At 66.5% G+C, this 55,244-nt stretch carries 58 protein-coding genes and 1 tRNA gene (1 of these 59 running past the window's edge); 32 read left to right on the top strand and 27 right to left on the bottom strand.

Translation table 11 applies throughout. The features are described from left to right. Positions 1-112, bottom strand: partial view of an alpha,alpha-trehalose-phosphate synthase (UDP-forming) gene (locus LOC56_RS13870; protein WP_229952868.1) — the start only. It extends 1,370 nt beyond the left edge of the window; 112 of the gene's 1,482 nt are visible here — the first part of the coding sequence; it begins with the start codon at positions 110-112; the stop codon falls past the left edge of the window. A gap of 169 nt (positions 113-281) precedes the next feature. Between LOC56_RS13870 and LOC56_RS13865 the strand changes: the two genes are divergently transcribed. The 6 genes from LOC56_RS13865 (at position 282) to LOC56_RS13840 (ending at position 4,713) form a co-directional block, all read left to right on the top strand. Next, positions 282-1,151, top strand: a complete 870-nt coding sequence (locus LOC56_RS13865; RefSeq protein WP_229952867.1) for a DsbA family protein — start codon at positions 282-284, stop codon at positions 1,149-1,151. Positions 1,152-1,308: 157 nt separating this feature from the next. Further along, positions 1,309-1,385: transfer RNA gene (locus tag LOC56_RS13860), tRNA-Thr, on the top strand. A gap of 211 nt (positions 1,386-1,596) precedes the next feature. Beyond that, the gene (locus LOC56_RS13855; RefSeq protein WP_229952866.1) at positions 1,597-2,409 is read left to right on the top strand and encodes a hypothetical protein; all 813 of its coding nucleotides are present in this window, start codon (positions 1,597-1,599) and stop codon (positions 2,407-2,409) included. A 218-nt stretch (positions 2,410-2,627) separates the two neighbouring features. Further along, positions 2,628-2,867 carry a hypothetical protein gene (locus LOC56_RS13850; RefSeq protein ID WP_229952865.1) on the top strand — a complete coding sequence of 80 codons (240 nt, stop codon included), beginning with the start codon at positions 2,628-2,630 and terminating at the stop codon, positions 2,865-2,867. A 170-nt stretch (positions 2,868-3,037) separates the two neighbouring features. After that, complete coding sequence (locus tag LOC56_RS13845; RefSeq protein ID WP_229952864.1) at positions 3,038-3,862, top strand: histidine phosphatase family protein; 825 nt, start codon at positions 3,038-3,040, stop codon at positions 3,860-3,862. Between the two features lie 32 nt (positions 3,863-3,894). Next, positions 3,895-4,713 (top strand): DUF4259 domain-containing protein, encoded by an 819-nt coding sequence (locus LOC56_RS13840; RefSeq protein ID WP_229952863.1) that lies wholly within the window; start codon positions 3,895-3,897, stop codon positions 4,711-4,713. Between the two features lie 14 nt (positions 4,714-4,727). On the opposite strand, the gene LOC56_RS13835 is transcribed toward LOC56_RS13840, so the two are convergent. Next, entirely contained in the window at positions 4,728-5,351 is a 624-nt protein-coding gene (locus LOC56_RS13835) for a MerR family transcriptional regulator (protein ID WP_229952862.1), read from the bottom strand. Positions 5,352-5,427: 76 nt separating this feature from the next. On the opposite strand from LOC56_RS13835, the gene LOC56_RS13830 reads away from it, so the two are divergent. Then, a complete protein-coding gene (locus LOC56_RS13830; RefSeq protein ID WP_269437999.1) occupies positions 5,428-5,901 on the top strand; it encodes a DUF4188 domain-containing protein in 474 nt (157 codons plus the stop codon). Between the two features lie 64 nt (positions 5,902-5,965). On the opposite strand, the gene LOC56_RS13825 is transcribed toward LOC56_RS13830, so the two are convergent. The 9 genes from LOC56_RS13825 to LOC56_RS13785 form a co-directional block, all read right to left on the bottom strand. Beyond that, positions 5,966-7,441 (bottom strand): AAA family ATPase, encoded by a 1,476-nt coding sequence (locus tag LOC56_RS13825; RefSeq protein ID WP_229952860.1) that lies wholly within the window; start codon positions 7,439-7,441, stop codon positions 5,966-5,968. A gap of 77 nt (positions 7,442-7,518) precedes the next feature. Further along, positions 7,519-8,085 carry a hypothetical protein gene (locus LOC56_RS13820; RefSeq protein ID WP_229952859.1) on the bottom strand — a complete coding sequence of 189 codons (567 nt, stop codon included), beginning with the start codon at positions 8,083-8,085 and terminating at the stop codon, positions 7,519-7,521. Between the two features lie 157 nt (positions 8,086-8,242). Next, positions 8,243-9,157, bottom strand: a complete 915-nt coding sequence (locus LOC56_RS13815; RefSeq protein ID WP_229952858.1) for a ribokinase — start codon at positions 9,155-9,157, stop codon at positions 8,243-8,245. A 29-nt stretch (positions 9,158-9,186) separates the two neighbouring features. Beyond that, a complete protein-coding gene (gene uriT, locus LOC56_RS13810; RefSeq protein ID WP_331460952.1) occupies positions 9,187-10,620 on the bottom strand; it encodes a uridine transporter UriT in 1,434 nt (477 codons plus the stop codon). Next, on the bottom strand, positions 10,617-12,083 hold the full coding sequence (uriT, locus tag LOC56_RS13805; protein ID WP_331460951.1) for a uridine transporter UriT: 1,467 nt from the start codon (positions 12,081-12,083) through the stop codon (positions 10,617-10,619). Before uriT (LOC56_RS13805) ends, uriT (LOC56_RS13810) begins: the two co-directional genes overlap by 4 nt. Then, a complete protein-coding gene (gene uriH / locus LOC56_RS13800) occupies positions 12,080-13,027 on the bottom strand; it encodes a uridine-preferring nucleoside hydrolase UriH (protein WP_229952857.1) in 948 nt (315 codons plus the stop codon). The genes uriT (LOC56_RS13805) and uriH overlap by 4 nt, the downstream gene beginning before the upstream one ends. Before the next feature lie 437 nt (positions 13,028-13,464). Beyond that, positions 13,465-13,692 (bottom strand): hypothetical protein, encoded by a 228-nt coding sequence (locus tag LOC56_RS13795; RefSeq protein ID WP_229952856.1) that lies wholly within the window; start codon positions 13,690-13,692, stop codon positions 13,465-13,467. Between the two features lie 317 nt (positions 13,693-14,009). Continuing rightward, complete coding sequence (locus LOC56_RS13790; protein WP_229952855.1) at positions 14,010-14,939, bottom strand: NADP-dependent oxidoreductase; 930 nt, start codon at positions 14,937-14,939, stop codon at positions 14,010-14,012. A 12-nt stretch (positions 14,940-14,951) separates the two neighbouring features. Then, on the bottom strand, positions 14,952-16,127 hold the full coding sequence (locus tag LOC56_RS13785; RefSeq protein ID WP_229952854.1) for an SDR family oxidoreductase: 1,176 nt from the start codon (positions 16,125-16,127) through the stop codon (positions 14,952-14,954). Positions 16,128-16,264: 137 nt separating this feature from the next. Between LOC56_RS13785 and LOC56_RS13780 the strand changes: the two genes are divergently transcribed. The 5 genes from LOC56_RS13780 (at position 16,265) to LOC56_RS13760 (ending at position 20,936) form a co-directional block, all read left to right on the top strand. Beyond that, positions 16,265-17,347: a PLP-dependent cysteine synthase family protein gene (locus tag LOC56_RS13780; protein WP_229952853.1), complete on the top strand. Its 1,083-nt coding sequence runs from the start codon at positions 16,265-16,267 to the stop codon at positions 17,345-17,347. Between the two features lie 137 nt (positions 17,348-17,484). Next, positions 17,485-18,462 carry an ABC transporter substrate-binding protein gene (locus tag LOC56_RS13775; RefSeq protein ID WP_229952852.1) on the top strand — a complete coding sequence of 326 codons (978 nt, stop codon included), beginning with the start codon at positions 17,485-17,487 and terminating at the stop codon, positions 18,460-18,462. After that, positions 18,462-19,301: an ABC transporter permease gene (locus LOC56_RS13770; protein WP_229952851.1), complete on the top strand. Its 840-nt coding sequence runs from the start codon at positions 18,462-18,464 to the stop codon at positions 19,299-19,301. Before LOC56_RS13775 ends, LOC56_RS13770 begins: the two co-directional genes overlap by 1 nt. Continuing rightward, entirely contained in the window at positions 19,298-20,071 is a 774-nt protein-coding gene (locus LOC56_RS13765; protein WP_229952850.1) for an ABC transporter permease, read from the top strand. Before LOC56_RS13770 ends, LOC56_RS13765 begins: the two co-directional genes overlap by 4 nt. Further along, positions 20,061-20,936 carry an ABC transporter ATP-binding protein gene (locus LOC56_RS13760; protein WP_229952849.1) on the top strand — a complete coding sequence of 292 codons (876 nt, stop codon included), beginning with the start codon at positions 20,061-20,063 and terminating at the stop codon, positions 20,934-20,936. Before LOC56_RS13765 ends, LOC56_RS13760 begins: the two co-directional genes overlap by 11 nt. 65 nt (positions 20,937-21,001) lie before the next feature. Here LOC56_RS13760 and LOC56_RS13755 read toward each other — a convergent pair whose 3' ends face one another. Beyond that, a complete protein-coding gene (locus tag LOC56_RS13755) occupies positions 21,002-21,964 on the bottom strand; it encodes a catechol 2,3-dioxygenase (protein ID WP_229952848.1) in 963 nt (320 codons plus the stop codon). A gap of 124 nt (positions 21,965-22,088) precedes the next feature. Continuing rightward, positions 22,089-22,871, bottom strand: a complete 783-nt coding sequence (locus LOC56_RS13750; protein WP_229952847.1) for a DUF1932 domain-containing protein — start codon at positions 22,869-22,871, stop codon at positions 22,089-22,091. Between the two features lie 150 nt (positions 22,872-23,021). Here LOC56_RS13750 and LOC56_RS13745 point away from each other — a divergent pair, with 150 nt between their 5' ends. Continuing rightward, positions 23,022-23,687, top strand: a complete 666-nt coding sequence (locus LOC56_RS13745) for a GntR family transcriptional regulator (protein WP_229952846.1) — start codon at positions 23,022-23,024, stop codon at positions 23,685-23,687. Here LOC56_RS13745 and LOC56_RS13740 read toward each other — a convergent pair. Next, entirely contained in the window at positions 23,684-24,061 is a 378-nt protein-coding gene (locus LOC56_RS13740; protein ID WP_229952845.1) for an SdpI family protein, read from the bottom strand. The two genes, LOC56_RS13745 and LOC56_RS13740, sit on opposite strands and share 4 nt — an antisense overlap. Positions 24,062-24,292: 231 nt before the next feature. Here LOC56_RS13740 and LOC56_RS13735 point away from each other — a divergent pair, with 231 nt between their 5' ends. The 3 genes from LOC56_RS13735 to ligK are packed head-to-tail and all read left to right on the top strand — an operon-like array spanning position 24,293 to position 27,214. After that, on the top strand, positions 24,293-25,486 hold the full coding sequence (locus LOC56_RS13735) for a 4-oxalomesaconate tautomerase (protein WP_229952844.1): 1,194 nt from the start codon (positions 24,293-24,295) through the stop codon (positions 25,484-25,486). Beyond that, entirely contained in the window at positions 25,483-26,538 is a 1,056-nt protein-coding gene (locus LOC56_RS13730) for an amidohydrolase family protein (protein ID WP_229952843.1), read from the top strand. Before LOC56_RS13735 ends, LOC56_RS13730 begins: the two co-directional genes overlap by 4 nt. Further along, positions 26,531-27,214 carry a 4-carboxy-4-hydroxy-2-oxoadipate aldolase/oxaloacetate decarboxylase gene (gene ligK / locus LOC56_RS13725; RefSeq protein ID WP_227922880.1) on the top strand — a complete coding sequence of 228 codons (684 nt, stop codon included), beginning with the start codon at positions 26,531-26,533 and terminating at the stop codon, positions 27,212-27,214. The genes LOC56_RS13730 and ligK overlap by 8 nt, the downstream gene beginning before the upstream one ends. Before the next feature lie 75 nt (positions 27,215-27,289). On the opposite strand, the gene LOC56_RS13720 is transcribed toward ligK, so the two are convergent. Further along, on the bottom strand, positions 27,290-27,790 hold the full coding sequence (locus LOC56_RS13720) for a GNAT family N-acetyltransferase (RefSeq protein WP_229952842.1): 501 nt from the start codon (positions 27,788-27,790) through the stop codon (positions 27,290-27,292). A gap of 211 nt (positions 27,791-28,001) precedes the next feature. On the opposite strand from LOC56_RS13720, the gene LOC56_RS13715 reads away from it, so the two are divergent. The 3 genes from LOC56_RS13715 (at position 28,002) to LOC56_RS13705 (ending at position 29,597) form a co-directional block, all read left to right on the top strand. Further along, positions 28,002-28,547 carry a hypothetical protein gene (locus LOC56_RS13715; RefSeq protein WP_229952841.1) on the top strand — a complete coding sequence of 182 codons (546 nt, stop codon included), beginning with the start codon at positions 28,002-28,004 and terminating at the stop codon, positions 28,545-28,547. Continuing rightward, complete coding sequence (locus LOC56_RS13710) at positions 28,547-29,083, top strand: hypothetical protein (protein ID WP_229952840.1); 537 nt, start codon at positions 28,547-28,549, stop codon at positions 29,081-29,083. The genes LOC56_RS13715 and LOC56_RS13710 overlap by 1 nt, the downstream gene beginning before the upstream one ends. A 94-nt stretch (positions 29,084-29,177) precedes the next feature. After that, positions 29,178-29,597, top strand: coding sequence for a hypothetical protein (locus LOC56_RS13705; RefSeq protein WP_229952839.1), 420 nt, complete (start codon positions 29,178-29,180; stop codon positions 29,595-29,597). Positions 29,598-29,625: 28 nt separating this feature from the next. Here LOC56_RS13705 and LOC56_RS13700 read toward each other — a convergent pair whose 3' ends face one another. Next, the gene (locus LOC56_RS13700) at positions 29,626-30,108 is read right to left on the bottom strand and encodes a hypothetical protein (RefSeq protein WP_229952838.1); all 483 of its coding nucleotides are present in this window, start codon (positions 30,106-30,108) and stop codon (positions 29,626-29,628) included. A gap of 132 nt (positions 30,109-30,240) precedes the next feature. Here LOC56_RS13700 and LOC56_RS13695 point away from each other — a divergent pair, with 132 nt between their 5' ends. Genes LOC56_RS13695 through LOC56_RS13685 form a run of 3 tightly spaced genes read left to right on the top strand, consistent with a single transcriptional unit; the run spans position 30,241 to position 33,026 of the window. Then, on the top strand, positions 30,241-30,906 hold the full coding sequence (locus LOC56_RS13695) for a peptidyl-tRNA hydrolase (protein WP_229952837.1): 666 nt from the start codon (positions 30,241-30,243) through the stop codon (positions 30,904-30,906). Between the two features lie 42 nt (positions 30,907-30,948). Next, positions 30,949-32,208, top strand: coding sequence for an MFS transporter (locus tag LOC56_RS13690; RefSeq protein ID WP_229952836.1), 1,260 nt, complete (start codon positions 30,949-30,951; stop codon positions 32,206-32,208). Between the two features lie 50 nt (positions 32,209-32,258). Beyond that, on the top strand, positions 32,259-33,026 hold the full coding sequence (locus LOC56_RS13685; protein ID WP_229952835.1) for an SDR family NAD(P)-dependent oxidoreductase: 768 nt from the start codon (positions 32,259-32,261) through the stop codon (positions 33,024-33,026). 18 nt (positions 33,027-33,044) lie between these two features. Here the strand turns inward: LOC56_RS13685 and LOC56_RS13680 are convergent, their stop codons facing one another. Genes LOC56_RS13680 through LOC56_RS13670 form a run of 3 tightly spaced genes read right to left on the bottom strand, consistent with a single transcriptional unit; the run spans position 33,045 to position 36,422 of the window. Continuing rightward, a complete protein-coding gene (locus LOC56_RS13680; RefSeq protein ID WP_229952834.1) occupies positions 33,045-33,803 on the bottom strand; it encodes an SDR family NAD(P)-dependent oxidoreductase in 759 nt (252 codons plus the stop codon). A 22-nt stretch (positions 33,804-33,825) separates the two neighbouring features. Beyond that, positions 33,826-35,652, bottom strand: coding sequence for a Na+/H+ antiporter NhaA (gene nhaA / locus LOC56_RS13675; RefSeq protein WP_229952833.1), 1,827 nt, complete (start codon positions 35,650-35,652; stop codon positions 33,826-33,828). Positions 35,653-35,654: 2 nt separating this feature from the next. Next, on the bottom strand, positions 35,655-36,422 hold the full coding sequence (locus LOC56_RS13670; protein ID WP_229952832.1) for a tyrosine-protein phosphatase: 768 nt from the start codon (positions 36,420-36,422) through the stop codon (positions 35,655-35,657). Between the two features lie 159 nt (positions 36,423-36,581). On the opposite strand from LOC56_RS13670, the gene LOC56_RS13665 reads away from it, so the two are divergent. Further along, entirely contained in the window at positions 36,582-38,108 is a 1,527-nt protein-coding gene (locus tag LOC56_RS13665) for an acetyl-CoA hydrolase/transferase family protein (protein WP_229952831.1), read from the top strand. Between the two features lie 18 nt (positions 38,109-38,126). Here LOC56_RS13665 and LOC56_RS13660 read toward each other — a convergent pair whose 3' ends face one another. The 3 genes from LOC56_RS13660 to LOC56_RS13650 are packed head-to-tail and all read right to left on the bottom strand — an operon-like array spanning position 38,127 to position 39,693. Next, positions 38,127-38,507 carry an RNA-binding S4 domain-containing protein gene (locus tag LOC56_RS13660; protein WP_229952830.1) on the bottom strand — a complete coding sequence of 127 codons (381 nt, stop codon included), beginning with the start codon at positions 38,505-38,507 and terminating at the stop codon, positions 38,127-38,129. 13 nt (positions 38,508-38,520) lie between these two features. Further along, the gene (locus LOC56_RS13655; RefSeq protein WP_229952829.1) at positions 38,521-39,399 is read right to left on the bottom strand and encodes an HNH endonuclease; all 879 of its coding nucleotides are present in this window, start codon (positions 39,397-39,399) and stop codon (positions 38,521-38,523) included. 3 nt (positions 39,400-39,402) lie between these two features. After that, entirely contained in the window at positions 39,403-39,693 is a 291-nt protein-coding gene (locus LOC56_RS13650; protein WP_229952828.1) for a DUF1540 domain-containing protein, read from the bottom strand. A gap of 136 nt (positions 39,694-39,829) precedes the next feature. Here LOC56_RS13650 and zapE point away from each other — a divergent pair, with 136 nt between their 5' ends. Beyond that, positions 39,830-40,900, top strand: a complete 1,071-nt coding sequence (gene zapE / locus LOC56_RS13645) for a cell division protein ZapE (protein WP_229952827.1) — start codon at positions 39,830-39,832, stop codon at positions 40,898-40,900. Positions 40,901-40,916: 16 nt separating this feature from the next. Here the strand turns inward: zapE and LOC56_RS13640 are convergent, their stop codons facing one another. The 3 genes from LOC56_RS13640 to LOC56_RS13630 form a co-directional block, all read right to left on the bottom strand. Then, positions 40,917-41,915 (bottom strand): hypothetical protein, encoded by a 999-nt coding sequence (locus tag LOC56_RS13640; protein ID WP_229952826.1) that lies wholly within the window; start codon positions 41,913-41,915, stop codon positions 40,917-40,919. Then, complete coding sequence (locus LOC56_RS13635) at positions 41,912-42,283, bottom strand: DoxX family protein (RefSeq protein ID WP_229952825.1); 372 nt, start codon at positions 42,281-42,283, stop codon at positions 41,912-41,914. The genes LOC56_RS13640 and LOC56_RS13635 overlap by 4 nt, the downstream gene beginning before the upstream one ends. Positions 42,284-42,430: 147 nt before the next feature. Further along, entirely contained in the window at positions 42,431-43,408 is a 978-nt protein-coding gene (locus tag LOC56_RS13630; RefSeq protein WP_229952879.1) for an aldo/keto reductase, read from the bottom strand. 169 nt (positions 43,409-43,577) lie between these two features. Between LOC56_RS13630 and LOC56_RS13625 the strand changes: the two genes are divergently transcribed. From LOC56_RS13625 to LOC56_RS13610, 4 genes are all read left to right on the top strand, one after another. Beyond that, positions 43,578-45,062: a CYTH and CHAD domain-containing protein gene (locus tag LOC56_RS13625; protein ID WP_229952824.1), complete on the top strand. Its 1,485-nt coding sequence runs from the start codon at positions 43,578-43,580 to the stop codon at positions 45,060-45,062. A gap of 13 nt (positions 45,063-45,075) precedes the next feature. Then, positions 45,076-46,641 (top strand): MFS transporter, encoded by a 1,566-nt coding sequence (locus LOC56_RS13620; RefSeq protein ID WP_229952823.1) that lies wholly within the window; start codon positions 45,076-45,078, stop codon positions 46,639-46,641. Positions 46,642-46,770: 129 nt separating this feature from the next. Then, positions 46,771-47,844, top strand: a complete 1,074-nt coding sequence (locus tag LOC56_RS13615) for a lipid II:glycine glycyltransferase FemX (RefSeq protein ID WP_229952822.1) — start codon at positions 46,771-46,773, stop codon at positions 47,842-47,844. Between the two features lie 417 nt (positions 47,845-48,261). After that, complete coding sequence (locus LOC56_RS13610; protein ID WP_331460950.1) at positions 48,262-49,875, top strand: threonine/serine ThrE exporter family protein; 1,614 nt, start codon at positions 48,262-48,264, stop codon at positions 49,873-49,875. A 65-nt stretch (positions 49,876-49,940) separates the two neighbouring features. On the opposite strand, the gene LOC56_RS13605 is transcribed toward LOC56_RS13610, so the two are convergent. Then, on the bottom strand, positions 49,941-50,804 hold the full coding sequence (locus tag LOC56_RS13605) for a siderophore-interacting protein (protein ID WP_229952821.1): 864 nt from the start codon (positions 50,802-50,804) through the stop codon (positions 49,941-49,943). A gap of 46 nt (positions 50,805-50,850) precedes the next feature. Beyond that, positions 50,851-51,630 (bottom strand): uracil-DNA glycosylase, encoded by a 780-nt coding sequence (locus tag LOC56_RS13600; RefSeq protein ID WP_442860108.1) that lies wholly within the window; start codon positions 51,628-51,630, stop codon positions 50,851-50,853. A gap of 165 nt (positions 51,631-51,795) precedes the next feature. Between LOC56_RS13600 and LOC56_RS13595 the strand changes: the two genes are divergently transcribed. The 4 genes from LOC56_RS13595 to groL all read left to right on the top strand — a co-directional run bounded on the left by LOC56_RS13595 (position 51,796) and on the right by groL (position 55,147). Continuing rightward, the gene (locus LOC56_RS13595; RefSeq protein WP_370646466.1) at positions 51,796-52,059 is read left to right on the top strand and encodes a DUF3263 domain-containing protein; all 264 of its coding nucleotides are present in this window, start codon (positions 51,796-51,798) and stop codon (positions 52,057-52,059) included. Positions 52,060-52,126: 67 nt separating this feature from the next. Continuing rightward, positions 52,127-52,750: a LytR C-terminal domain-containing protein gene (locus LOC56_RS16220; RefSeq protein ID WP_269437997.1), complete on the top strand. Its 624-nt coding sequence runs from the start codon at positions 52,127-52,129 to the stop codon at positions 52,748-52,750. Between the two features lie 200 nt (positions 52,751-52,950). Next, positions 52,951-53,154 (top strand): cold-shock protein, encoded by a 204-nt coding sequence (locus LOC56_RS13585; RefSeq protein WP_227922942.1) that lies wholly within the window; start codon positions 52,951-52,953, stop codon positions 53,152-53,154. Between the two features lie 355 nt (positions 53,155-53,509). Then, complete coding sequence (gene groL / locus LOC56_RS13580; protein ID WP_227922944.1) at positions 53,510-55,147, top strand: chaperonin GroEL; 1,638 nt, start codon at positions 53,510-53,512, stop codon at positions 55,145-55,147. Positions 55,148-55,244: the final 97 nt, after the last annotated feature.

The following is a 55,244-nucleotide window of genomic DNA, read 5'->3' as shown; positions in this document are numbered from 1 at the left end:
CGGGTCCACTAACGCGGTCAACCGGAAGCCGGTTGGACACGACGATGAAATCGAAGTCGCCGTAGCTGTCCGGAGCGTCTTCCTTGGAACTCGGATCCGCGTCAGCGTTCACGAATGGCACCCCTTTTTAGATTGGTCGTATATTGCCACTCTAGCGAAGCGGGGAAACTTTGTACCGCCCGCGGGCGTTGGTCGCAGGGTGGCGGGCGCCGTTCCCCCTACACTGGTGATGAGCTGAGCGGCCCCGGAAACGTGGCCGGCGTTGAGAGACATGAGGAAATATGACTGACCGGAACCCCAAGCCGACCAAGGCGGAACGCACTGCTGCTGCCCGCGAGCAGGCGCGCGCACTGCGCGAGGCCCAGCAGAAGAAAGAGCGGCGCAACCGACTCCTGGTGATCTGGGGTGTTGTGGTGGCCATCGTGGCGGTGATCGCAATTGTGGGCGTGATTGTGTTTAACAGCATGGGCAAGGACGTGGCGAACACCGGCACTTCGCCGGCCAACGCCAACCAGTACGGCGGGTTTACCCTGACCTCGACCACCGCGCTGGAGCCCACGGAGACCTTCGACTTCGACACGGAGACGCTGCCGGCGGCACCGGAGGAAGCCGCAGAAGAGACTCCGATTCCGCCGGGGGTTGAAGCTGCGCCAGAGGGTGAGCCGGTCCAGGTGGTGGAATACGTGGACATCAACTGCGTGCACTGCGCGGACTTCGCCGCTACCTACGACGATCAGATCTCCCAGTGGCTGGATGCAGGCGAGATCACCTACGAATACCGCACCGTGGCATTCCTGGACCGTAACTCAGCCACCAACTACTCCTCCCGCGGCGCCAACGCTGCGGCATGCGTGGCGGACCAGAGCCCCGAGTCCTACTGGGACTTCATGAAGGCCATCTTCGCTCAGCATGCCGCCGGTGAAGTGAAGAACGCAGAGCTGGTGGACATGGCCGAGTCCGTGGGCGCCGATACCGAGGGCATGGAGGACTGCATCGACGACGGCACCTACCGTCCGTTCGTGAAGTACGCAGACCAGCTGGCCCGGGTGGACGGCATCAACGGCACCCCGACGGCCTTCGTCAACGGCGAGGAAGCGGACCTGAACGCCTTCGTGGAAACGGTGCAGGGCGCCATCGACGCCAACAAGTAAGCCTGGCTTGGCCCGGGTGTTCGTTCCCCGTGAAACCTTTCCGGTTTCACGGGGGCGGGCGCTCTGGGCTAATCTTGTCTAGCGCTGTTGTTCACACCCGTTTATTCGGGCGGACGACGGCGGCGTGACTGGCTTGGACTTTTAGCCCGCCAGCCGCGCCCCCTTAGCTCAGTTGGCCAGAGCACCTGTCTTGTAAACAGGGGGTCGCCGGTTCGAATCCGGCAGGGGGCTCCACGAAATCCCTCCTGATCAGGCATAACGCCGAACAGGAGGGGTTTTTTGTTTGGGCGGCCGACGGGGTTTGCCGAGGTACGCTCTGGCATCGAGGTGCCGATGCGCCGGACGGCATCCTTCCCGGCCCGGCCGGCAAGGCAAACTAGGCAGATGCGCGGAGCTGCTGCCGGGAAAGCCCGGCAGCAGCGTCCTTGCTACGGGGGAGACAGAAGTGTTCAGGAAATGGGTCAATGACTGGCGGTTCACGCGGGTCCTGACCATTGTCATACCTGTCGCCGTAACCGTCTGGTTCTTCGGCGGGGCGCCTGGCCCGGCTGCCGGCTTCTTTGCGCTGGGTGCGGTCTACGGGGTCCTTCTGTTCAGGGTGGTTTCGCTGTCCGTGCGCGCCGACATGGTGATGCGGGGAGCCTTGAGCCTGATCCTCAGCATGATGCACTCCTTGGAAGACCCTCTGGGCATACCCATGGCGGGCCCGGGACTCATGGGCTTCACGGCTGGTGCCATCGCCGGCGGTCACTGGTGGTCCGGGAAGAAAGCCGGAACCGTAATCAGGCGCAAGCGGGAGCGTACCGCCGACGGCGGCTACACGGGCGGATGGCAACTGGCGCTGATCAACGCAGCCTCCGCAGCAGTGCTGCTCAGTGCGCCTACAGCCATGCTCCTTGACGGTGTCACGGTGCAGACCCTCGTGGTGTCCCTGGTCATCGGTTTCCTCGGCGGGTGGGCGCTGGTCCGCTTTGTGAAGTCGTTCCAAACCCAGTTCATAATCCTCATCGCCACGTTCTTCGCCCTCATACCTGCACTGATCCTGGCCGGTTCCATCGGCTACGGCGACGCCGTATTCATCGGGCTGTTCGGCTTCCTCGCAGGCAGGCTGATCGGCGGCAGGTACTGGTGGGGCCCGCGGTTCGGCGCGCCGCGGCCTCCGTTCGCCGGTAAAACCAAGCGGCGGCGAAAGCGGAAGCGGAAGGCGAAGATAACTCCCTCAAAGCGCCCCGTCGAGGTGTCGAAGGCGACTGCCTAAGGCGTCCGCCTCGAAGCGAGCTGTTCGAGTTCGGCAAGCTTCTCGGTGGCCCGTTCCGGCTCAGTCTCCGCCCTGGCCTGGGGCGCACCGGATGGAGGACTCTCCTGCCTGGATATGAATTAGGATCACAGCAACCGCGGAGGCCCACATCCCGCTTGCACTGGAAATCCGCGTGTCCGGTCCGTGCGGCCCCGTAAACCGTCCGACCGAAAGTGAACATGAGTAACAACATCCGACCCAGCCTCCCTGCCAAAAAGGTTCTCACCCGCACGTTTTATCTACCCATCGCCGTTGGCCTTGGCCTGGCCGTCTACTTTGCCGTGACCGGTGAATGGCTTCTGGCCGCTGTCATGTCGGTTGTCTCGCTGAGCACCCTCGCTGTCTACCCCTGGTACAAGCGTCAGCTGGCCTCCCGGGATGCTGCCGCGCCAAAAGCTGAAGGCGCCGACGGAATCTAGTCCCGTCCTCCTAACGCTGTGCGCGGACTCGTGAAACCCCGGCGCTTCGGGTACAAGGGATGCCGCGCGCACGACGCAGGAGGCCTGCTTCTCCATGGCGCGTCCGAGGCGATCGAATGACACCCATAAGATAAAAAGCAGAATCAGTGCGCACGTACTAGGAGTCTCCAATGGTTATGCCCCGGAACCTGTTCCTTGTCCGCCACGGACAGAGCGAAGCGAACGTTATGCAAAGGGCAGCCAAGGCCGGGGACCCGAGCCTTTACACCGAAGAGACCATGACCGTCCCGGACCGTTCGTGGCGGCTCACGGAACTCGGGGTCCAGCAGGCCAAGGTCGCCGGGGCGTGGATCGCCCGGCAGAACATAAAATTCGACCGCGCCATGGTCTCCGTTTACACCCGGACCCGCGAAACCGCCGCGCACCTCGGGCTGGACGTGCGCTGGGAAGAGAACCGGGTGATCCGCGAGCGTTCCTGGGGCGAGATCGGATCCATGTCGAAGCAGGACTTCGCGCAGAAGTATTCGCAGAACGCCGCCTACCGCGAGAGCGATCCGTTGTACTGGGCTCCGCCCGCAGGCGAATCCATTGCCAATGTCGCCGAAAACCGGGTGCGGAACATCCTGAGCACCCTGCACCGCGAAAACGCCCGCGACAACGTCCTCCTGGTGACCCACGGTGAATTCATGTGGGCAACGCGCCTGGTGCTGGAGCGCTGGAGCGACGAGGAGTTCCTGGAACGGGACGCCGACAAAGAGCAGATGATCCACAACTGCACCGTCCTGCAGTACACCAGCACCGATCCGGCCGACCGGAACAACGTCCGCGAAAAGCTCAACTGGGTCCGCCGCTGCTGGCCGGTTCAGGTCGACGGCGAGTGGACCATGTTCGTCGGCGATTGGGAAGAGTTCGACCGGAAGTACTTCACCAGGGAGGATCTCCTGGAGCGGGCCGAAGCAAACCGGCATTTCCTCGAGGGAGCTTTCGGAAGCTGAGCAGACTCTCCCCCGTCTGCAATACTCGCCGTATGGGTGCATGGGGGAGCGGCATATTTGCCAACGATACGGCGGCGGACATTCGCGGGGAGTACCGCGAACATCTCGAGGACCAGGTGCCGGACGAGGAAGCGACCCGCCTGGTCATCGAATCGTTCGGCTATCTGCTGCGCCAGGACAACGCCGCGGAGCTGTGGGTGGCGCTCGCGGCGGCGCAGTCCCAGGTTGGCCGGCTCGACGACGAGGTGAAAGCCGCCGCACTTGACGTGATAGACCAGCGGAGCGGCCTCGAGGAGTGGGAGGAAGCCGGACCGGCTGATCTGGCCAAACGAGTGGCGGCCCTGCAGAAACTGCGCGACCAGCTCACCGGGCCGCAACCGGCGCGGAAGAAGCTCCGCCGGCGGTGGCGCCATGAAGAAACCGAACTCGTCGCGGGCGACGTCCTGAGCTACACAGACGCAGAGGGCCGAATGGCACTGTTCCGCGTTGCTGGAATTCACCGGTCGCGCGTCGGCGACATGCCGTGCCTCGAATGGCTGGACTGGACCGGAAGAAGCGCACCCGGCGTCTGGCGGCTTGCCCGCTTGAAGCCGATTCAGGCCCCCGCTCATCCGGGTATGCCCCAACGGCCCGTCATCTACCACGTGTTCCGGTTCCGGAAAAAGGACACTGATTGGCGGGCCTGTGGCTTCGTTCATGTGACACGCCTGCCGAACTGGCCGGCCAACGACGGGGGCGAGCCGAACTTCTCCGCCGGATGGCGCGCACTGAGCCTGGGAGCGGACCATCACCTCGACGGTACGGAGCCAGCAGGCATAATTCCAGGAGTAAATGCGCCGTTGAAGGGCTAAATGCCCCGTGAGCCCTATGACTCCGGTGCGATCTCTGCAAATTTCCTGCCGGAAGCATCCTGGTGCGCCAGCCGGCGCAGGGCCAGCAGCAGCGGCTCAATCAGGACGGTGCCGAGCACCACGTAGCGCATTGCCTCGGCGGAACTCTCCAGCGGCACCTGGTCCAGTTCGCGGTCCGCGATGGCCCGCATCGCCTGCCCGTACATGTCGAGGAAGTCGGAAGGCGGCTCGAACCCGGCATCCTCCAAACCGCGCAGTGCCTGCTCCAGCCGGGACCGGGCGTCGTGATCCGCCGGATCCACCTGCCACCCCCAGGCGTCCAGCAGCGCATCGGCCCGCGGATGCTGCGGCTCGGTTTCCTGAGTGGAGCTGACAGCCCGGTGCGCCGCGCCCAGAAGCTGATGGGCGGATTCGGGCGGCTCATCCAGCTCCTGCAGGACCTTGCCGGTCGCAGCGACGGAGAGCCCGCCGGAGCCCAGGAGGGCACGGACCAACCGGAGCTTGGCGACGTGGCCGTCGTCGTACTCCGCCTGCCGCGGTGCGGTGAGCCTGCCGTCGTGGAGCAGGCCGGAACGCAGGTAGTACTTGATGGTGGCGATCGGAACGCCGGTTTTTTCGGACAGTTCGGAAATACGCATGGAGACCCCCTTGTGCTGGATACTTTAGCTCTCTAGCTTGGATACCATAACTATCCAGTCGCGGGAGGAGGCCGCCATGGCTCGCAGTGCACCAACCCGTCTCACCGCTGAACATAACGGGCCCCTCGTCCTTTTCCTCATTGGCATGAGGATTAACCGGCCGTGGCGTCCGGACCATTGGCTGCAGGTGTTTGCCGCCATGCCGCGGATGCTCGCGGAGCTGTCTGCCGATCCGGACTCGGGGATGCTGGGCTACCGGATTACCCTGGGGTCCGGCGGCCCCCTGGTGGTGCAGTACTGGAAGTCCGCCGAAGAGCTGTTTGCCTATGCCAGCAAGCCGGACGCGGAGCATCGGCGGGCGTGGGCCGCCTTCAACCGGATCGCCCGCAAGGCGCCGAACAGCGTCGGTATCTGGCATGAGACCTACGTAGTGGAGCGGGCGGAGTCGATCTACGTCGGCATGCGTCCCGCGGGGCTCGCCAAAGCCACCGGTGCTCGACCGTTGGGCCAGCACAGCCGGGCCGCGGAGCGGCTGCGGCCCGCCGGGTAGCCCGCCGGGCAGGCAGAGGATCGGAACACGCGAAAGCGGTGCCGCACACCGGTCCGGGCAGGACCTAGGGCGTCCAACCAACCGTGTACCCCACGCTGACCCCGGGCTGCGGACCCGGGACGCCCGGCCCGAAGCCCGCACCGCCGTCGTCGCCGTCACCCCCGGAACCGTCTCCACCGGCGCCCAACAGGCTTCGGGTCAGCGCCTCTCCCTGGCCCAACAGTTCCTCGGCCGCAGCGGCCAGATGGGAATCGCCGGGTTTCTCACCGGCATCCACGGCCCGAAGTACGGCGCGGCGCACCAACTCCCGGGCAAAGGACGCTGTTGCGCCTTCGGACTGCTCGGCCGCGGCCTGCAGCGCGGCATCGGAGAACACCCCTGCGGGAGCATAGAGTTCCAGCAGCCGGACCCGGTTCTCGACGCCGGGCAGCGGGATCCGGACGGCAAGGTCCACCCGCCCGGGTCGCTGCACCAGTGCCCGTTCGAGCGCCTCGGCGCGGTTGGTGGTCATCAGGAACACGACGTCGGCGTCCGCGTCCAGGCCGTCCAGGGCGTCCAGAACCTCAAAGAGCAGCGGCTGCGGGCCGTGGCCCAGGTTCCGGTCCTCGGCCACCAGGTCAATGTCCTCGAGAATCACCATGGACGGCGCCATGGCCCGGGCCAGCCGTGCGGCCTCACCCACCATGTGCAGCGAGTTCCCGGCCAGGAGCACCGCCGTCGTACCCTCACTCGCGCTGAGCAGGTGGCGCACGGTGTGGGTTTTTCCGGTGCCGGGAGGGCCATAGAGCAGGACGCCGCGTTTCAGGTGCTGTCCATGCTCCCGCAGCACCTCCCGGTTCGCCGCGATGCCGAGCACATGACGCCGCACGCGGTCGAGCACTTCACCCGGCAGGATCACTTCTTCCGCCGGCAGCGACGGGCGGGCAAGGAACGTGACACCGGCGCCCTGCTGGCCGTACGGATCGAAGGCGAAAGAGACAACCTGGCCGCGCAGGATGCTGTTGGTGCGTAGCTCTTCCTGCAGCTCGGCCAGGAAGCCCACGGCCGCTTCACGGTTCCGGCCGAGCACTGCCACGTCCGCTCCCGAGCGTCCGTACTGGGGGTTGGCAGCGCGCTGCAGGACGGCAAGCGGAACACCTTCATAGATGAACAACCGCAGACCCAGGGCCACCACCTCGCGGGTACTCTCAGGCCCGACGGCGAGGTTCACGAAATCGGGCTGGCCGACCCCCACGGGACCGTACCCTTCCTGAACGATGTCGGCCAGGGATTGATGCTGGCGCTGCTGCCCGCCGCCCACCCCGATGAGCCGGGCCCCGGGATCCCGTCCGGCAATCTTCTCCATGGAAATGTCCAGGTCCGCGAACCGGTGAACGGGAACATCCTGCGACACGATGGGCACCTCGGCGGCGGGCACGCCGATGTGCTCCGTCAACACATCGAGGATGCGTTCCCTGCCGTCGTTTTGTGCCAGGTGCTCCCGTGAGAGTTCGATCGCGCGGTTGAAGTTGCTAAGGAATTCCCCGAGTTTTTCATCCATGCGGGCAGAGCCTAGCACCGGCGCAAAAAGGCGGTGCCTCCCCGGGAGGCACCGCCTTCAGTGTGTTGCAGAACCGCTTAGTACGCCTGGTTGAGCTTCTTGTGCTGCCGGTACTGGCTCATCTGCGTGAACCACGTCGCCGCTGCCTTGCGGTAGAGCGGGAATGTCGCGATCAGCAACGCCATAACCCCCCACCAGCCCATCAGGTTAGTGCCGGTGAACAGGCTTACCAAGGTGAGCCCGGCGTAAACGGTGAGCACAATCCGGGCCCAGCCATGACCCTTCCGGATGAAAATAGCTGTCACAAGGTTGATGGCGATGCAGAGGATGCCCAGAACCACCAGGACGATGCTGCCCGTGAGAACGGCGGCATCCATATCGACCACCAGGCCGGCAGCATCGTACTCGGCCTGCATGGCGGCCCGGCTGTCGTCCGAGTTCAGGATCGCGATCTGAATGGGAATATTCACCACGGTAAGGGCCAGAGCGAACATCAGCAGGCCGAACGACGAATTCACGTCCTTCGGCCGGGGTGGCTCGACCGCCGCTGCTGCCGGTCCTGCGGGCACACCTGGGCCGCCGGGATAGGCGTAGGCGTTGTTAATGTTGGCGTTGTTGGTGCCCTGCGGCACTTGTTCGGACATGCTTCCCCCATAAAAGCCGGCTGATCCACGGCGGATTCGCCGCAGTACCTGCCAGCATAGGCGGCGGCCAACGAACTAACGAAAAAGCTGCACGGAAAAGGGCCCTGCAGCTGCTGAGTAGCAGCTGCAGGGCCCTTGGCGGCAGGGAATCCCGTGGTCAGCCCACCATTTCCAGCAGTGCCGAATACGAGGACTGGGCACCCTCGCGGGTGGCGGCCAACGCGCCGGCTCGCGCCGCAAACTCTGCGGCCTGCACCAGCGAATCACCGGCGGCTAGCCGCGCAGCGGTACCGGCGGTGAACGCGTCCCCGCAGCCGGTGGTGTCCACCGCGGTGACCCGGGTGGGAGCGACTGCTACAACACGGTCCGCACCGGCAGCGGTGCCGTCCAGTACGACGGCGCCCTCTCCGCCGAGCGTGATGATGGTACGGCGCACACCCAGGCGGGCCAGGGAGGCGATGACCCGTTCCCAGTCCGACGCCGGATCGGCCAGTCCCGTGACCAGCGCCGCTTCGTGGGCGTTGAGCAGCAGGACATCGGTCAAGGCCAGCAGTTCGGCGGGAACCTCCCGGTACGGCGAGAGATTCAACAGCACCTGGGCACCGGCGTCGTGCCCTGCCTGCGCCGCGGCGGCCACCGCTTCGAGCGGCACCTCCAGGCTTAGGCAGAGCACCGCGGCGTCGTCGAACAGGTCCGCCGGGAGTTCCGCGCCGGTGACCGTGCCGTTGGCTCCGGGGGAGACGATGATGGTGTTCTCCCCGGCAGCGTCCACCACGATCATGGCGGTGCCCGTCGCAGTGCCGGTGCGGCGCAGGACGCGGGAGGCGTCTACGCCGGCATCGGCTGCTGCCTTCAGCAGCAGATCACCGTGCCCGTCGGCACCCACGGCACCGAACAGCCGCACCTCGGCACCCAGCAGGGCAGCGGCAGCGGCCTGGTTGGCACTCTTGCCGCCCGGGACAATGACCAGTTCCGATCCGTTCAGGGTTTCCCCGGGGGAGGGGAAACGGTCGGTACGGACGGTCAGGTCGGCATTAAGCGAGCCGACAACTACAACTTTTCCGGCGGACATGCAGTGATTCTCCTTGGGTGGCGGACGGGTTAGCGGTGGTCGGTCTCGGCCGGGGCGGCGTCAACCTCGGCCTCGGCCGGCCTCGGAATGAGGAAGGACGAGGCCAGGGCCAGCGCCAGAATGACCAGACCGGCAATGATACCGGCGTAGTACCCGGTGGACCCGGCGCCGTCGGCCGGGGTGGCCGCCGTCTTCACCGCGTAGATCACGGCGAAGCTCAGGCCCGCGCCCAGATTGAACGCACCGGCGTTGAGGCCGGGAAGGAAGCCGGGGTTCTCCTTCGGCGAGAGCACAATGCCCAGTCCGTTGAGCATGATGTTGCTGATGCCGGCATAGGTGATGCCGATCAGCACGGATACGCCCAGCAGGCCCAGCCGGGAGTCGCTGCCGACTATCAGGAGCATCAGGGCCAGGGTGATGACGGAGCCGATCAGGCCGATCCGCAGCACCTTGCCGTAACCCCAGCTGGCGGCCAGCCGGCCGGCGAGGGGCCCCAGGAACAGGCCCGCGAGGGCGTACGGCGTAAGGGTCCACCAGGCGGATTCCTCGGCGCCCATGCCGAAACCGACCACGCCGTCCTGCGCCAGGGCCGGGATGATGCCGTTGATCACGGCAAAGACACCGGTCATGGTCAGCAGCGTGGTCAGGAGCAGGGCCCAGGTGGAGCGCTGCTTCAGCAGATAGGTGGCCACGAGCGGCTGCTCGGTGCGGTTCTCCACCTTCCAGAACGCCACGAAGGCGACTATGCCAATGACAATCAGGGCGATCACCAGCGGCCAGTTGGCGTCCGCCAGTTTGCCCGCCTCGTTGAACGCGGTCAGCAGGGTGCCCACGGAGATGACCAGGGGAACAACGCCCACCCAGTCCATCTTTTCCTTCTTTTCGGCCCGGGATTCGGGGGCCAGGAAGAAGAGCAGGGCCGTGGCGACCGCACCGACAATGGCCATGGCCCAGAAGACGGAAGCGAACCCGTGGTTTTCCGCGAGGTAGCCGCCGGCGACGGCGTCGACCCCGGCAATGCCGCCGTTGACGGCGGTGATGACGCCCATCAGGGTGCCGTACAGCTTGGGGTCGCGGATCTCCACGCGCAGCATGATCAGCGTCAGCGGCACCACCGGTCCCGAAACGCCCTGGATCAGGCGGGCCAGGAAGAGGACCTCGATGCTCGGGGCCAGGGCGGCCACCACGGAACCGATGGTCAGGACCACCAGCATCCCGGTGAGGACCTTCTTGCGGCCGATGATGTCGCCGAGGCGCGGCAGGAAGAGGGAGAACAGTGCGGCGGCGGTGAAGAACGCGGTCTGCGTCAGGCCCACTGCTGCCGAGGTGGTTTCCAGTTCCTCCTCGATGCTGACCAATGCGGGGGAGAGCATGGAGGCGTTGAGCTGGAACGCCACGCAGGCGGCCAGCAGGGCGGCCATCAGTGCGCCGACGTTTACCCGTCGGCGGGCGGTTTCAGTCACGAGTTCACCTCGATTTTGGCTCCGGCGCCGGCCGGTTCAGCTGCACCGGCATGCGTTGCCGGTTCTGTGGTGTCAGCAGGCTTGGGGATCAGGAAGGACGCGGCCAGGGCCAGGCCCAGAATGATGACGCCGGCAATGATGCCGCCGTAGTAGCCTTCGGTTCCGGAGCCGCCGGTAACGGTGGTGGCGGTCTTGGCCGCGTAGATCACGGCGAAGCTCAGGCCGGCGCCCAGGTTGAACGCGCCGGCGTTGAGGCCGGGCAGGAAGCCGGGGTTCTCCTTGGGGGAGAGCATAACGCCGAGGCCGCTGAGCATCACGTTGCCGATGCCGGCGTAGGTGATGCCAACCAGGATGGAAATGGCCAGCAGACCCAGCCGGGAATCGCTGCCGACGACCGGGAGCATCAGGGCCAGGGCAATGACCGAGCCGATGGTGCCGATCCGCAGCACCTTGGCGTAGCCCCAGCTGCCTGCCAGCCGCCCGGCAAACGGGCCCACGATGAGGCCCGCGAGGGCGTACGGGGTGATGGTCCACCAGGCGGACTCTTCGGCGCCCATGCCGAAGCCCACGGCACCGTCCTGCGCCAGGGCCGGGATGATGCCGTTCATGACGGCAAAAACGCCGGTCATGGTCAGCACGGTGGTCAGGAGCAGGGCCCAGGTGGAGCGCTGCTTCAGCAGGTAGGTGGCGATCAGCGGCTGTTCGGTGCGGTTTTCGACCTTCCAGAACACTACGAACGCGATGACTGCAATGACGATCAGGCCGATGACCAGCGGCCAGTTGGCCTCCGCCAACTTGCCGGCCTCGTTGAACGCGGTCAGCAGCGTACCGACCGAGATGACCAGGGGAACAACGCCCACCCAGTCCATCTTTTCCTTCTTCTCGGCACGGGACTCCGGCACGACAGCGATGACGAGGGCTGCGGCAATGACGCCGACGACGGCCATTGACCAGAAGATTGATGCGAAGCCGTGGTTCTGCGCCAGATAGCCGCCGGCAATGGCATCAACGCCGGCGATGCCGCCGTTGACTGCGGCAATGACACCCATCAGGGTGCCGTACAGCTTGGGGTCGCGGATCTCCACGCGCAGCATGATCATGGACAGCGCAACGGTGGGTCCGGAGACGCCCTGGATCAGCCGGGCCAGGAACAGCACCTCGATGCTCGGTGCGAGGGCAGCAATCACGGAGCCGATGGTCAGGACCACCAGCATTCCGCCGAGGACCTTCTTGCGGCCGATGATGTCGCCGAGGCGCGGCAGGAACAGGGAGAACAATGCGGCGGCGGTGAAGAATGCCGTCTGGGTCAGGGCTACGGCAGCCGAAGTGGTGTTAAGTTCCTGTTCGATGGTGAACAGGGCGGGGGAGAGCATGGAGGCGTTGAGCTGGAAGGCAACGCAGGCGGCCAGCAGAGCCGCCATCAGTGCGCCGACGCTTACCCGGCGGCGGGTCGTTTCACTCACAGTTCAACCTCGCCAATGCGCTGGAGGGCGTCCACAACGAGATCCCAGAACTTCCGGTGGTCCAGGTCCACGGCCACGGAGGTGTTGCAGTCTGCGGGGGCCGGCGCGCGGAAGTCCGCCACCGTCATCCCCAGTGTCAGGGTGCCCGTCAGTTCCACGTCCAGCGGGACGCGCCGGGTGGTCATGACGGAGGGGTCGATGACGTAAGCGACGGCGCAGGGATCATGCACGGGCGGGAAGTCGAAGCCCTGGGCATCCTTGTAGGCCTCGCCGAAGAAGTCGAGCAGTTCGCCGACGAACTTAGCCGGCTTGGTGCCGACGGCGGCGATGCGCTCGGCAACTTCGTCCGTAGCCAGTGCCTGGTGCGTAAGGTCCAGGCCGACCATGGTCAGCGGCCACTTCTCGTTGAACACGATGTGCGCTGCTTCGGGGTCGATCTTGATGTTGAACTCGGCCACGGCGGACCAGTTGCCCACGTGGTAGCCGCCGCCCATGAGGACGACTTCCTTGACCCGTTCGGCGATGCGCGGTTCCTTGCGCACGGCCATGGCGATGTTGGTCAGGCCTGCGGTGGGGACAAGGGTGACGGTGTTCGGCTCGTGTCCCATGACCGTGTCGATGATCAGGTCCACCGCGTGGCGGGGATCCAGTTCGAGGGTCGGCTCCGGAAGCTCGGGGCCGTCCATGCCGGAGTCGCCGTGGATGTCCGGGGCGTTCTCGATGGTGCGGACCAGGGGGCGGTCACAGCCGGCGGCGAAGGGAATGCCTGTGATATTTGCGACACGGGCAATTGCCAGTGCGTTGCGTGTCACCTTCTCCAAGGTTTGGTTTCCGACGACGGTGGTCACCGCCAGCAGGTCGATCTCCGGGCTGCCGTGTGCCAGCAGCAGGGCGACCGCATCATCATGCCCGGGATCGCAATCCAGGATGATTTTGTGGGGCATTACGTCTCCGCTTCGTTGAGGTTCTAGCTCCGGGACCGCAGTTCCGGCATTGCGGCGTCCGGCTCCGGTACTCCTGCAGCGGTCCGCAGCGGTGCGGACATGGGGGAGTGCCTGCCTGGCACCAGAATTAACGATATAGACGTATTGCGGACCACTCCGCCGTGGCTCCTGCCGCGCACCGGACGGAACTCCGTCCCGATTTGCCATCTGGCTGCGGGGAAATTATGCTGTCCGCCGCTCTTTCGCGGGCGGGGCGCGGCTCCGGGCCGCTGCCTCCCTTCCAGCATGACCGAACGCCCCGGACCCCACCAGACGGCAGCTTGCTTTGGGTTGCCGGTGCGGCCTATCCGGGGGATGCTCCCTGCTCCGAGCGGGGAGTCAAAGACGGCAGCCCCGCTCCGGGGAGAGCGGGGCTGCCGAAGATTCCCTTGAGTTACTTACCACCGGACCTTTCGTTCCCGCGGTCCCTGCCTGGTGGTCGCACGGGTGGGCTTGTGGTCCTTGCCGAGACTTTGCCAGCCGGGCAGGGCGGTCTCCGGGGCGGCGGCGAGCTGCTGGGCGCTCGCCTCGCTCAGCCGTGCTTCGGCCGCCGGAGCGAGATGGATCTCGACGGGCGGTAATACCGGCTGTGGGGATTCGGGCTTTTTGTCCTTAGGTACACGCATGGTGTCCTCCAATGGCTCTGGGCCGTTGAGGTTATGTCAGGGACACCGTCCGGGCGTGCGAAAGCACGCCGGTTCTACCGGGAGGTTTTGGCGGGGCAGACGGACGGACTCGGAGGCAGCGCCTCAACAAGCTCTAATGGATGGTGTCTGCGGTGGGTTTCGAGCGCGCAGCGCTACTCGAATATCAGTAGTCCCATGCGGATGACCATAACAGTGCGCCCTTCCGCCGGATAGCCCTTTCCCAAAGACCGGAGGCATTAACGGCGACGACGGCGGCACCTGGGACCGGTGCCGCCGTCGCGCGGTTTAGCGAAGGATCAGAAAGTCAGGACAATCCGGCCGCGCAGGCCGCCGGCCTCCAGCCTGCGGTGCGCATCGGCAGCCCGTTCGGCGGGCAGGACGTCCGCGATCCGCAGGCTGAGCAGGTCCGCTTCGGCCAGCGCCCGCAGCCGGTCCAGCTTCACGCCGGAGGAGTACTCCTCGCCGACCCGGATTGGATGCACCGTAATGCCGCGGCCGGGATCGCCGTGCCACCCCCGTACCGTGGCGAACCCGCCGCCGTCGCGCACGGCACTCACTGCCAGCTCGTTCATCACCGCCGCATCCGCCACGGCGTCCACACCGTCGGGGAAAAGCTCCCGGATCCGGTCGGCAACGTCGTCTCCGCGCTCCACCACGTGGTCCGCTCCCAGCGCCGTTACGACCTCAGCGTCCCGCGGGGATGCATCGGCAACAACAGTCAGTCCGGCCTCCTTGGCAAGCTGGATCAGATAGTTGCCGAGGGTTCCGGCTGCACCGGTGATCGCCAGGACCGAGCCTTCGGCAAGGTCCAGCTTTTCCAAGATCTGCACCGCGGTGAGTCCGTTCATCGGCAGCGTGGCGGCAGCCTCCAGCCCGACGCCGGCCGGGACCCGTGCGATGGAGTCCGCCGGTGCCACCAGGTACTCGGCATAGGCGCCCCGCCGTGCAGCCCGCGGCAGGGCCAGGGCCATGACTTCGTCGCCGATCCGCCAACCGGCGCCCTCACCCACCTCGTCGACCACTCCGGCGGCGTCCATGCCCGGGATATAGGGCGGCTCCTGCCCGCCCATGTCCTGGGCGCCGGAGCGCAGCACGGTGTCGGTGGGGCTGACCGCGGCCGCGTGGACCCGGATGCGGACCTCGCCGGGGCCGGCATGGGGTTCGGGTACGTCGAGGACCTCCAGGACCTCGGGGCCGCCGAAGGCACGGATGCCAACAATCTTCATGGGGAACTCCTCTTACTGATGCAGCGGGGCCGCGGGCCCCGGAATGATGCGCTGTTGTGCCAGCCGGTCGAAGAGCTCCAGGAACCGGTCTTCGGAGTCCAGGCAGTCGGCAAAGCCGGCCTGGCGGGCCTTGATGGTGGAGGAGACGTTGTCGAACTCCGAGCGGAAAATGAAGTCGGCGAATTCCCACCGGACCAGGTCTCCGTAGGGAATCTGCTCCAAGCCGTACCGTACGGTCATCTGCTCCCAGAGGTCACGGTACTGCGGCATTGCATCTGTGAGGGGCACGGGCTGCGGCTCTGCGTACTCCATGCCGAAGTACTTGGCGAAGGCCGGCCACAGCTGCCGCCAGCGGAACTGGTCGCCGTTGGTGATGTTGTAGATTTCCCCTGCGGCGGCGGGTTCCGAGCCTGCCCATACGGCGGCGCGGGCCAGCAGCTCGGCGTCGGTGACCTGGTACAGGGCATCGTATGCCGCCACCGTGCCGGGGAAACGCAGCGGCTGGCCCAGTTCCTTGCTGATGCTGGCGTAGACCGCGATGGCCATCAGCAGGTTCATCGGGTTGCCGGTGGCGTAGCCGATCACGCCCTCGGGACGCAGCACGGTCAGGGCGAAGCCGCGCTCGGCGGCCACCTCACGCAGCAGGTCCTCCTGGTCGTAGTAGAAGTTCGGCTGGATCAGCCGCGGATCCCGTTCCTTGGCCGGGGCGTTGAAGTAGCCCAGATGCGCGCCGTAGGCCTTCCCGCCCTGATAGAGCGTGACGTGGCGCAGCGGTGCCCCGGCGGCATGCAGTCCGTCCAAGGTGTTGCGCAGGAGAGCGGTGTTGACCTCGGACAGTTCGGCCGACGTCGGGCGCTCAATATAGGCACCGAAGACCAGATGGGTGGTGTCCGACGCCGGGGCCAGGCCTTCGCGGGCCTTGCCGGCATCCAGCAGGTCCACGGACAGATGCTCCCAGTCTGCGCCGGGCACCGGACGGCGGCTTGCTCCGCGCACCTTCCAGCCGCGGCGGGCATACTCGTCCGCGGCATGCCGGCCGATCACTCCGCCGGCGCCGGCCACGAGCGCGACGCCGGCTCCTGAGGCGTGCGGCGGCGCTGCGGTGCGGGCCTGGTCCTGCTCGATGATGCCGGGCGTCGGGTTGGCGCCGGCATGTGACTCGGCGGCTGCTTCAGGGAAGGTTTCCATGGGTTCTCCTGTTGATTCCGTAATACCTGGTCAACGGCCAGTACTCCGACGATATCGATCATCAGCGTGCTTATGAAAATCCCGGGTGCTGGCATCGGGACGGATAACCCGTGGTCAACCGAACGTAGGCTGGAAACGTGAACACTCTTACGCTTCCGGACCGCAGCTGGGCCGAGACCGCCATTCGCCGCATCGAGGCCGAGGGGGCACGCTCGGCTGACACGCACCTGTTCCAGGTCCCGGTCCCGGCCGGCTGGTCCGTGCAGATCTACCTGAAGGACGAGTCCACCCACCGCACCGGCAGCCTCAAGCACCGGCTGGCCCGATCCCTTTTCCTCTTCGGCCTGGTCAACGGCTGGATCACAGAGGGCACCACCATCGTGGAAGCTTCCAGCGGTTCCACTGCTGTCTCGGAAGCTTACTTCGCCCAACTCCTGGGACTGCCGTTTGTGGCCGTGATGCCGCAGACGACCAGTGCGGAGAAGATCCGGCTGATCGAGCACTACGGCGGGCGCTGCCACTTCGTCCGGGAGCCTTCCGAGGTCTACGCCGCTGCGGAGGCCGTCGCGGCCAGCACCGGCGGGCACTACATGGACCAGTTCACGTACGCCGAACGCGCCACTGACTGGCGGGGCAACAACAATATTGCCGAGTCGATCTTTTCCCAGATGGCCCAGGAAGACCATCCGCTGCCGGACTGGATAGTGGTGGGTGCCGGTACGGGCGGGACAAGTGCAACGATTGGCCGCTATATCCGTTATCACCGGTATCCCACCCGGCTGGCAGTGGTGGATCCGGAGAACTCCGCGTTTTTCCCGGCCTGGCAGAACCCGGGGGAGCCCGCGGCTGGAAGGCCTTCCCGGATTGAGGGTATTGGCCGGCCCCGGCCGGAACCCAGCTTCGTTCCGGCGGTAATCGACCATATGATCCAGGTCCCGGACGCCGCATCGGTCGCTGCCTCACGGCACCTGAGGCGGCTCACCGGGCTGCATGCCGGACCCTCCACCGGCACCAATCTCTGGGGTGTTTGGCAGTTGGCTGCAGCCATGGAAGCGGACGGCCGCGACGGAAGCCTCGTCTCGCTTGTGTGCGACTCGGGGGACCGGTACACCGCGTCCTACGGCGACGATGCCTGGTTGGAATCCCGCGGGCTGGATCCGGCCCGCGCCACGGCGGTGCTGGAGGAACTGTTCCGGACCGGACGGTGGCCTGCGGGCTGATCCGCTCCATGCCGCCCCAGCCGCAAGAGCGGCCAGCCGGTCCTTGATCGTTATTGAGAATTGTTGACAATTGTGTTTACCAAAAATACCGTGTGTGTGACCTAGCTAACTTTTTACACGGAAACCGGGGAATGACAATGAAGCCAATTCTTAGGGTGCTCGCCGCCTCCACTGCGGTCCTGGCCCTTGCCGCCTGCGGCTCGGGGTCGCCCAGCGGGGAGGCCGAAGACACCGATGAGGCCGGTGGCGGGGAGCTCACCCAGGTGACGGTGGGAGTCATCCCCATCGTCGATGTTGCCCCCATCTACCTCGGCGTCCAGGAAGGCTTCTTCGAAGCGGAAGGCCTGGAGCTGGAACTGCAGCCGGCCCAGGGCGGCGCGGCCATTGTTCCGGCCGTCATGAGCGGCAGCATGGACTTCGGCTTCAGTAACATTTCCTCGATGCTGGTGGCCAAGTCCAAGGGCCTGGATGTGCAGGTGGTGTCCGCCGGAGCGGCGTCGACAGGCGAGGACGGCGCCGATTTCGGCGGCATCCTGGTCAACCCGGATGCCGGGATCGAGACGGCGGCGGACCTCGCAGGCAAGAAGGTCGCCGTAAACACCCTCAACAACATCAACGACACCACCGTCCGGGCCTCCGTGCGCAAGGCAGGCGGCGACCCGTCGGGCATCGAGTTCGTGGAGCTGGCCTTCCCCGATATGCAGGCTGCCCTGGAACGCGGCCAGGTGGACGCCATCCAGGTGGTGGAGCCCTTCCTGACGGGCGGGCAGAACGCCGGGTCCATTCCGATCGCCTCCAACTACGTGGATGCCGCAGACGATCTGACCGTCGCCGGCTACTTCACGACGTCGGCGAAGGCCGAGGATGATGCCGAGACGGTGGAGAAATTCACGGCGGCCATGAACAAGTCCTTGGAATACGCGGAGGAGAACCCGGACGCCGTCCGCGAGGTCCTGCTCACCTACACGAAGATCGACGCCGAGACCGCGCAGGCACTCACCCTGCCCAGCTTCACCACGGAGATCAACCGTGCCGGCGTCGAAACGCTCGCGGAGCTTTCGCTCAGTGACGGTTTGATCAGCGAAGAGCCGAAGCTGGATGAGTTGCTGCCGTAATGAGTACTGACGTGCTGAAACCCGGCCGGGCTGCGCAGCCACGCGCAGCCCGGCCGGGTGCGCGCCGCCCCGTGCCGAAGCCCGTGCTGGGCCTGGCCGGGGTTCTTGGTTTCCTGCTGATCTGGGAACTGGTTCCCCGAGTCGGCCTGGTCCAGCCCCGCTTCCTGCCCCCTGCTTCGGAAGTCATCATCGCGCTCGTCCGGGACTTCGGCCTGACTGCCTTCTGGGCGGCAGTGGGACACACCCTGATGGCCTGGGCCATCGGCCTGGCAGCCGCCGTCGTCGCCGCCGGCATCCTGGGCCTGGTGATCGGCATGAGTCCGTTCCTGCGCCGCTTTACCAACTCCACCATCGAGTTCCTGCGCCCGGTTCCCTCCGTGGCGCTGATCCCGCTGGCCGTGCTGCTGTTCGGCGTCAAAATCGAATCTTCTTTGATGCTGATCATCTATGCCTGTTTCTGGCAGGTACTGATCCAGGTGCTCTACGGGGTGGCCGACGTCGACAATGTGGCAACGCAGACGGCACAGTCCTACGGCTTCTCCAAGCTGCAGCGGATCCGGCACGTGGTGTTCCCCACCGTGCTGCCGTACCTGATGACGGGCATCCGTCTCGCGGCCTCCGTGGCGCTGATCCTGGCCATCACCGCCGAGCTGATCATCGGCTCGCCCGGACTCGGGCGGGAGATTGCCGACGCCCAGTCCGGCGGCGCCATCTCCGGCATGTACGCGCTGGTGCTGGCCACCGGCCTGCTGGGCGTGGCGATCAATATCGTGATGCGCCAGGTCGAGCAGCGCCTGCTGTCCTGGCATCCGTCCGTCCGCGGAGAGGTGGTGCTGTGAAGACGCTCAAGAGTCTTGCCTACGTGGTTGCGCTGCCCCTGCTGCTGGTGCTCCTGTGGTGGGCTTCCACCCGCGGCGAGCCGAACTTCTTTGTGCCCACGCCCTCCGCCCTGGTGGATGTCTTCGGTCCCACCTGGTTTGAGGGACGGATCACCGGGGATGTCCTGCCGTCCGTGGGACGGCTGCTCGCCGGGCTCGCCATCGCGATTATCCTGGGCATCGTTGTCGGGCTGCTGGTGGGCCTGAACCGGACACTGCGGGGACTGACCGAACCCGTGTTCGAGTTCTTCCGCGCCCTGCCGCCCCCGGTGCTGGTGCCGGTGCTGATCCTACTGGTGGGCCTCAATGACGGCATGAAGGTTGCCGTGATTGTGGTCGGCTGCATCTGGCCGGTGCTGTTGAACACCATCGAAGGGGTCCGCTCCATCGACCCGGTGCAGAACGAAACGACCCGGTCCTACGGCATTTCCGGGCTGAACCGGATCCGCTACCAGGTGCTGCCTTCAGCCGCGCCCACGATCATGGCAGGCATCCGGCAGTCGCTGTCCATCGGCCTGATCCTCATGGTCATTTCGGAGATGTTCGGTTCCTCCTCGGGGCTGGGCTTCACTATCCTGCAGTTCCAGCGGTCCTTCGCCATCCCGGAAATGTGGTCCGGCATCCTGGTGCTCGGCCTGATCGGCCTGGCCCTGTCCCTGATCTTCCAATGGTGCGAACGGCGCGTGCTGCGCTGGTACCACGGCCTTAAAGAGGTAGAAAATGCAGCCTGACGCCATCTCCGCCAAAACAACTCCGGCGCCGGAGGGTGCCACACCGTCCGGGCGTACCCTGCCCGAAGGGGAAGCGCTGCTGTCGGTCCGCGGGCTGAAAAAGGTCTACTCCACCGACGGCGGCCCCATCGAAGCGGTCCGGAACCTCACCTTCGACCTGGGCCACGGCGAGCTGGCCTGCCTGGTCGGTCCCTCCGGCTCCGGCAAAACCACCCTGCTCAAGTGCATTGCGGGACTGCTTGGAGCCACCGAGGGCGAAGTGCTGCTCGACGGCAAGAAGGTGACGGCACCGCCCAAGAAAATGGCTGTGGTGTTCCAGGAATACGGCCGTTCCCTGTTTCCCTGGCTGCGGGTCGCGGACAACGTGGAGCTGCCCCTGAAGAACGCCGGCGTGCCCAAGGCGGAACGCCGGCAGCGGGTTGCCGACGCGCTGGAAGCGGTGGGCCTGGAGCACGTGCCCAAGTCCTATCCCTGGCAGCTGTCCGGAGGCATGCAGCAGCGGGTGGCCATTGCCCGCGCGGTGGCCTACCAGCCGGAGGTGCTGCTGATGGATGAGCCGTTTGCCGCCGTCGACGCCCAGACCCGTGCCGATCTGGAGGACCTTACCCGGCGGCTGTGGAAGGACCTGGGCATGACCATCCTGTTCGTCACGCACGACATCGACGAGTCCGTGTACCTCGGTGAACGCGTCATCATCCTGTCCTCCTCGCCCACCGTGGTGCAGGATGATATCCGAATCGATCTCCCGGAGGAGCGCGACCAGCTGGAAACCCGGGGAATGCCGCGCTTCACCGAACTGCGCCACCACGTCTACGAGCAGATCCAGCTCGCCAAGAAGGGCCATCGGCCGGATTCGGCGCGCTGAATCCGGTAGAACAAACGACTTACGGCCCCTCCCGTGAAGGAGGGGCCGCTGTCGTTATACCGGGGTCAGCCGGCGGGAAGCTCCACCGGGGGAGTGCCGTGGGTATGGAAGGTGTCGATGGTCTTCATGCCCCAGGCCTGGCCCTTGGCGCGCTCGGCCTCGGTCCATTCGATGGTCTTCCAGTCCGGCGCCAGGATCAGGCGGGCACCGGCGTTGCAGAATTCGATCCGGTTGCCGCCGGGCTCATACACGTACAGGAAAAAGGTCTGCTGGATAGCGTGCTTGTGCGGCCCCGTTTCGATGTGGATGCCGTTTTCCAGGAAGATATCCGCAGCCTTGAGGATGTCTTCGCGGGTGTCGGTGGCGAACGCGACGTGGTGCAGCCTGCCGCTGCTTCCGGTCCAGTCACCGCTGTAGACCAGGTCATAGGACTTGTTGGAGAAGGTAAACCACTGGCCGGAAAGCCTGCCGTTGTCGAGCCGGATCTGTTCGGTGGGCTTGCCGCCCAGCACCTCTTCCACAAACCGGCCGTTCTCGGCAACGTCTGCGCCGAGGAAGTTCACGTGGTCCAGCCGGCGGGCATTCACTCCGCGGCCCGGGAAGCGGTCCGCCTGGTTCTTCAGGGCCGGCCGGGACTCCTCGGTGGGGACGTGCCATTCGCTCTCGAAATAAATGTCCATCGGATGCCCGTCCGGATCGGTGAAGGCGTAGGTCTTGCCCATGCCCGGGCCGCCGTCGTGCCAGCCGACCCCGCGTCCTGCCGCCTCGATGGCCGCGACGCGGCGCTGGAGTGCCTCTTCGCTGGCGGCACGCAGGCCCAGGCGTCCGACGCCGGAGGTCTCGTGGGCGGTCAGCTTGATGGTGTGGTGTTCGTAGTCATCCCACGCATGCAGGTAGGCCGAATTGCCGTCGCGCGCGACTTCGCGCATTGCCAGCAGCTCGGTGAAGAACCAGAGGCTCTTGTCGAAATCCGGGGTATAGAGTTCCACGAAGCCCAAATGGGCAACGTCGCGAAAAGCATTAGGCATTGCGGTTTCCTTTGCGGTCTGCTCAAACGGCACGGGCTTCGTTGCCGGTCTGCCGGTCCCGAAGCAGTGCTGAGAGTCAATCAGCGGCTCCAAGTATTGTCAACAATTTCGCAGCCAATGCGGGTCAGTCGGTTCCGGTGCCTTCCGCAGCCAGCGCGGACAGCCAGCTGAACGTACCTTCAGTCATCCAGGCGGGCGTGCCAAGCCCTCGGAGGTAAGCCAGCGAGTCTTCGACTTCGTGGGCGCGCCGCACGGCGTGTGCCTGCGACCCCTGAAGGAGGCGGGTCACCAGGTCCGGTCCGTCCGGCCCCAACTCCCCGGCGATTTCCGCCAGGAGCCACTCCTCCGCGCCGGCCGCCTTCCCTGCTGCCCGGCACTCCAGAACCAGACCGGCCAGCCCCTTCATAAAGACGCTGCGCAGCAGTTTGCGGCCTGCCGCGGCCCCGGGGGCGCCGGGGATCGTTTCCACGGGGGCGCCGAAGCCTTCCATGAGGGCGGCAAACCTGTCTGCCGCGGTACCGCTGACGAGGAGCGGGGTTCGGCTGCCGGCACGGGGGACCGGCGCCATGACGGCCACGTCCACCAGGTCCACCCCGTAGCCTGCGGCGAGTTCGGCGAGTGCGGCTTTGTCCTCCGGGCCGGCGGTGTTGAAGTCCGCGAACACTGCGTTGGTTGGAAGCAGCGGAAGTGTCTGCTCCGCGACGCTGCGGGCGGCGGCGGCGCCGACCAGGCTGATGACCAGCTCGGTTCCGTCAACGGAGCCGGCAAGCGAGCCGAACTGGCGGATGCCGGCATCCCGTGCGTCGGTGTAGGGGTCGTAGCCGCGTACATCCGCCCCGGCCTCCGCCAGTCCAAGGGCATACAGGCGTCCGGCTTCGCCCAGGCCCAGTACGGTCACCGCAGTCATGGTCGTGTCCTCTCGTAGCTGTCCGCCGATTATTGCCATGATTGTCAACAATTCCAAGCTGCGGCTGCCGGGGACCCGGCAATGCAGTGATAACTTGGCGTGACACTAAAATGAGGGCGGGCGGGGTGCCGTTTCGCCGAGGAGTTTCCAATGACAGCAGATGCAGCAGCGACCACGAGTAACGCTGCGCAGGTGGCGGACGCAATCCGCACGGCAATTCTCGACGGCGAACTCGTGCCGTCCCAGCGGCTCGTGGAAGCGGACCTGTGCACGCAGTTCAAAGCGAGCCGCAGCGCGGTCCGCTCCGCCCTTGCCGAACTCGCCGTCGAGGGCGTGGTGGAGCGGGTGCAGAACCGCGGAGCCCGCGTGCGGTCGGTGCCCGTGGAAGAGGCCGTGGAGATCATTGAAGTCCGCGGCGTGCTGGAGGCGCTGTGTGCCCGCAAGGCAGCGGAGCGGATTGACGCCGGGCAGGTCGCCGAACTCCGGCAGATGGCCGACGATATGGCGTCCGCCGTAAAGTCAGGAGAACTGATGCGCTACTCGGAGATCAACTCCAAGCTTCATCGGCGGATCGTGGAAATCAGCGGCCAGGGAACCGCCGGGGCCACCATCGAAAGGCTGCGGGCACAGAATGTGCGCCACCAGTTCCGGCTCGCGGTCCAGCCTGGACGTGCCAACGTTTCGCTCCCGGAACACGTGGAAATCATTGAAGCCATCTGCGCCGGGCAGGGCGAGCAGGCCGCCCGAATGATGGAGGCGCATATGGGGAGCATTGCCGATGCCATCCGCCGGACAGGCTCCGCATCCGCGCACTAAGCCGAGTGCCCGCCTAACAGGCGCGCGGCGCGGTTAGCGGCTGCGGCAGCCCGGATGAGGACCACCGTCTGGATGACAAGGGCCAGGGAAGCAACGCCGTTACCCGTCGCACCGCCGGCCAGCAGCTGCACAGCCAACGCTGCCAACAGCCCGAAAACAGCAACGGGCCACATTTTCTTCACCACCGGCAAGGCTGCCCTGTGCCCGGCGGCCCAGGCCGCATCGGACATCTTTGTGTATCGGGTGCGGATCCCAGCGGCAGCGTTCGCTCCGATGAGGCCCTCGGCTGCCTGACGCGTGACTGCAACACAGACGCCCGGCAGGAGGATGAGGATAAGTAATAAGGGGATCAGCCCGCCAAGCTCCTCAGCCATGGTCTGCGGCTCCTGCGTGAAGCAGGACGCTACTGTCCGGCGGCGTACTGCTCAAAACGTGCTCAAGTGTCCCCGTAGTCATGCCATCAAATCTAATGCAATGCAGAGGTCAGTCGCACTGCCGGGGACCAGGCTGACCTCCAGTGGTGGCCGGGGAGCATGCTGCTGCTCCGCTGTTTGTCTTTGTCACCGTTATTGTCAACAATCTGGTTGACGAGGTACATTCTTGTGGTGCAGACCACAGAAAAGTCCTCGGTGCCGGGTTCCGTCCGCGGCAGCCAGCTCGGCATCCCCTGCTGGTTCATGCGGGGAGGGACCTCCCGCGGACCGTTCTTCCGCCGCGCGGACCTGCCGGCTGCCTTGCACGGCGAACGACGGGATGCGGTGCTGCTGGCCGCCCTCGGGTCTCCCCACCCCCTGCAGATTGACGGGCTGGGCGGCGGAAACCCGCTCACCAGCAAGGTGGGGATTGTGGACGTCAGCAGCCGGGACGGGGTGGACCTGGAATTCCAGTTCGCGCAGCTGCAACCAACTTCCGGCACCGTGGATACCACGGCCAACTGCGGAAACATGCTCGCCGCCGTCGTTCCGTTCGCCGTGGAGTCAGGCCTCCTCCTGCCCGGCGGGGATACCACCACTGCCCGGGTCCTGACGCTGAACACGGGCATGGTGGCCGAAATCAGCATCGCGACGCCGGCAGGGGACCAGGGCCGGTTTGTCGAGTACGGAGGGGATACGCGGATCGACGGCGTCCCCGGTACGGCTGCGGCCGTCACCATCAACTTCCTGGACACGGCCGGTTCCGTCTGTGCCTCCCTGCTTCCCACCGGCAATGCCAGCGACACCGTGGTTCTCGACGGCGTAGGTCCGGTCCGCGTCACCTGCATCGACAACGGCCAACCGCTGGTGATGGTCCGGGCCGCGGACCTGGGCCGCACCGGCTACGAATCCGCCGCCGATTTGAACCGTGACGAAGAGCTGAAGCAGAGGCTTGAAGCGCTGCGGCTTCAGTGCGGGCAGCTGATGGGGCTGGGAGATGTCACCGCCAAGAACTACCCGAAGATGACATTGATAGCCCCGCCGGCACACGGTGGCAGCATCACCACCCGCAGCTTCATCCCGCATGTCTGCCACGAATCCATTGGCGTGCTGGCCGCCGTCACCGCTGCCACCGCGTGCGTCATTGACGGCACCGTGGCACGGGAAATCAGCACCGTTGCGGAGGCCGGTACCGGAGCGGGCCTGACGGTTTCGGTGGAGCATCCCTCCGGTGAATTCACCGTGGAACTTGGGCTCGACCCGCAGGACCCCCAACACGTCACCAAATCCGCGCTGCTGCGCACCGCCCGGCTGATCATGGCCGGCGAAGTTTTTGTCCCGCGCCGTCTCCAGGAGACGGCAGCAACAGAGGAGAACACCCGATGATCATCGATTGCCACGGCCACTACACCACCGCACCGCCGGCCTTGGGCGACTGGCGGGACCGGCAGATTGCGGCGCTCGCCGATCCGGGAACGGCTGCTCCGGACCCGGCGGACCTGGTCATCAGCGACGATGAACTGCGCGAAAGCATCTCCGCGAACCAGCTGCGCCTGATGGACGAGCGCGGTATCGACCTGACCGTCTTCTCGCCGCGCGCCTCCTTCATGGCACACCACGTCGGGGACTTCGCCACTTCCGCCGCATGGGCGGCCATCTGCAACGAGCTGTGCTTCCGGGTCAGCCAACTCTTCCCCGACCGGTTTGCCCCGGCCGCCATGCTGCCGCAGTCACCCGGAGTGGACCCGGCGTCCTGCATCCCGGAACTGGAACGCTGCGTCAACGAATACGGTGCCGTGGCATTGAACCTCAACCCGGACCCCTCCGGCGGCTACTGGACCTCCCCTCCGCTGACGGACCGCTCCTGGTACCCGATCTACGAAAAGATGATTGAGTACGGCCTGCCGGCGATGATCCACGTGAGCACCAGCGTGAATCCTGCCTTCCACACCACGGGCGCCCACTACCTCAACGCGGACACCACGGCGGTGATGCAGCTGATCCAGGGGAACCTGTTTACGGACTTCCCGGAGCTGAAGTTCGTTATTCCGCACGGCGGCGGCGCCGCGCCCTACCACTGGGGGCGCTTCCGCGGCCTGGCCATGGCATTAAAGAAGCCGCCGCTGGAGGAACATCTGCTCAACAACGTCTTCTTCGACACCTGCGTCTACCACCAGCCCGGCATCGACCTGCTGTTGGAGGTGATGCCCACCCGGAACATCCTCTTCGCCTCCGAGATGATCGGAGCGGTGCGGGACGTCGATCCAGGCACCGGGTTTAACTTCGACGACACCGGACGGTATCTGGCTGCGGCGGGCCTGACAGGCGAGGAACTTGCCGATATCCGTGAGAACAACACCCGTGCCGTCTATCCGCGCCTGGATGCCCTGTTGACGCGGCAGGGCCATGAACCCCAAAGGAGCAGTACCCATGCATGAACTCGGAGTGGTCCACCGCAGCATCACCCGTGCCCCGCAGCCCGACGTCGAGGCTTTGGCCCCATACGGCACCAGCACCGTGCACGAGGCCATGGGCCGGTTGGGACTGATGCGCCCCTACATGCGCCCCGTCTACCCCGGGGCCAAACTCTGCGGCCCGGCGGTGACCGTGCTGCTGCAGCCGGGGGACAACTGGATGCTGCACGTGGCCGTTGAACAACTCCAGCCCGGCGACGTGCTGGTGGCTGCCTGCACCACGGAGAGCGAAGACGGCTTCTTCGGCGAACTGCTTGCCACTTCGGTGCGTGCCCGCGGCGGGGTTGGTCTGGTGATCGACGGCGGCTGCCGCGATGCCGCGGCTTTGGAGGAGATGGACTTTCCCGTGTTCTCGCGAGCCATCAACTCCAAGGGAACGGTCAAGGCGACCCTGGGTTCGGTAAACGTTCCGATAGTGTGCGCCAACGCCCTGGTGAACCCCGGCGACGTGGTGGTCGCAGATGTGGACGGCGTCGTCGTCGTTCCTGCCGACCGTGCCGGAGAAGTGGCCGAGGCCTCCCGGAAGCGGGAGGACAACGAGGCGGCCAAACGCGAACGCCTCGCAGCGGGAGAACTCGGACTGGACATGTACTCGATGCGGGGACCGCTGGAAGCGGCAGGACTGCGCTACATCGATTAGCCGATGGAGGGTGGTGCGGGCTGGAACACGATCCGCATCACCACCCGCCGCCGTGGAGCCGGTAGTCAACGCGCGTTACGGCAGCGGCGGAAGGGCGCGCTTGAACCCGATGTGCGAGGCGTCAAAGCCCTGCCGCTGGTAAAAGCGGTGTGCGGACTCCCGCCGCGCATTGGAGGTGAGCTGGACCAACGTGGCGCCGTTCCGCCGTCCTTCGGCAACCGCCCAGTCCATCATGGCCGCACCAAGCCCGTTGGACCGGAGATCGGCCCGCACATGGACGGCTTCAACCTGTAACCGGGTTGCCCCGCCGAGAGCCAGGCAGGGGATCAGGGTCAACTGAAGGGTCCCGGCAATCTTCCCGGCTGAATCCTCGACCGCGGCCAGGAAGTTGGCCGGATCCGCGGCAATGGCAGCATAAGCGCGCAGATATGGCGCCAGGGGATTGGCGCCCGGCGTATCGGCAGCGGAAGCCGGCGTATCGGCCAGCAGCAGCCGAACGATCGGACCGACGTCGTCGCGCTCTGCCCTGCGCACCCGGTAGGAGCCGCCGAGCAGCGCGGCGGGACGGATTTCCATGCCCGCAGTCTTCCACACCCCCGCAAACCGGCTCCATCCATTGACCCGGCGGGCCGGGCGCGGGCAGGGTTAATGGATCGGATGACCGTTGCCGCCGTCGGGAGCCGTTTCTGCTTCGAATCCCGATGCGGCACTCTTTCCCGGTTCAGCGACAGACTGTAGAGAGGCAGCCGTGGGCGCAAACCTCAGGCGGGTCCAAAGGATAGTGCAGGTGCAGTTCGGGGCCCCCGGCCCCCCGGACAGCTACGCCGGGACCTGTGCCCGGCTCGATGCGGCGATTGCTGCCACCGCGGCACGGCAGGAAGTGCTGCGGAACCAGGTCCGCGCGGCATGGGAAGTGATGCGGCACTACAGTGCGGTCACGCGGTCCTATGAAACCCGGTTGAAAGCGTTGGAAGCCGTAGTCGCCGAGGAACGGCTGACCGCAGGCCAGGCCGTCAGTCTCGCCGCCACCGCGCGCCGCATGCATGACCTTGCGGAACGCGTTGAAGCCACGGCGCGCCACCATTTTGAGGTTGTCCGTGCGAAGGAATCCCGTGTGGAGGAATTGATGCAAAAACTGACAAATTCGAAGTCGCAGTTGAAGCTGGCGCAAACGGCGGAGAACCATCGAAACCGCCTGCGTTCCCTTGAAGCGGCCGTCGAGCAGGACCCCATGATTTATAACCGAAGCCGCTCCGACCACGAGCTCCACGAGGCGGCCAGGCTCGCCCGCGAAGCAGAGGCATTGGCCGGGCTGAAGGGAGGCTGGTCCTGATGGCCGCGCAGATCCAACCGATATTGGTCACCATTCCGCTCAGTCCACGGCATCCCCACTCAGTGCGGACCATCGTGGGCCTGAGCGTGGCCGCCATGCTGTTCCTCGTTATGGGCGGCGGGGACCTGATTGCACTGCTTATCGCGTTCGGCTTCATTGTTCAGCCCGTCCAGGCAGTCACTGACAAACTGATCCGGTGGCCGCGGCAGGACCGTACGGATGCGGAAGCCCTCACCCGAGTGGTCCGGGAGTACTTCTACAACGCGCCTGCGGTGGACGCCAGAGGCGTCCGTGAACTGGTAGCGAAGCGGCAGCTGCAGGTCAACGACGACGGCGGCGGGCAGCTGCGCCTGGCGCTTACGGGGCGGCGGAAACCTACCGCAGCGGGCAGCAGGCCCGAGGCCAGGCTGTCCTTCAAGTGCGGCGATGTGGGGCTCATGGACTTCGACCGGCTGCTGCAGAACGCGGAAAGCGATCCACCGGTCCGGCGTGCAACTGATCGGATGCGCCGACCGGACACCGGGGCAGCCGCCTGAACCGGTGCCGGTACGGTGTGTCCTGGCAGTGTGTCCTGGCTGGGTACCGGAGGCGGCGGCAAGGTTAGTGCTCTGCGGCTGAGAACATAGAAGTATGCAGACACTCAGCCTCAAGGAAGCCACCGCCCTCGCAGAACAGGCAGCAGCCGTAGCCGAGGCCCATATTCCCTACGGCTCCGGGCTGGGTGCCCCCGCTTCCTTCACGCTTGCCTGGCTGATGTCCTCCGCCGGGCTGGAGGACGTGCGGGTGGCCAGCGGCAGCTCGGGCATGGGCGATCACTTCTGGGTGGAGACGGACCAGTGGCGCATCGACCCGACCCTGCGCCAGTTCGCCCGGCTGAATGACCGTCCCCTGGTGGAACCGGTCAGCGAACCGGGCAACTTTGCCGCCGTCAAATACCACGCCGTACCCCTCTCCCGCCAGGAAGCGGTGCGGGAGGTCTCTTACGGGTTCCGGAACGCGGCCGAGACCGAGGACTTCGTCAACGAGATGGCTGCGGCCATCCGCCTCTAGCCCGGGAAACACCCACACCGGCGAGCAGTTACTGCCCGAACTCTTCCCCGGCGAGAGTAATCAGCTCCTCCTCATTGGCCCTCACGTCCACCGGGCGTTTATCCGACAGGCGCCGGTTGGATGTGTAGAACCACAGGGCAATCCGCTCATCCGCCCAGCCGGCCTGGCGGCCCATCCGGACGACGTCCTTGACGGTGGGAAGAACCCGTTCGCTGGCCCAGTCGAACTGGAAACCCGGATACAGGAACTGCTCTCCCCGCTTTACAACAAGAATCCTCCCCTTCCCGGTGAGCTGCCGCGCCATCGAATTGGGGCCGCCGCCGAAGCCCAGCTGCTGGGCTATCTGGGCCACGGTGTACAGGCCGTCCTCACGTTCCATCGCCTGCCACTGCGTCTCCGGTCCCGCCGTATCGGCTTTCCAGGGGCTGCGGGAAGGACCCAGGGTCGGGGCGGAAGCGGGTGCCTGCCGCGGGGGAGTGGAACTGTGTCTCTGGGTTTCGCGATCGCTCATGCCGCGCACGCTACCGCGGCGGAGAGGGCAGGGGCAGAGTAGTGACGGCATCCAAGGTTCGACGGCGGGCCCGGCTCCGCTGCCGTGCACACCGGCAGAACGCGTCCCGTCGGAACATGGAAAACTGGAAGCATGCAGCCGTTCGACAAAGTCCAGCCCATCGTCCTGCTCGTGGACAAGACCGACCCAGCCGCCCACCGCGACGCCGTGGCCGCTGCCGCCGTCGCAAGCGTTCGGGCATATACGGCCACTGAGGACAGCGAAGCCTGGGAAAACTGGTTGTACGGCCGGTTTACGAAGACCGTCCGCCGGGCGAATCCGAGCACCTTCGGGAAGCTGGCCGTTGAAGCGCCGTCGGGAGCGGTGACAGTGGGCCGGGCGCAGGCCCTCGCCTTCGAACCGGTCACTTACGAGCAGATGCCCAAGAACCTCGCGAAGCTGCAGGTTTCCGGCACCCAGCTACCGGATGAGGCCCCCGCGCCCTGGCCGGGAAACGCCCCGGTGATCGTCCTGAACGCAGACCTGGACATGTCCACCGGCAAGGCCTCCGCCCAGGCAGCGCACGCTTTGCTGTCCTGGTACCTGCAGCTGGACCCGACCGCCCGGCAGGCCTGGCAGGAAGCCGGGGAACCTGCGGGGGTCCGCTTCACGGCTGGGAAGCTTTTCACCGAGTCGGCCGCCCGCCCGGGAGCAGGACCGCTGATTGTCGACGCCGGGATGACGGAGATTGCCCCGGATACCGCGACGGCGTTCGTGGAGTCGGCCAGCTTCAGCCAGGCCGCCGGTTTGCCCGTCTGACACATAGGTCCCGGGTGCCGGCGCCGTGATAGAAAGACTCGGGTGAGCGACACCAAGGGGACACCGGCAAACACCACCGCGGGCGGCCGCATCCTGCCGATCTGGCTGGTCGGCGTCGCCGTGGTCCTGGTCGCCGTCAATCTGCGCCCCGGCGCCTCTTCCGTCGGTCCGGTCCTGGCCGAGCTGCAGGCCGCACTGGACCTGGACGCCACCGCGGCCGGGGTGCTGACCGCGCTGCCGGGACTGACTTTTGCCGTGGTGGGGGCGCTCGCCGTCGCGCTCTCACGCAAGACCGGAATCAACGGCGCCATTGTCCTGGCGCTGGGGGCCGTGGCTGCCGGGCTGCTGGCGCGGGCGCTGGCAGGATCCGCCGTGCTCTTCCTGGTGCTTACCGTGCTTGCCTTCGCCGGCATGGCGGTGGGCAACATCCTCGTCCCCGCCTTCATCAAGCGCCACGGCGGGTCGCGTCTGGCCCTGCTGAACTCCGTCTATGGAACCACGCTGGCCCTGGGCGCCAGCCTGCCGCTGCTGCTGGGCGGCGTACTGGCGGGCAGCGGTCCGGCCGGCTGGCGGCTGAGCCTGGGAGTGTGGGGCGCCGCGGCGCTGGCGGCCTTTATGTTCTGGGCGGTCCTGGCACTGCGCACCGGGCGGGACCCGGTGGCTGCCGGCGGGCCGCGCGCGGCGAAGGGCACCCGGATGCGCTCGTCACGCACCGCCGTCGCCCTGAGCATCTTCTTCGGCGTTCAGTCCATGCACGCCTACGTCCAGTTCGGCTGGGCTGCGCAGATCTACCGCGACGCGGGACTGGAACAGGCGCACGCCGGATTGATGGCCGCGATCATTGCCGGGCTTGGCATCCCGGGCGGCCTGATCATGCCCGTGCTGGTGGCACGCTCGCCGCGCCTGCGGACCTACATTGTTGGCCTCGGTGTCTGCATGGCGGCAGGCTACAGCGGGCTGCTGCTGGCAGCGGACACACTGCCCTGGCTCTGGGCGCTGTTCCTGGGCGTGGGCGGGTTCGCGTTCCCCACCGCGCTGGCACTGATCACCGCCCGCTCCCGGGAACCGCGGGTCACCGCGCAGCTCTCGGGCTTCATCCAGCCCGTCGGCTATTTGCTGGCCGCCATGGGACCGTTCGCGATCGGCGCCCTGCACGATGTCTCCGGCAGCTGGACCCTGCCGCTGGCGCTCCTGATTGCCTCCGCGGCCGTGATGGTCGGTGCCGGCATCCGTGCAGCCGCACCGCGGTTCGTGGACGACGAACTGGACGCGGTGCCGAAACCCCCGGTGATAGGTTCGTAAGGACTGGCACTACCGCTGGCACCCTGCTTGGACACGAGGAAGGCTTGCACATGAATAAGCGTTTTGAGGGCAAAGTCGTCATTGTCACCGGCGCCGGATCCGGCATCGGCGAGGCAGCGGCGCGGGGCTTCGTTGCCGAAGGAGCCACTGTTGTCCTGACCGACACCGTGGCTGAGAAAATCACCGCCTCCGTCGCCGCCCTGCCCGAGGGCACGGCCACGGCCGTCGTCGCCGATTCCGCCAACTGGGACGATGTCCGCAAGCTCGTCGAGGACACCGTACAGCAGCACGGGCACCTGGACGTCCTGGTAAACAACGCCGGCACGCTGACCAACGGGCCGGTCGAAGAGACCGCCGTTGAGGAATGGCACCGGATCATTGAGACCGACCTTTCGGGCGTCTTCTACGGCACCAAGGCCGCTATCCCGCACCTGATCGAATCCAAGGGCTGCATCGTCAACACCTCCTCCGTCTCCGGCATGGCTGCCGACTGGAACATGAGTGCCTACAACGCGGCCAAGGGCGGGGTCAACAACTTCACCCGCGCGGTGGCCCTGGACCACGGCAAGGACGGGGTCCGCGTGAACGCCGTAGCGCCGGGCCTGATCTGGACCGACCTGGTCGAGGACAAAAAGGACGACGAAGAGCAGAAGGCAAAGTTCGCCGAACGGATTGCCCTGGGCCGCCCGGGCCAGCCGGACGAGGTAGCGGATGCGATCCTGTTCCTGGCCTCCGACGCCGCCCGGTTCATCACCGGCGCGATCCTGCCCGTCGACGGCGGCACCACGGCGAGCAACGGCCAGCCGCAGCAGGCTTAAGGGGCACGCCCGCGGAGGTCAGCGCAGGTGCGAGGCGCCGTTGACGTCGATCACCGTACCGCTGACCCACTCCGGAGCGGCCGTGGCGAGCCAGGCTACGGTCGCAGCCACTTCCTCCGGCTCCGCGACCCGGTTGAACGGACTCTGCGCCCGGATGGCTGCGCCGCTGGCACCCTCCAACGCGGGGCGGCCCATCCGGGTGTCCACGAATCCCGGTGCGACGGCGGCGGAGAAGATCCCATGCGGCGCCAGCGCCACGGCAAGGGACTGGGTAAGGGAGTGCAGCCCGGCCTTGCTGGCGCCGTAGGCCGGGTTCTCCGGTTCCCCGCGGTACGCGCCGCGAGATCCCACATTCACCAGCCGTCCGCCCGCCGGACCCGCGGGCCGCTCAATCAGATGCCCGGCCATCAGCCGGCAGAGGTTTGCCGGTGCCACCAGATTGATGTCGATGGTCTGCCGCCACGCCTCCTGCCAATCGGCAAAGGACCCGGACGTCACCGGCTGGGCCCGGAAGATGCCCGCGTTGTTCACCAGGACGTGCAGGCCGCCGAGCTGGTCCACGGCCTCGGCGAAGACCCGTTCGCACTCCGCGGGGGAGGACAGATCCCCGACGACGACGGCGTGGCCCTTCCCTGGCAGCGCATCGGCAACCCGGCGGGCGGCGTCGGCGTCGTGTCCGGCGTGCACCGCCACGGTATGGCCGGCCTCTGCGAGGGCGGCTGCAATTGCTGCTCCGATGCCCCGGCCAGCGCCGGTGACCAATGCGTTTGTACTCATCGCCCGAGCGTACCCGCAGGCCCTACGGCACGGCGGAACGTGATGCCTCAAGGGCGCGGATCAGGGTTGCCGCGTCGTAGGGGCCGTGGTGCCTGCGGCGCCCGATGAAAAAGGTTGGAGTTCCGTGCAGGTCCATTGACTCGGCGTCCAGGGCATCGTCCAGCACGCGGTTGCTGACCTCTGCCGAGCGCAGGTCCGCTTCGAACCGGTCCATGTCCAGGCCCAGGCTTTCCGCCGCACGCAGCAGGTCTTCCGGGAGGAGGTTGTCCTGGTTCTCGAAAAGATGCGCGCTGTAATCCCGGAAGCGCCCCTGCCGGCCCGCGGCCTCTGCGGCCTCGGCGGCTGCAACGGCATTGGGATGGACCCGGGACAGCGGCAGATGGCGCCAGACATAGCGCAGGTCGGCACCGAAATACTCGCGCACTTCCATGATGGTCCCCGTGGCCCGGCTGCAGAACGGGCACTCGTAGTCCCCGTATTCCACGAGGGTCAACGGAGCGTCTGCAGGTCCCACCACGTGGTCGCGGGCCGGATCCACCGGCCGGGCCAGCACCTCACCCGGGGGAACGGCAGGGCGCCTTCCCTCCACTGCCCGGAAGATGGTGCTCCCCGTGGCGAACGCCAGAAGCGATCCGGCCAGGACCGCCACCCGTGCTTCGTTCTGCACCGCTGGGTCCTCGATGGCGAGGCCGATGATGAACAGGGCGATGGTGAATCCGATGCCGGACAGGGCAGCGCCGCCGGCGATGCGGCCCAGCGTCAGGCCGGGCCCGAACTCGCCGATCCGCAGCCGGTGCAGCACCGCGGCAGCACCGAAAATGCCGATGAACTTTCCCAGTACCAGGCCGCAGACAATGCCCCAGGCCAGCGGGGAGCGCAGGGCTAATTCCAACGTTGGCCCGTCCAGTCTCACTCCGGCGTTGGCGAGGGCGAATACGGGCAGGATCAGGTAATCCACGTACGGCGTGTATGCACTGTGCAGGCGTTCGTTGATGGAGAGGGACTCCCGCACGCCGTGCACCGCAGCCCGGGCGTACCGGGAATTCGGTGACTGGCGGAAAACACGGGTCAGCTCCAACGCATGTTCCACGTCCCGCCGTGCGGGTGGAAACACCGGGACCATCAGGGCAATGCCGACGCCGGCCAGCGTCGGATGCACTCCCGAGGCGTAAAAGGCCAGCCACACCAGGACTGCCAGCACGGCGTAGGCGCCGCCCCGACCGTACGGCAAGCGGCGGGTCAGCGCGACGGCGGCGAGCCCGGCGAAGGCCAGCAGCAACGGCACCGGTTCCAGATGATCGGTATAGACCAGGGCAATGATGCTGAGCGCGGCAACGTCGTCGACCACCGCCAGGGTCAGCAGGAAGATCCGCAGCCTGCCGGGAACCCGAGGTCCTGCAACGGCCAGTGCGCCCAGCAGAAACGCGGTGTCGGTGGAAATGACCACGCCCCACGCGGCGGCATTTTCCGTTCCGGCCGTGAACAGCAGGAAGACTGCAGCGGGCACGGCAATGCCGGCGGCCGCCGCGACCACCGGAATCACGGCCCGGGACCGGTTGGTCAGCTCGCCCAGGGCAAATTCCCGCCGCACCTCGAGCCCCACTACGAAAAAGAACACGGCCATGAGCGCGTCGTTGACCACTTCCCGGGCAGTCAACTCCAGAATCATGCTGCCGGCGCGCACCTCGACGGTGGTTTCCCAGAAGTGCTCATAGGTACCGGAAAACGGTGCGTTGGCCCACAGCACCGCCGCGATGGTAGCCAGCAGCAGCAGGGCGGCGGGGCGTTTTTCCGCATCGCCCGGGCCGGTGGCAGCCGTGGTGGCAATACGCTGCGGGCGGGCCGGCATCGCTACACCTGCGCGGGCACGGGCTGCACCAGCTTCCGGCGCAGGCGGCCAACCAGTTCGGAGGTGAGCCCGCCGGAACGCAGCACCGCGGCCGCGCCGCCCGCCCTGGAATCCAGGGTTGCCAGCATCGACCGCATGGCGGCCGGGTGGGCCGCCAGTACGGGATGATCCACGGGGATGTCATAACCGCCGCTGAGCTCGGTCAGCCCCATCCGGCGGTAGACCTCGGGAAGCCGGGCCTGGGTCCGGGCATAGTCCTCGACGACGGCCTCCGGTTCCGCACCCAGCACCGCCAGCAGTGCTGCGGCGAACAGACCCGTGCGGTCCTTGCCGGCGGCACAGTGGAAAAGCACGGCACCGGGGGAGTTGGCCACGGCCTGCAGGCCGCGCACCAGGGCCTCTTTCTGCGCGACGAAAATCCTGGCGTACCACTGGCCTACCTGCTCGGGGGAGCTGACCGACTTCAGGAGCTGCCCCGCCAGTTCCGGCGGGGCGTCCATGGAATCGGTCAGGGGCAGGGCCAGATACTGCACCGGATGGTCTGCGGACGGGCCCCGTCCGGTGCGTTCCGCCTCGTCGGCGGAGCGCAGATCGATGATGGTGCACAGGCCCGCCTCCACAAGTTCGGCTACCTGCTCCGCGGTGGTGGTCGCGACGTCGTCGGCCCTGAGCACCAGGCCGGTGCGGATCTTTCCGCCGTCCACTGGAATCCCGCCCAGATCCCGCAGGTTCGCCAGCGGAGACGGGGCAGGAATGATGGGTTTCGGCATGGCAGGTTTCCTCCCGGGTGCCATCCGCCGGGGCGTGGCCGACGGCGTTTGTCGGCACCATCTTAGGCACGATCCCTACGTGTGCGCCGACACCCAACTATGAGGCACGGCTCACAGGGCGATAGGGTGAGTTCGATCTCGTTCTCTGAAAGGCTTTCCATGCACCGTCGCATCTCCCATCCCGGACTCCAGCAACTCGTTATGACCGCCGAGCAGGCAGCGGCCATGATCCGCCCGGGAATGACCGTGGCGATGAGTGGTTTTACCGGCGCCGGCTATCCCAAGGCCGTTCCGCAGGCGCTCGCCGCCCAGATGGAAGCAGCACACGCAAAGGGAGAGGATTTCCAGATCAAGGTCCTCACGGGCGCCTCGACGGCCCCGGAACTCGACGGCGTGCTGGCCAAGGCCGGCGGCATGGAACTGCGACTGCCCTACCAGTCCGATCCCACGCTGCGGAAGCGGATCAACGACGGCGAACTCGAGTACATCGACATCCACCTCGGGCACGTGGCCCAGTACACCTGGTTCGGGTTCTACGGGCACGTGGACCTGGCCGTGATCGAGGTAGTCGGCATCAACGAGGACGGCAGCCTCATCCCGTCCTCCTCCGTGGGCAACAACAAGACCTGGCTTGAGCAGGCAGACAAGGTCATCATCGAGGTGAACCGCCAGCAGCCGGAAGCCATGGACGGCATGCATGACGTTTACTACGGCACCGCGCTGCCCCCGCACCGCAAGCCCATCATGCTGGTGAACCCGGATGACCGCATCGGGGAGCCTTACCTGCGTCTGGACCCGGAGAAGGTCATTGCCGTGGTCGAGACGGACGCGCCGGACCGCATGACTCCGTTCGCAGCGCCGGATGAAACCTCGCAGCAGATCGCCGGGCACCTGCTGGACTTCTTCGACTCCGAAATCAAGGCCGGCCGGCTGACCAACAAGCTCCTCCCGCTGCAGTCGGGGGTGGGCAACATCGCCAACGCCGTGCTCGCCGGACTCTCCACCGCCGGTTACACCGGGCTCACGGCCTACACCGAAGTGATCCAGGACGGCATGCTGCACCTGATCCGCGACGGCGTGATCCGGGTGGCCTCCGCAACATCCTTCTCCCTCAGCCCGGCGGGCATCGAGGAATTCAACTCGAACATCGACTTTTACCGCAAGCGCATCATCCTGCGGACCCAGGAGATCTCCAACCACCCCGAACTGATCCGCCGGCTGGGCTGCATTGCCATGAACGGGATGATCGAAGCTGACATCTACGGAAACGTGAACTCCACCCACGTGGCCGGTACGGCCATGATGAACGGCATCGGCGGCTCCGGGGACTTTGCCCGCAACGGCTTCCTCTCCGCCTTTATGTCCCCGAGCACGGCCAAGGGCGGGAAGATTTCCGGGATTGTGCCCATGGCCGCCCACGTGGATCACACCGAACACGACACGATGCTCATCATCACCGAGCGGGGCCTGGCGGATCTGCGCGGCCTTTCGCCCAAGCAGCGCGCCCGCGTCATCATCGAGAAGTGCGCGCACCCGGACTTCCAGCCGCTGCTGCAGGACTACTTCGAACGCGCCAGCCGGGACAGCCTGGGCAAGCACACCCCGCATCTGCTGGACGAGTCCCTGTCCTTCCACCAGCGGTTCGTGGAAACGGGAACCAGCCTGCCGGAGCCCGCGGGCCTTTAGCGCACCTGCGCGGGGGCCCTAGCTCCCGCGCAGCCGGTCCAGTTCGCGGCGGTCCTTTTTCGTGGGCCGGCCGGCGCCCCGGTCCCGTACCGGAATACCGAGCGCCGGAGCCGCGGGACGGGCGGGCGTGGAGTCAATAAAGCAGTGCGACGCCGCCTCGGCACCGACGCGTTTGGCGATCAGCTGCCGTACCTCGAGGATCCGTTCAAAGCCGGGCTGCCGGATCCGGACGGTGTCCCCGGGCTGCACCGGCTGCGCGGCCTTGGCCGGATTGCCGTTCAACCGGACATGGCCGGCGCGGCACGCGGCGGTGGCCGCGGACCGGGTTTTATAGGCGCGGACCGCCCACAGCCAGGCGTCCACCCGGACGGTTTTGGAAGTGCTCGCTGGAATGCTCATGGGAGTTCCGAGTCTAGCGAAGTCCGCGCAGCCGGGCGGCGTCTTCCAGCGCCTGCTGCTGCTCGGGGCTCACTATGGACCCGACGACGACGGCGTCCCCGCCGACTGCCCGTGCTGCGGCATCCGGTGCGGCGGCCAGCAGGCCGCGCACCTCGGCGGGCGTGTAGGGGACCGGAACCCGGGTATGTGCCACGGCGTGGCATGTGGGGCACAGGGGCACCAGGTCCGAGACCGGATCCAATGCGTAGCCGCCGGGCAGGTCCGGGCCCGGCACCAGATGATGGACCTGCATCAGCGCTTCGGTTCCCGGACCGTACCGCTGCGAAGGGACCAGACCGCAGGCCGCACAGCAATTGCCGTGGAACGCCAGGCACAGCCGGCGGGCCTCGGCGTCGTGCTCGTAGGCGTTAGTGCGCTGCAGGCCCAGTGCTTCGGCAGCCATCGTGCCCGGGGGAGGGCTCAGCGGATCGGGTTCGACGCCGAGGAATCCCGACCACAGCCGCCGCAGTGCCGGCACGGAACCTGACGGTACGGGCACGGCGCCGCCGGCCCGGGGCAGGTTCGGCACGTCTTCCTCGAGGAGTGACGCCGGCACTTGCTCGCCCAGGGGCAGCAGCCGGTCGAAGTCCACCGTCACGGCGTCCGCGGTGCCGGCGGTGTCTCCAGGGCCGGGCGGGACAACCACGCCGTGGCCCACCAGTCCCCGCTGCACACCCTGGCTGCCGCACAGCAGAAGCCATACCTCGGTTCCGGCAAGCGGCGGGCAGCCGGTCATCAGGGGCATGCTCCGGCGGAAGGTTCCGCCGTCGTTCACTGCCGCTACTGCCGGACCGTAACCGCCGGGCCAGGGATCCGGGAGGTCCGGATTCCACTCAAGAAGGACTGATGCCACCGGTTAGCGGGGCTGGTAGGTGAGGCAGTCAGCGAGTTCCGCGCCGGGACCCACCCGTACATCACGGGCGTCGCACATGAGGTGGTCATTGAACCGGCACTCATTGCGCTGGCACGCACCCACCTGGGCGAGGACCTTGGGCAGCCCGCCGGTGGCTGATGTGTCAATGAATGTGGCGCAGCTGGCGTGATCGGGCGAGCCGCCCACCGTGATCGCGTAGGCGGTGCATCCCTCATGGTTGAAGTCGCAGCTGGATACGGTGCAGTCCTGCACATGGGCAACGTGGTCGGTCATGGTTCCTCCAAAAGGCGGTCATTCGTTCCGTGCCTGGCTTCGAACGTACCACCGCGGTGCGCGAATAATTAGCGCGAATTTCCCTGCCCTATTTGGCCGGTTTGGCCGGTGCCGTCCGGTTGGGTAGAACGGAAGGATGACCGCAACGCAGGCCCCGGGCTCCGCCGACGAATTCCAGCTCGCAGCGCAGGCGCAGGGCCTGGCCCTGGACGCCGCCCAGCTGGCCGTCCTTCCGGCGCTTGCCGCGGCTGCCGCGGCGGCCCGATCCGCCGAACCCGCGCCCGACAATACCTCCGTCTACCTCTGGGGTCCGCCGGGGCGGGGGAAGACCTGGCTGCTGGACACATTGTTCGACTCCGTGGATATCCCGCAGAAACGGCGGCTGCATTTCCACGACTTCTTCCGTGAACTCCATGCACTCGTCTTTGCCGGTTACGGAAACCGCGGCTACCGGCAGGATTCGGCCTTCGCCGCGGCGCTGGACCAGATGCTGGGCCGGGTCCGGCTGCTGTGCTTTGACGAATTCCATGTCAAGGACCCGGCAGACGCAGCCTTCATTACCCGACTGCTCCGCACCGTACTGGACCGCGGCATCGTGCTCGTGGCGACATCCAACTACGCGCCGCAGGAGCTGCTTCCGGACGAGATGTTCCACCATCTCTTTGAACCCGGCATTGCACTGATTACCGGACACCTGCAGGTCCTGGAGCTGGACGGGGACACGGATTACCGTGCCGTCGCAGGGCCTCGGAACGCGTCCGGTTTCGCCGCCGGGTATCACCTGCGCAGCAACGACGACGGGCTGCTTGCCGTAGCCGGGCTGATCCCGCCCGGCGCAGCGGAAGGACTGCAGCTGACACCGGGCACCCGGACGCTGGAGGCCCTGCGGGCGGACGGCGGGCAGCTGTGGTTCGATTTCGAGGACCTGTGCCATGCGCAGTCGGCCACCTCCGACTACCTGCAGTTGGCGCAGACGCACCGGCACTGGGTGATCAGCGGCGTGCCGCCGCTCGGAGGATCGAATCCCTACGGCTGGCAGCGCTTCGGCAACGTCGTGGACGTGCTCTACGACGCCGGCTGCCGTCTGGACGTCATCGGGATGCCGGATTACGACGGCGTGTTTCCCGGGATAGCCCACCCAACGGATCTGGCGCGGATCCGCAGCCGGTTCGGGATGCTGCAGCAGCTGCCCGCAGCCGCAAGCTAACTACCGCGTCCCGCTGTTAGCGCCCGCTGTCAGTTCCGGCATCGGCCGCGTCCTGGGCGTCGGTGAGCTTTTGCCGGGCCTTTTCCGCCGTCCGCCGGGCGGCACGGGCCGCGCGCCGGGCATGGTCCCGCTCGCGTTCCAGCTTCCCGGAACGCCGGTCCACGGTTGCGACCTCCCGCTCGAGCTGCCGAATCCGCTCCCGCAGTTCGTCGATCTCATCCGTGAGCTCGTCCCGGCGGCCGGCGGACTCATCCACTTCCCGCTGGGCGGCGTCCAGCGCTTCCTGCGCCCGGTGCTCGGCGGCTGCCGCTTCCTCCAGGTCCGCCTGCGCCTTCCGGACGGCACGCCGGGCCTCGGCCTGCCGCAGGCGGACCGCGGCGCTGTCCCGGCTCCCGCCCTTGTCCTTCACTGCCCCGACCCGGCCTGGCCCCGCCCCGGGCCCCGCCCCGGACCCCGTCCTGCCGCCGGCACCGTGGGTTATCGAGTCCGGGTCGGCAACGGCACCGTCCAGGTCCACCTCTTCCCACCCGCTGGCCGCGAGGGAACGGACCAGCTGCCCGCTGGCCACGGCGTCCGCCGCCGAGGGGTCCGTCATCGCGGCCCAGAGCGTCTGTTCGGCTTCCGCCGCCAAGGATTCGCTGACCGGGTGGTCCAGCTCGGAGGCCAGGTCCCGGGCCTGGCGGACAATAGCGCGCAGCAGCCGCTGGCGTTCGGTGCTTAGGCGGCGCAGCTGCTTCTGGTCCAAGTCCTCCTGGGCTTCGCGCAGCGCCGCTCCCAGCTCCAGCACCTGTTCCAGATCCTCCCGCCGCCGGTGCGCCAGCAGATTAACCAGCCAGGCCGCCGTCGAGGGCTTTGGCAGTGCCTTGATGCGTTTGGCCAGATCCTTGTCCCCGGCCCGCCCGGCGTCGGCGGCGGCGGCGTTGCGAGCGGCGGTGAATTCAGACGGCAGCAGCGCGTAGAGCCCGACGACGGCGGCACCCAGCGACGGCGGGGGCTGCGGATCCGCACTGCTCACCCGAAGACACCAAACCGGCCCAGCGCCACCACCAGCGAGAGCATCATCAGAATGACACCCAGGGCGATGCGGTTGCGTTCACCGCGCCGAACGTGGACCAGGACGGCCAATGCCATCAGGACGGTCAGCGCGGATGCAGCTATCGGTGTCAGTACGGGCACCATGCCGGTCGCCTCGGGAATAACCAGTCCGGCCGCTCCAAGGACTTCGAGGACGCCGATCAGTTTCACGGTGGCCGGGGAAAAGTCCTCGGGCCAGCGAAGGTTCTCCCGGACACGTGCATAGCCCTGGAAGATCTTTACGAAGCCGACTCCGGCAAATAGAAGTGCCAACAGCAGTTGAACAAGCCATAAGACCAGAGACAGCATGGGTACCTAAGCGACTTTCTGTGTACGGGCAGGAGTCAGCACATTAGAACAGAGTGGAACCAGTGGAACCAGTGGAACCATCACAACCCAAGGATGGTCTGCCGTCGGGGAACTGCGCAACAACGGGCGTGGCGTAGCGCAGGTCGCTCAGAACCCGGCAACGGGACGGGGACGGTAGAACTCCTCGAGGGCGCTGAACTCCTCTTCGGTGAGCTGGATGTCCAAGGCCTGGATGTTGTCATCCAGATGGGACGCGGCCGTGGCGCCGATCAACGGAGCCGTGACCACCGGGTTGGCCAGGACCCAGGCCAGGGCGACCTGAGCCCGGGTGGCGCCGAGCCCCTCTGCTACGTTCCCCACTGCATCGGTGATGCTGCGGTCCACTTCCTCGTTGCCCCCGTAGAGCATGTGGCCCAGCTCGTCGTAGTCCTGCCGGACCGTCCTCGTTCCCCAGGGCCGGGCCAGGCGCCCACGCGCCAGCGGGGAATAGGGCAGCGCCCCGATGCCCCGGTCCGCGCAGAGCGGGTACATTTCCCGCTCCTCTTCCCGGTAGAGGAGGTTGTAGTGATCCTGCATGGTGACGAACTGCGCCCAACCGTGCTGTTCCTGCAGGCAGAGGGCTTTCGAGAACTGCCAGGCGTGCATGCTCGAGGCGCCCAGATACCGGACCTTGCCGTCCCGGACCAGCTGGTCCAGGGTCTCCAGCGTTTCTTCGAGCGGCGTGGTGCCGTCCCAGCGGTGCACCTGGTAAAGGTCGATGTAGTCCGTGCCCAGGCGCCGCAGGCTCTGCTCCACCTGCCACAGGATGTGTTTGCGGGATAGCCCCCATCCATTGGGGCCCGGCCCCATCTCGCCGTGCACCTTGCTGGCGATCACGACTTCTTCCCGCCGGCAGTATTCCGCAACGGCAGCTCCGAGGATTTCCTCGCTGTGGCCGGCGGAATACACGTTCGCGGTGTCGAAGAAATTGATGCCCAGTTCCACCGCGTGCCGCAGCAGGGACTTGGCCTCGTCCTCGCGGATGGTCCATCCGTGCGCGCCGCGGTCCGGATTGCCGAAGCCCAGGCAGCCCAGCCCAATGACCGAAACAGTTGCCCCTGACTTGCCGAGCTTGGCGTATGTCATCGAGTTCATCCGCTGGCCTCCGCTGCTGCAGTGCGGGTTCATTACCGCATGATGCTACCGGGACGCGGCCCCGCTCCGGTAGGCAGGAGGCCCGAGGACTCCCGGCAGCGGCCGTTGCGGTCCTATACTGGCGCACATGGTCGCCGGAACAGGTACCGCAATTCGATTCTTGGCAAATGAAGCATTGGTGCTGCCGCCGCTGCATGAGCTGGCGGGTGTCGCTAAAGTGGCACAGCCCCGGGAAGGCCGGCGCACGGAAGTCAGGTATGACACCCCGGACGGTTCCCTCCGCAGACGCGGTTTCAGCCTCTCCCGGCACACGGACGACGACGGCGGTACGCGCTGGGAGCGCAGCGCACCCTCTGTGGAGCCTGCGGTCCGGGCCAGCACCACTTCCGGACCCGGTGAAGGGGTTCCGGCGGAACTGGTGGAGGACCTCCAAGCCGTGCTTCGGGGCCGGGAACCGGTGCCTGTTCAGACCCTTGTCACGCGCTATCTGGAGTATGACCTGCTGGACAGTGCGGGCACTGTGCTCGCCAGCGTCACTGATGAAAGCACCAAAACAGAGGGCACCGGAGCCGAACCCGACGGCCCGGACCGGCGGGTCTGGGCCGTCGCTTCCGCCGGCGGGGCGTCGGGCAAGGAGGCGGAAACCATGTTCCTCGCTGCCGGCGCGGTGCCGGCGGGCCCGGAAGGGGAGGGGGGACAGGACACGGTGCGGCACCCGAAGGGGGCCGGCGCGGGAAACGGGAGTGCTCCGGAGGGAATCGATGCCGGCTTCCTGGACGCTCGAAGCCCGGTAGCGCTGCTGCTGCTGGAGTATCTGCGCGAACAGTTCGAAGAGCTGCTGCGCCACGATCCGCGTGTGCGGCGGGGGGACGCTGACGGCATCCACAAGATGAGGGTTGCCACCAGGAGGCTGCGCTCGGCCCTCTCCAGCTACCGCAGCATCATGGACCCCGAGCCGGGGCGCTCGCTGCGCGGGGAGCTGCGGTGGCTCGCCCGGGTATTGGGGAAGGCCCGGGATGCGCAGGTGATGCGGCACCGGCTCCAGCAGCTGATTGCCGCTGAACCCGCAGACCTGGTGATGGGCCCGGTTGCCGCCCGCGTGGACGAGGAACTGCTCCATGACTATCGGGAGGCTTACGGACACGTCCGCGAAGCACTGCACTCCCAGCGGTACTTCCAGGCATTGGACGGACTCGAAGCGCTGCTGGACAGCCCGTTCTGGACGGAAACGGCCAGGGAACCGGCAGGCCCCGCCGCTGCCCGGATCATCCGGCGGGACCGGAAAAGGCTGCACCGCCGGGTACGGTCCACACGCACATTGACGGGCGACGATTACGCGGAAGCGCTCCATGACGCTCGCAAGGATGCCAAGCAGCTGCGCTACGCAGCCGAAGTCTGGGCACCCGTGCAACCGAAGGAAGCGAAAGAAATGGTGGACGCAGCCGAGCATGTGCAGAAAGTCCTTGGTGAGCACCAGGACAGCGTGGTGACGCAGGCCTATCTGCGGCGTATGGGGGCAACGGCGTTGGCCGCCGGTGAGAACGGCTTCACCTACGGGCGGCTGCATGCCTTGGAGCAGGCCTCTGCCCAGTCGGCCCAGGAGCGCTTTGCCCACGCTTGGAAAGGCTTCCCGTCCAGCCCCTGAGGGAGGGAATCGCATGGAATCGCCCTGGGCGCCGCTGCGCCGGCGGATGTTCCTCATCCTGTGGCTTGCCCAGCTGGGGTCCAACATCGGCACCTGGATGCAGACCGTCGGAGCCCAGTGGTTCCTGGTGGAGAACAGCGAAAATCCTGCCCTTGTATCCCTGGTCCAGACTGCGAACCTCGCACCGTCACTTCTGCTGGGCCTCATTGCCGGGGTGCTGGCGGACGCCTTCAACCGGCGCCGGCTGATCCTGGGCGCCAACATCTTCGCTGCCGGCGCTGCTACCGTGCTGACGGTCGTGGCCGCACTGGGCCTGCTGGACCCGGATTCGCTCCTGCTCTACACCTTCCTTATCGGCTCCGGCATGGCGCTGAGCGCCCCAGCATGGCAGGCCATCACCCCTGCACTGGTGCCACGGAAAGAGATCCAGGCGGCCGCGGCGCTCGGCAGCGTGGCAATGAACACGGCGCGTGCCGTTGGTCCCGCCATCGCCGGTCTGCTGGTGGCCCTGACCGGTCCGGCCTTTGTGTTCGGGCTGAACGCTCTGTCCTTCGTGGGCACCTCCATTGCGATCTACAGTTGGCGGGCACCCGAGAGGGATCCGGACGAACGCGAACACGTGGCAGAGGCGCTCGCCGCTGGTATCCGCTACATTCGTGCTGCCCCGCTCATCCGACGGATCCTCCTGCGGTCCGGCCTGTTCATTTTTCCCGCCAGCGCCCTCTATGCGCTGCTGCCCGTTGCCGCCAACGGCCATCTTGGCCTGGGCTCGGCAGGATACGGGCTGCTGCTCGGGGCGCTGGGTATCGGCGCCGTGCTGGGTGTCCTGCTCCTGCCGCGGCTCCGGACCGTCCTGAAGGACAACACACTGCTGGGCATCAGCGCCGTGGTCTTCGCGGCCGGGACCTTCGCCTCGGGATACCTGCCCGCATGGGCCGTTGCCGTGCTGTTGGTCTTCGCGGGGTTCGCCTGGATCTCCACGTTCTCCACCTTGAACGCCGCTATGCAGCTGACCCTGCCGGAATGGGTGCGTGCCCGCGGCCTGTCCGTGTATCTGATGGTCGCCGCCGGCACGCAGGCCGTGGGCGCTGTTTTCTGGGGATCAGGTGCCACCGGTGCCGGCTACGCTCCTACCCTGGCTTTTGCCGCCGGCGTGCTGCTGGTGACCGGGGCCAGCGTCGTGGTGCTTCCGCTGCTGCCCCGCACCGGACGCCTGGACCGCAGCGTAGCCGGCACGGAACTGCAGCTCCCCGCCGGTGCGGAACCGAAACCCGGTGCCGGGCCGGTGACGGTCTTGATCTCCTACGAGGTGCCCGCAGACCGGAATGACGAGTTCGTGGAGGCCATGCACAAAGTCCGGCTGTCCCGCATGCGCACCGGTGCCACGGACTGGGAGCTGGTGCACTCGGTCACTGACCGGGATCAGTTCCGGGAGATCTATGACGTGCCGACCTGGCGGGAGTACCTGCGGCAGGAACAGACGCGGACTACGGGGGAGGACCGCCGGATCATCCAGGCCGCATGGGACCTGGCCGAAGTGCAACCGCGGGTCCGCTGGTTCCTCCCCGCCTCCGCTTGAGCGTTCGGCCCGGCGGCAGTGCAACGGATAGACTGGGACCCGGTTCGAAGGCCGTTTCCGCGGCGGGCCGGCGCGTCGGTAGCGATGCGCTGAAAACGATGCAGTGAACAAACCATTAGTTGAGGTATTTTGCGAGATTTTAGTGCACGCCTGGCCACTGCCGAGGAGATCGCCAACTGGGATAAGCACGTGCTGGCCAACCCCGGCGGCGGCAATGTCCTCCAGTCAGCGTCCTTCGCGGAAGTGAAGTCCCACCACGGCTGGAATCCCGTCTACCTCGCCTTCACCGGACCCGATTACGTGACCTACACGCTGGCGATCGAGAAAAAGGTCCCGGTCCTGGGCAGCCTCTGGTACCTCATCAAGGGTCCCGACGTCGCCGCCCCCGAAGACGTGCCGCTGGTGGTGAACGCGCTGACCCGGTTCATCAAGGAGACCCGCCGCAAGGTCTTCGCGATCAAGGTCGAGCCGGACATCGTGGACAGCGAAGAGGTCCAGGCCCTGTTCACGGGGGCCGGATTCATTAAGACATTCAACCTGCAGCCCAACGACTCCACGGCGCTGCTGGACACTACGCCTGACGAGGAGCAGCTGCTCAAGAACCTCTCCTCCCGCGGCCGGAACGCAGTCCGCCGGGCCATCCGTGAAGGCGCCGACGTCCGCCGGGTCGAGCCGACCGAAGAAAACATGCGGACCATGTACCGCCTGATGGCGCACATCGAGGACCGCTCCGCGGCACGGCTGCGTTCCTACGAGTACTACCACCGGTTCTGGTCCAACTTCGTTGCCGCCGGTCAGGGGCGCTTCTACTTTGCGTTCGAGGACGGGGAGCCCACTGTGGGTGCCTTCGTGATTGCCTACGGGAACAAGGGCACGTACAAGGACGGCGGGTCCAAGCCGCGGCGCTCCCAGTACGGGGATTCGCACCTGGTCCAGTGGACCGCGATCACCGAACTCAAGAAGGAATGCGGCATCGTCCAGTACGACTTCTGCGGCACACCACCGAGTAACCAGCTCAAGGATAAGAGCCACCCGCACCACGGGCTGGGTCTGTTCAAGACCAGCTTCTCCAAGACGGTCACGGATTTCGTTGGGTGCTACGACTTCGTTGTGGACCCGGTCCGCTATCGGATCTGGAACACCATCGGCGAACGCGTGGCGCGGCAGATTTACTGGCGCCGCCACCAGCAGCCGTTCTACTAAGCAGCAGTTCCACCAGGCAATAACCCGGGCGGGTCCCGGAACAGGCGAAAGGGTGAACCCTTGGAGAACACATCCGATCCGGGTGGGCGCAAGCCCGGATCGAATCCGGATTCGGCACCGAATCCGGACCCGGTTGCGGGGCCCATTCCGTTGATCAGCGTGCCGGCCCGCCGGCGGGCGGAGCCCGCAAAGGGGCAGCCGGAGCGCCCTGAGCAGGGGAAGGCCCAGCCGGAGAACCCGAAGGCTGGCAGTGCCCAGGCAGGGAAGCCGCAGGCCCAGGCAGGGAAGCCACAGGCCCAGCGGGCGAAGTCCGGCAAGGGGCCCCGGCCGGGGCAAGGCGCGGCCGGGCGGTCTTTGCGGCCGGCGGCAAAGGCGCCGACGCCGCAGTCGAAGGCTCCGAGGCAGCCGACCGCCGGCATGGACATGCCCACCGCTGCCCTGCGCAGCACCCGGCCCAAGCCGCCTCCTCCCACCACATCAGTAATCCGCCCGGCCGGTTCCAAGGCGCTTCGGCCGCCGACGGGCCGCATGCGGACCACGGCCGACCCGCGTGAGAAACGGCCGGCTCGCACGCGCAAAACCGTTCCGCCGGGAACGGTGCCGCTGGCGTCCACAACCGTCCGTGCGGACCGCTCGTCCGCTGCGGCGCGGCGCATGCTGCGCAGGCTGGTCCAGGGGGAGAATCCGCCCACCCAGGCCATGTCCATTGTGGAGCGGCTGGCAGGCAGCCCCTATGCCAACCCCATGGTGCGCACCGGCGGGCCGGACGCGAATGCCCGCAAGACCCTGGACCTGGCCCTCGGCATGGCCGAAACCATGTTCCGCTACGGTGCCGGCGCGCTGGAGGTGGAAACCGCCATCATCGCGGTGACGGCCGCATTCGGGTTGGAAAGCATCGAAGTGGACATCACCAACCAGTCGGTGCTGCTCAATTACTCTCCGAAGGACCAGACCCCCATCACGGTGATGCGCGTGGTCCGTTCCTGGACGAACAACTATGCCGGGCTCGGCCTGGTCCACCAGCTGGTCACCGAAATCATCGACGGCGGGCTCTCCCGCGCCGAGGCGGCCAACCGGCTCAACGAGATCACGCAGCGGCCGAAGCCGTTCCCGCGCTGGGCGGTGACGGTGTCCGCGGGGGTGTTCGCGGCGGCCATCGTCGGGTTTATCGGCGGCGGCCCGCTCGCGTCACTGGTGGGCTTCGCCGGCACGGTGATGGTGAGCCTGCTCCAGCGGGTGCTGGGCAGGTGGCGGGTCCCGGACTTCTTTACGACGGCGGCCAGCGGTTTTGTGGTCACGGCGATGGCAATGCTGTTCTGGTCCATGGAGGTGCCGATTTCCCCCGGCATTGTCGTTGCGGGCGGAATCCTGCTGATGCTGCCCACCGGGCGTCTGGTCTCGGCGGTGCAGGATGCGATCAACGGGTTCCCGGTTACGGCGTCGGGCCGGTTCCTGTCCGCGTTCCTGACCTTCGGCGCCCTGGTGGCCGGTATCGCCGTCGCGCTGGTAATGGGTGCGTTGATGGGCATGGGCCGGTTGAACGTTACGGACGTGACCTCGTCGCAGTACTCCTTCCCGGTGACCCTGCTGTTGTTGGCCGTTGCGCTGGGAACCATCTGCATTGTCGAACAGTCCCCGCGCCGGCTGGTGCTGCCCACGGTGCTGATCGGCACCGTCGGTTTCCTGGTCTACCAGCTGGCGGAGGCAGGCGGCATGGGGCCGCGCCTGACACCGGCGGTGTCTGCCATCTTCATCGGCATGGTGGCCCGCATCGTTGCCCTGCGGATGGGGGCCCCGCAGCTGATCGTGGCGGTGCCGGCCGTACTGTTCCTCTTCCCGGGGCTGGCGATCTTCCGGTCCATGTACGGCCTGAGCATCGGCACCGACGAGATGTACCAGGGCGTGGTGGGCCTGTTTGACGCGCTCACCGTCATTCTGGCCATCTCCGGAGGCGTGGTGCTCGGCGACAACCTGGGCCGGCCCTTCACCCGGAACCTCAACGGCAACGACCGCCGCAACCGGCGGCGCTAGCAGCCCCCCGAAAAGACAAAAGCCCGGCCCGCTGATGAAGCGGGCCGGGCTTTTTGCCGTCCGGGCTAAAGAATCTTGCCCACCGGCGTGCGCTTTTCGGCCTGGAAGACGTCTTCGGTGCGCCCCGCAGCCCAGTAGCCGGAAAGCGAGACCTGCCGGCGTTCCAGTCCCCGGTGGCTGAACAAGACATCGCGCAGGGACTTCATGGCCTCCCGCTCGCCATGTGCAAAGACCTGCACGGTTCCGTCCCGCCAGGGCGCCGCCGAAACGGCGTCGGTCAGCATCCGGCTCCGGCCGGCGGGGATGTCCCCGCGGTACAGCCAGGTCAGCTCCACGCCCGCAGGTTTCGGCACCGGCTGGCGGTCGGCGGGGCCGGCGACTTCGATGAACGCCTGCCCGACGGCGTCCTGCGGCAGCGCATGGAGCACGGTGGCAGCTGCGGGGAGGGCTGATTCATCGACGGCCAGCAGATACCAGTCGGCGTCGGGATCGGGGTTGAAGGCGCCGCCGGGGCCGGAGAAGGTCAAGGGTTCGCCCGGCTGTGCCGACGCCGCCCACGGCCCGGCCAGGCCTTCATCTCCGTGGACTACGAAGTCGATGCTGATTTCGCGTGCTTCAAGATCCACGTTCCGGACCGTGTAGGTGCGGGACACCGGCCAGTGTTCCCGGTCGCTCCGCGCCCGAATGGTGTCCAGGTCCTCGGTGCCGTCAATCGGGCGGCCCTGCGGGCCAAACCAGATCTTGCAGTAGGCATCGGCGCAACTGTTGGGCTGGAACCGGTCGAAGCCGGGTCCGCCGGCAACCACCCGCACCATATGCTCGCTGATCTGCTCCCGGCGGAGAACCTCAAGGGTCAGCAGGGGGCGCTGGCGCCGGGGAGCAGGAGAGTCCGGCTCCTGCTGGCGCGGGGAAGTCATTGGTTCGGACATGGGTGTCTCCTAGGAAAGGGCCTGTAACTACCGTATCGCGCCGCTCTTACCGCTCCCCGCGAAGCCGCCAGTCCACGGGCTCGGCACCCTGCTGCGCGAGCAGTTCGTTAACCCGGCTGAACGGCCGGGAGCCGAAGAACCCGCGTGAGGCCGACAGCGGGCTGGGATGCGCCGATTCGACGGTGGGCGTGCCGCCGAGGAACGGGATAATGCCTTGGGCGTCCCGGCCCCACAGGACGGCGACCAGGGGAACGCGCGTGCCGTCCGGGCGGCGGCGGGCGGCCAGTGCCCGCACGGCGAGTTCAGTGATTTCCTCCCACCCCCGTTTCCGGTGTGAGCCTGCTTCCCCGGCACGCACCGTGAGTACGCGGTTCATCAGGACCACACCCTGATCCGCCCAGGCGCTGAGGTCCCCGGAGGGGCAGGGGCTGATTCCCAGATCGGCGTTGAGCTCGGTGAAGATGTTGTTCAGGCTTCGGGGAAGCGGACGTACGCCCTTCCCCACGGAGAAGGAGAGGCCCACGGCATGCCCGGGGGTGGGGTAGGGGTCCTGGCCAACGATCAGAACGCGGGCGCTGGCCAACGGACGTTGGAAGACGCGCAGGATGTTGCCGGGTGCGGGCAGGATGCGCTGTCCGGCGCGGCGCTCCGCCTCCAGTTCGGCTGCTATTTCTTCCAGGCGCGTCTTCACCGGGGCCAGCACGTCGGCCCAATCGGGAGCCATGAGGTCCTCAAAGCGTGCGGGTGCAGCGAAGGGGAAAGGGGTATTTTCCTCCGGTGCGGCTTCGCCGGTGTAGGAAAAAAGCTGGGGTTCGTCTGTGGTCACTGGTCCATTTTGTCACCGGTGCGTTTGCGGTGTCTTGCCGGGGACGTCCTAAATGACAAGCCTGTTATTCCCAATTAGCATGGGCGGTAGATATATACAGGGATCTTTTTGGGAGTGAATGTGGCGGAATCGGCCGAAGCCGAGCGGTTTTCCCTCGATGACGCAGTGGACCCGGAGAGCCCGTTGGGTGCCCAGGAACAGCAGATGCTTGCGTTGGAACGGGCGTGGTGGAAATACGCCGGCGCCAAGGAACAGGCCATCAAGGACCTCTTCGGGATGTCGGCCACGAGGTACTACCAGGTCCTGAATGCCCTGATTGATACCGAGGAAGCCCTCGCCCATGATCCGATGCTGGTCAAACGATTGCGTAGACTACGTACGACCCGCCAGCGTGCCCGTACCGCCCGCCGCCTGGGCACCGGCGTTTAGCGCCGGTTCCCTCCAATGTTGGCGGCCCAGCATGCGGCGCCATCAGAACAAGGATTGAAACTCCACAATGAGCCAATACCCTCGGGACGAGTTCGACAAGGTCCCTGAAACGTCCGCGCGGCAGGGCGTGCACCGCGAACGCCTCATTCCCTCGCGTTCGAACGGGCTGGGGCTGCTGATCACCGTGGGTGTGTTGGCTCTGCTGATCGGCCTGGCAGCCTACTTTGTGCTGCCGCGGCTGGGTATCGGTACGGGCTCCACTGATCCGTCTGCGGCGGCACAGGCTCCGGCGCCTGCTTCCGCGTCCGCCTCAGCTGCAGCCACTCCGACTCCCGAGGTGGAGTCCGACGCCGCCTCGCCGAGTCCAACTCCGGCATCCACTCCGACTCCCTCTCCGACGCCGACGCCGACTGTGCCGGCGATCGACCGTACCCAGCCGGTGGCAGTGTTCAATGCCAGCGGCGTCACCGGACTTGGTGCCAGCGTTTCCGGCCGGATGACCGCTGCAGGGTGGCCCGTGGGAACCGTGGCTAACTGGGCCGGCGCACCCCAGCAGGGATCCGGCGTTTACTTCAGCTCACCGGAGCTGGCCGCAAATGCGCAGGAAATCGGCGCGCAACTGGGGATTCCGGCTCTGGAAACGCCCGGCTTCACCGGTGTCACCGTGGTCCTGGGCCCCGGATACCGGTAAACCGGGCTCGGGTAAAAAGACCATAACGTTATCTCCACCCCTGTATGTGATCGGCATCACCGTGGTTAGAGTGATGCCAGCCGGTTTGCGCCGCTGACCTTGGCCTCCCTTGGGAACCGACAGAGGCGCCGGATCCGGCGCCTCCGGCGTCCAAGCATGCCGCCGGAGGGCGGCACTGGAATCTAGGTTGGAGAAAGATCATGGCGCAGGGGATCGTCAAGTGGTTCAACGGTGAAAAAGGGTACGGCTTTATTACCCTCGACGAGGCGGAGACGGACGTGTTCGTCCACTGGTCAGCCATCCAGGCATCCGGTTACCGGACGCTGGAAGAAGGTCAACGGGTTGAGTTTGAAATCGGCCAGGGCCAGAAGGGTCCGCAGGCCGAGGAAGTCCGGGCACTGTAGGCCACTTTAAGGAACATCTTCCCGGCTTGGGGGCGGGATCGGCAGCGGCGGAGCCTCGGCTCCGCCGCTGCTTTTGCATTCGCCCGCCGGCAGCGGCCGGGAACGCTGTGAACCGGATGGCATGTCGGCGTGATCGCTTGCACTCAGTGTGTGGGAGTGCTAATTATTGACTTAGCACTCTTGCCGGATGACTGCTAAATGTCCGACGGTGTTGAGTGAACAAGCAACCCACTGGGGTGAGGAACGGGGAGCGCGTAAAGAGATCGCGCTATCCGGGCCGTCCGTCGCGGGCACTCCAGCCAGGAATGCAACATTTTGCTCCAAGCATGACTGTTCCGGAAGGACGATAGCCGTTATGGCCAAGATCATTGCATTTGAAGAAGAGGCACGCCGCGGCCTCGAGCGCGGGTTGAACATCCTCGCCGACGCCGTCAAGGTGACCCTCGGCCCGCGTGGCCGCAACGTGGTCCTCGAAAAGAAGTGGGGCGCCCCCACGATCACCAATGACGGCGTTTCCATCGCCAAGGAGATCGAGCTGGACGATCCCTACGAGAAGATCGGCGCAGAGCTGGTCAAGGAAGTTGCCAAGAAGACTGACGATGTTGCCGGTGACGGCACCACCACGGCAACTGTCCTCGCCCAGGCATTGGTCAGGGAAGGCCTGCGCAACGTTGCCGCCGGCGCCGATCCGCTGAGCCTGAAGCGCGGCATCGAGAAGGCTGTTGCCGCCGTTACCGCCGAACTGATTGCATCTGCCAAGGAAATCGAAACCAAGGAGCAGATCGCCGCTACGGCTTCCATCTCCGCCGGTGACCAGCAGATCGGCGACCTGATCGCCGAAGCACTGGACAAGGTGGGCAAGGAAGGCGTCATCACGGTCGAGGAGTCCAACACCTTCGGCCTGGAACTGGAACTCACCGAAGGCATGCGCTTCGACAAGGGTTACATCTCCGGTTACTTCGTCACCGACGCCGAGCGCCAGGAAACGGTCCTTGAGGATCCGTACATCCTGATCGTCAACTCGAAGATCTCCAACGTCAAGGATCTCGTTGCCGTCCTCGAGAAGGTCATGCAGTCCGGCAAGCCGCTGCTGATCATCGCCGAAGATGTTGAGGGCGAAGCCCTGGCAACCCTGGTGGTCAACAAGATCCGCGGCACCTTCAAGTCCGTAGCCGTCAAGGCACCGGGCTTCGGTGACCGCCGCAAGGCACAGCTGGCCGACATCGCCATCCTCACCGGTGGCCAGGTCATCGCCGAAGAGGTTGGCCTGAAGCTGGAAAACGCCACGCTGGACCTGCTGGGCAAGGCCCGCAAGGTTGTTGTCACCAAGGACGAAACCACCATCGTGGAAGGCGCAGGCGACGCTGAAGAGATCGCCGGCCGCGTCAACCAGATCCGTGCCGAAATCGAGAACTCCGATTCGGATTACGACCGCGAGAAGCTGCAGGAACGCCTGGCCAAGCTGGCCGGCGGCGTTGCAGTCATCAAGGCCGGTGCGGCAACCGAGGTTGAGCTGAAGGAACGCAAGCACCGCATTGAGGACGCTGTCCGCAACGCAAAGGCTGCCGTTGAAGAAGGCATCGTCGCCGGTGGCGGCGTGGCCCTCATCCAGGCCGGCCTCAAGGCCTTCGCCAACCTGTCCCTCGAGGGCGACGAAGCAACGGGCGCCAACATCGTCCGCGTTGCCATCGACGCTCCGCTGAAGCAGATCGCCTTCAACGCCGGCATGGAGCCGGGCGTTGTTGTGGACAAGGTCCGCGGCCTGCCCGAGGGCTTTGGCCTGAACGCAGCAACCGGCGAGTACGAAGACCTGCTGGCTGCCGGCATCAACGACCCGGTAAAGGTAACGCGCTCTGCCCTGCAGAACGCAGCTTCCATCGCCGGCCTGTTCCTGACCACCGAAGCAGTGGTTGCAGACAAGCCGGAGAAGTCGGCCCCCGCCATGGGCGGCGCTGACGAGATGGCCGGCATGGGCGGCATGGGCGGCTTCTAAGCCCCCGCAGCTCTTGCCTAAAGCGTAAGTAAGAGGCGGGGGGGCCCCCCCCCCGGGGGGGGCGCGAGGGTAATTAAACGCACGCCCCCCCCCCCGC

The organism is Arthrobacter sp. zg-Y179 (assembly GCF_020907345.1).
Lineage (GTDB): Bacteria > Actinomycetota > Actinomycetes > Actinomycetales > Micrococcaceae > Arthrobacter_B > Arthrobacter_B jinronghuae.
This window is presented reverse-complemented; position numbering and strand designations above follow the sequence as displayed.

Coding starts and splice junctions, on each gene's coding strand:
- LOC56_RS13700 (WP_229952838.1), bottom strand. CDS start 30,108: ATGAGCGATCGCGAAACCCAGAGACACAGTTCCACTCCCCCGCGGCAG.
- LOC56_RS13770 (WP_229952851.1), top strand. CDS start 18,462: ATGAGTACTGACGTGCTGAAACCCGGCCGGGCTGCGCAGCCACGCGCA.
- groL (WP_227922944.1), top strand. CDS start 53,510: ATGGCCAAGATCATTGCATTTGAAGAAGAGGCACGCCGCGGCCTCGAG.
- LOC56_RS13755 (WP_229952848.1), bottom strand. CDS start 21,964: ATGCCTAATGCTTTTCGCGACGTTGCCCATTTGGGCTTCGTGGAACTC.
- LOC56_RS13730 (WP_229952843.1), top strand. CDS start 25,483: ATGATCATCGATTGCCACGGCCACTACACCACCGCACCGCCGGCCTTG.
- LOC56_RS13720 (WP_229952842.1), bottom strand. CDS start 27,790: ATGGAAATCCGTCCCGCCGCGCTGCTCGGCGGCTCCTACCGGGTGCGC.
- LOC56_RS13845 (WP_229952864.1), top strand. CDS start 3,038: ATGGTTATGCCCCGGAACCTGTTCCTTGTCCGCCACGGACAGAGCGAA.
- ligK (WP_227922880.1), top strand. CDS start 26,531: ATGCATGAACTCGGAGTGGTCCACCGCAGCATCACCCGTGCCCCGCAG.
- LOC56_RS13605 (WP_229952821.1), bottom strand. CDS start 50,804: ATGTCCGAACCAATGACTTCCCCGCGCCAGCAGGAGCCGGACTCTCCT.
- LOC56_RS13705 (WP_229952839.1), top strand. CDS start 29,178: ATGCAGACACTCAGCCTCAAGGAAGCCACCGCCCTCGCAGAACAGGCA.
- LOC56_RS13740 (WP_229952845.1), bottom strand. CDS start 24,061: ATGGCTGAGGAGCTTGGCGGGCTGATCCCCTTATTACTTATCCTCATC.
- LOC56_RS13710 (WP_229952840.1), top strand. CDS start 28,547: ATGGCCGCGCAGATCCAACCGATATTGGTCACCATTCCGCTCAGTCCA.
- LOC56_RS13650 (WP_229952828.1), bottom strand. CDS start 39,693: ATGACCGACCACGTTGCCCATGTGCAGGACTGCACCGTATCCAGCTGC.
- LOC56_RS13670 (WP_229952832.1), bottom strand. CDS start 36,422: ATGCCGAAACCCATCATTCCTGCCCCGTCTCCGCTGGCGAACCTGCGG.
- LOC56_RS13815 (WP_229952858.1), bottom strand. CDS start 9,157: ATGTCCGCCGGAAAAGTTGTAGTTGTCGGCTCGCTTAATGCCGACCTG.
- LOC56_RS13760 (WP_229952849.1), top strand. CDS start 20,061: ATGCAGCCTGACGCCATCTCCGCCAAAACAACTCCGGCGCCGGAGGGT.
- LOC56_RS13695 (WP_229952837.1), top strand. CDS start 30,241: ATGCAGCCGTTCGACAAAGTCCAGCCCATCGTCCTGCTCGTGGACAAG.
- LOC56_RS13610 (WP_331460950.1), top strand. CDS start 48,262: ATGGACATGCCCACCGCTGCCCTGCGCAGCACCCGGCCCAAGCCGCCT.
- LOC56_RS13685 (WP_229952835.1), top strand. CDS start 32,259: ATGAATAAGCGTTTTGAGGGCAAAGTCGTCATTGTCACCGGCGCCGGA.
- LOC56_RS13680 (WP_229952834.1), bottom strand. CDS start 33,803: ATGAGTACAAACGCATTGGTCACCGGCGCTGGCCGGGGCATCGGAGCA.
- LOC56_RS13790 (WP_229952855.1), bottom strand. CDS start 14,939: ATGAAGATTGTTGGCATCCGTGCCTTCGGCGGCCCCGAGGTCCTGGAG.
- LOC56_RS13840 (WP_229952863.1), top strand. CDS start 3,895: ATGGGTGCATGGGGGAGCGGCATATTTGCCAACGATACGGCGGCGGAC.
- LOC56_RS13830 (WP_269437999.1), top strand. CDS start 5,428: ATGGCTCGCAGTGCACCAACCCGTCTCACCGCTGAACATAACGGGCCC.
- LOC56_RS13825 (WP_229952860.1), bottom strand. CDS start 7,441: ATGGATGAAAAACTCGGGGAATTCCTTAGCAACTTCAACCGCGCGATC.
- LOC56_RS13630 (WP_229952879.1), bottom strand. CDS start 43,408: ATGACATACGCCAAGCTCGGCAAGTCAGGGGCAACTGTTTCGGTCATT.
- LOC56_RS16220 (WP_269437997.1), top strand. CDS start 52,127: ATGAGCCAATACCCTCGGGACGAGTTCGACAAGGTCCCTGAAACGTCC.
- LOC56_RS13660 (WP_229952830.1), bottom strand. CDS start 38,507: ATGAGCATTCCAGCGAGCACTTCCAAAACCGTCCGGGTGGACGCCTGG.
- LOC56_RS13750 (WP_229952847.1), bottom strand. CDS start 22,871: ATGACTGCGGTGACCGTACTGGGCCTGGGCGAAGCCGGACGCCTGTAT.
- LOC56_RS13665 (WP_229952831.1), top strand. CDS start 36,582: ATGCACCGTCGCATCTCCCATCCCGGACTCCAGCAACTCGTTATGACC.
- nhaA (WP_229952833.1), bottom strand. CDS start 35,652: ATGCCGGCCCGCCCGCAGCGTATTGCCACCACGGCTGCCACCGGCCCG.
- uriH (WP_229952857.1), bottom strand. CDS start 13,027: ATGCCCCACAAAATCATCCTGGATTGCGATCCCGGGCATGATGATGCG.
- LOC56_RS13820 (WP_229952859.1), bottom strand. CDS start 8,085: ATGTCCGAACAAGTGCCGCAGGGCACCAACAACGCCAACATTAACAAC.
- zapE (WP_229952827.1), top strand. CDS start 39,830: ATGACCGCAACGCAGGCCCCGGGCTCCGCCGACGAATTCCAGCTCGCA.
- LOC56_RS13585 (WP_227922942.1), top strand. CDS start 52,951: ATGGCGCAGGGGATCGTCAAGTGGTTCAACGGTGAAAAAGGGTACGGC.
- LOC56_RS13795 (WP_229952856.1), bottom strand. CDS start 13,692: ATGCGTGTACCTAAGGACAAAAAGCCCGAATCCCCACAGCCGGTATTA.
- LOC56_RS13620 (WP_229952823.1), top strand. CDS start 45,076: ATGGAATCGCCCTGGGCGCCGCTGCGCCGGCGGATGTTCCTCATCCTG.
- LOC56_RS13865 (WP_229952867.1), top strand. CDS start 282: ATGACTGACCGGAACCCCAAGCCGACCAAGGCGGAACGCACTGCTGCT.
- LOC56_RS13835 (WP_229952862.1), bottom strand. CDS start 5,351: ATGCGTATTTCCGAACTGTCCGAAAAAACCGGCGTTCCGATCGCCACC.
- LOC56_RS13775 (WP_229952852.1), top strand. CDS start 17,485: ATGAAGCCAATTCTTAGGGTGCTCGCCGCCTCCACTGCGGTCCTGGCC.
- LOC56_RS13850 (WP_229952865.1), top strand. CDS start 2,628: ATGAGTAACAACATCCGACCCAGCCTCCCTGCCAAAAAGGTTCTCACC.
- LOC56_RS13785 (WP_229952854.1), bottom strand. CDS start 16,127: ATGGAAACCTTCCCTGAAGCAGCCGCCGAGTCACATGCCGGCGCCAAC.
- LOC56_RS13635 (WP_229952825.1), bottom strand. CDS start 42,283: ATGCTGTCTCTGGTCTTATGGCTTGTTCAACTGCTGTTGGCACTTCTA.
- LOC56_RS13745 (WP_229952846.1), top strand. CDS start 23,022: ATGACAGCAGATGCAGCAGCGACCACGAGTAACGCTGCGCAGGTGGCG.